We start from the raw sequence: 56869 nt of genomic DNA on the forward strand, positions 1-56869 counted from the left end.
TTCATGTTCCCCCTTCTTTTTCTGAAGTATTGCCAGTAACTTAAACCTGACACCCCACAGCTTATCCTAACAGTATCGCAGGCATTGCAGCAAGCATTATTATCCTCGCGATAAGACTCACAAAAAAGCTTGGAGGGGAATATGCTTGGATCAATAGAAAGATAATCCACTTCAGCATTACGCCTGCGGCAGTACTCTACTATTTTGAAAAAATTCCAAAAGAGGTCTTTGCCCCTGCAGCTTTTGCCTTTGCAGTGGTTCAGTTAATATTTCATCTAAAGAAGGAAAAGCTTTCTTGGTATCAGCTGGATAAGAACTACGGCGAGGTGTTCTTTGCCTTTTCTGCTTCTTTTGTGGTTGCTTTTCTTCCAAGAGAGTACGCAACAGCGGTGTTGCTTGTTATGGCTATAAGTGATGGTATTACCGGTATTCTGAGATTTTATTATTTCAAAAGAAACGGGCACAATGTGAAACTCAAAAAACACTGGAGCGGCAGCTTGGGATACTTCATAACAGCTCTTTTAATAGCGTTTGCAGTTCTCCCGGAAAGCTCATACGCAATAAAAATAGTATGGAGCGGAATACTAACACTGGCAGAGTATCAAAGGTTTCTAGACGATAACCTAGCCGTCCCCCTCGTGGCCACTTTTCTCTATCCGCTAGTTTAACTATTCGGCCCATCTTACTTTGAGGCTGTCTTTTTTCACTTTAACGAACTCTTCAACCAGGGCCTTTCCGCTCTTTTCCATAAACTCCTGAATATCAAGAATTCCAAGCTCTTCAAGCCCGATTGCATTAACGCCCTCTGGAATTCCCTTTGCCTCAACGTTTATCCCGATGTGTATCTTTATGCTAACCGGTGAAACAGTAGCTATTGAAATGCTAAGCTTCCTGCCATCAACGTAGATGTCATCCCCTTTCCGGGAGGTTTTTATGCCATATTCCCCCAGCAGCTCGCAAAGCTTTGCTATGAAGAGCTTTTGAAGAGCAGAAGCCAGGAGGACATTGGGAAAATCAAAGATTTCTGTTATATAGTGAACCATGTCATCGCTTTTAATTTCCTTCTTCTGCCTGAGGTCTTCAATATCAATCATTTCCTCAACTTTTACATCACATTTTCCCCTAAAGACCACAAGAGAATTCCCCAAAATCCCAAAGTTTCTGTAAGCCCAGTGACTTCTTATTGCCGAACCATCATAGTCTATACGTCTGTCTTTAATCACGAGGAGTTCCACTTCAATCACCTCGCTCAAGAAGTTCTCTTAATTCTTCAAATGACTTTGCATCGACCCACATCTGGATGAACTTAATATCGGGAAAGATAGTCCTAATATCATCGATATGTATAGCTCTATCGTCCACGTAGATTATTTCTTCAAGACTGTAACCTATTGAGGTTAGTTCTTCCACGGTTCGCTTTATCATATCAGCTTTGTTGGGATGCCCTTCAATTTTTGGAAACATGAAGTAATCCCAGAGACCAAAGCCTTCAAGAATTGGTCTAACTCTCTCTTCCAAGTTCCAGCTGGCTATCGTAAGGATAAAGTGTTCGCTGGCCCATTCAAGGAAATCCCTAACGCCTGGAAACAGATGGAGCTCCTTCTTATAGGCATCAATTAGCATATCCCCTTGGAACTTATAAGGTGGAACGAGCTGTGAAGCATCCTCATGATCCCATAGAGTACCATCTAAATCAAGCACTAACAATTTCAATTTTACCACCAGAAAGGACTCGAGAACACAGTTTTTGAATTTATCGATATTTCAGAAAACAGAGAAGGATTATCTTGAGGACCGTGCATAGGTGGATTTGGCCTATCAAATGCCCAGCCCCCTTTCGGGGGTAAGAACCTCGGGCTATTGGGAGCGGCAGACTAAACGGGTCGGTTTCCCTTCCCGCTTACATCCCCGCTCCATCAAACCCGTCTTCTACGGGTGCCCTCGTCCCTGGCAACGGGCCGGTCACCCGACCCCTTGCGCCAGGGAGTGGCCGCCTATTTTCGGGGACCGCTTCGGCCTTAGATGCCTTCAGGCCTTATCGGATACGGCGTAGCTGCCCGGCTATGCCCTGTAGGACAACCGGTAGACCAGAGGCCGCGGCACCCTGTTCCTCTCGTACTAAGGGCGCCTTCCCCTCAGGCGGCCAGCACCCCCGGTAGATAGCATCCGACCTGTCTCACGACGGTCTAAACCCAGCTCACGTTCCCCTTTAATGGGTGAACACCCCCACCCTTGGCCCCTGCTGCAGGGCCAGGATGGGAAGAGCCGACAGCGAGGTAGCAAGCCTCGGGGTCGATATGGGCTCTCGCCCGAGACGACTCTGTTATCCCCAGGGTAGCTTTTCTGTCATCCCTGGCCCCCACCGGGGAGGCACAGGGGTTCGCTAGGCCACGCTTTCGCGGCTGGACCCGCCTCTGTTACGGGTCCAGTCAGGCCGGCTTTTGCCCTTGCACTCTACGGCGGATTCCTGACCCGCCTGAGCCGACCTTAGGGCACCCCCGATACCTTTTCGGGGGTGTGCCGCCCCAGCCAAACTGCCCACCTACCGCTGTCCCCGCTTCCGCGGGTTAGCCATACGGCAAAGGGTGGGCGGTGTCTCATGGACGGCTCCACCCGGCCCGGAGACCGGGCTTCGACGCCTCCCGCCTACGCTGCGCACCCTCCGCCGTATGGCAACGGCAGGCTGCAGTAAAGCTCCATGGGGTCTTCGCTTCCCACCGGGGGTCCCTGGCATATGCGCCAGGCAGTGGTTTCGCCGGGCCCCAGCCGGGGACAGTGGGGACCTCGTTACGCCATTCATGCAGGTCGGCATTTAACCGACAAGGAATTTCGCTACCTTAAGAGGGTTATAGTTACCCCCGCCGTTTACCGGCGCTTCACCCGGTTGGACCCGGGCTTCACGTACCGGCACTGGGCAGGCGTCGGCCCCAGTACAAACCCTTTCGGGCTAGCTGGGACCTGTGTTTTTATTAAACAGTCGGGCCCCCCTAGTCACTGCGACCTGCGGTTTACACAACCGCAGGCACCCCTTCTCCCGAAGTTACGGGGCCAATTTGCCGAGTTCCCTCGGCTGGGTTTCCCCCGACACGCCTTAGGCTTCTCACCCAGGGGCACCAGTGTCGGTTCTCGGTACGGTCGCGGTGGATCGTTCCCAGAGGGCTTTTCACGGGCCCCAGGGATCGGCGGAACCCCCCTTACGGGAGGCCATTCGCGCTTTCACCCGGTTCTCGCCATTACGGCACTCCCCGGGCTTATACGCTTAGCCGGCCTTGTGGGCCGGTCCGCCTACCCCGAGGCGTCACCCTCTGGGCTTGCGTTGCCGCACCTACCACCGCGGTACGGGAATATAAACCCGTTTCCCTTTCGCCAGCACCGAGTTACGGGCTGGCTTAGGACCGACTAACCCACGGCTGACGAACATTGCCGTGGAACCCTGGCCCCTACGGCGGCCGGGATTCTCACCCGGCTATGCTGCTACTCCCGGCAGGATCCGCAATCCCGACGGGTCCACTGGACCTTACGGCCCAGCTTCTACCCCACCGGGACGCCCGCCTACCCGATCACGGACCAATCGGTCCGTGCGCCGGGGTCTCGGCGGCCGGCTTGAACCCCGTCCATTTTCGGGGCCCCTGACCTCGACGGGTGAGCTGTTACGCACTCTTTAAAGGATGGCTGCTTCTAAGCCTACCTCCCCGCTGTCTAAGGCCAGGGACACCCTTTGGAGTAATACTTAGCCGGCACTTTGGGGCCTTAACCCCGGTCTGGGTTGTTCCCCTCTCGGTGGACGGCTTACACCGCCACCCTACTCCCCCCATCTACGGCGGTAGTGGGTTCGGAGTTTGACAGGGTGCCGGAGGCTTTCGCCCCCTGCACACCCAATCAGTGCTCTACCCCACTACCTACCTCCGGGGAGGCTATCCTGCGGGATAATTCGGCGGGAACCAGCTATCTCCGGCCTCGATTGGCCTTTCACCCCTAGCCCGGGGTCACGGGAGCGAATTGCACGTCAGCACCCCTAGCGGGCCTCCATCCCTCTGTTGAGGGACTTCACCCTGCCCCGGGCTAGATCGACCGGTTTCGGGTCTCACGGCCGTGACTCCGGGCGCTTTCACACCCCGTCCCTCGGCGAAGCGCCTGCGGACCTGTCGGTTTCCCTACGGCTCCGGGGATTTCTCCCCTTAACCTCGCCACGGCCGTGAACTCCCTGCCCCGTGTTTCAAGACGGACGGTGCAACCCCGGTCCTCTTCCCTCGTACTCTCCCGTCGCCGGGATTTCCTTCGGGAAGACTCATTCCTTTCGGGCCGCACCCAACTATCGCCGCCTGGTTTCAGGCTCTTTTCACCCCCCTCCCGGGGTGCTTTTCAGCTTTCCCTCACGGTACTAGTTCGCTATCGGTCTCGGGACGTATTTAGGGTTGGGAGCCGATGCCTCCCAGCTTCCCGCCGGATATCCGACCGACGGTACTCAGGAACCCTGCAGGAGCCTTCGGGCTTACGCCTACGGGGCTATCACCCTCTTCGGCGCCGCGTTCCAGCGGACTTCGGCTTCACCCGAGAGGCTCCAGCGCAGGGCCCTACAACACCACATCCCCTGAGTGTTTCCACTCAGGGTTCAGTTTGCCCTGTGCCGTTTTCGGTCGCCCCTACTCACGGCATCGCTTTTGCTTTCTTTTCCTGCGGGTACTAAGATGTTTCAATTCCCCGCGTTCCCCCTCCCTGGTGGGAGTGCGGCAAAGCCGCGGGAAGTCCCATTCGGGAATCCCCGGCTCGACGGCTGCCTGCGCCTCACCGGGGCTTATCGCAGCTTGCCACGCCCTTCGTCGGCGCCCCGAGCCGAGCCATCCACCAGGCGGCTTAGGTTTCTTACCCCCTACTTGGGGGCTGGACATTTTTTGGGCCAAATCCACCTATGCACGGTCCTCATCGTGACCCCTGTTCGGGGCCTAGGACCCTTCCACCCCGAGCGTTGCTCGGGATGTGCACCTGTTCGTGGTGGACCGGCCGGGATTTGAACCCGGGGCCTCCGGCTTGCAAAGCCGGCGCTCTCCCAGGCTGAGCTACCGGCCCACGAAATGGCAGGCCCAACACCCCTTAAGCCCCCCGGATGGGTTTCCGGCGATAGGAGGTGATCGAGCCGTAGGTTCCCCTACGGCTACCTTGTTACGACTTCTCCCCCCTCACGGAGCCTGGACTCGACCCCGCCCAGAGGACGGAGCCTCATCCAGACCCCGCTCGGGTGGAGTGACGGGCGGTGTGTGCAAGGAGCAGGGACGTATTCGCCGCGCGATGATGACACGCGGGTACTAGGGATTCCAGCTTCACGCGGGCGAGTTGCAGCCCGCGATCCGAACTGGGGGCGGGTTTAGGGGATTCCCTTCCCCTTTCGGGGTCGGATCCCATTGTCCCGCCCATTGTAGCGCGCGTGTAGCCCGGGGGTTTCGGGGCATACTGACCTACCGTCGCCCGCTCCTTCCTCCGGCTTATCGCCGGCAGTCCCCCCAGAGTGCCCCCTTCCCAGCGGGAAGGGCTGGCAACTGGGGGCGCGGGTCTCGCTCGTTACCACACTTAAGTGGACGCCTCACGGTACGAGCTGACGGCGGCCATGCACCTCCTCTCGGCGTGTCCGGCAAGACCTTCAGCCTGGCCTTCATCCTGCCGTCGCCCCCGGTGAGGTTCCCGGCGTTGAATCCAATTAAACCGCACGCTCCACCCCTTGTAGTGCTCCCCCGCCAATTCCTTTAAGTTTCAGCCTTGCGGCCGTACTCCCCAGGCGGCGGGCTTAACGGCTTCCCTACGGCACCGGGCGAGCCCGAAGCTCACCCGACACCTAGCCCGCATCCTTTACAGCCAGGACTACCCGGGTATCTAATCCGGTTTGCTCCCCTGGCCTTCGTCCCTCACCGTCGGACCCGTTCCAGCGGGGCGCCTTCGCCACTGGCGGTCCCCCTGGGATTATAGGATTTCACCCCTACCCCAGGGGTACCCCCCGCCTCTCCCGGTCCCAAGGCCCGCAGTATCCCCAGCAAGCCCCACGGTTGAGCCGTGGGATTTCGCCAGGGACTTACGGGCCCGGCTACGGACGCTTTAGGCCCAATAATAGCGGCCACCACTCGGGCCGCCGGTATTACCGCGGCGGCTGCCACCGGCCTTGCCCAGCCCTTATTCCCGGAGCTTTTTACACTCCGGAAAAGCCGTGGCGATGCCACGGCACTCGGGGTCCCCCCGTCGCGGTTTCCCGCATTGCGGAGGTTTCGCGCCTGCTGCGCCCCGTAGGGCCTGGACCCGTGTCTCAGTGTCCATCTCCGGGCTCCTGCTCTCACAGCCCGTACCGATCTTCGGCTTGGTGGGCCGTTACCCCACCAACTACCTAATCGGCCGCCGGCCCATCCTCGGGCGGGCAGAGCCCCTTTCGGCCTGAGGACCTTCCAGTACCTCAGGCCTATGGGGGATTAGCCCCAGTTTCCCGGGGTTATCCCCCTCCCGAGGGTAGGTTACCGACGTGTTACTGAGCCGTCCGCCGGTGGTGTCCCAGAGGGACACCCCCTTGACTCGCATGGCTTAGTCGGACCCCGATAGCAGTGGCCTCCGGCAGGATCAACCGGAATTGCTATTAGGAGTACGGCCGGTGGGACTTCCCTCAAGGGGAAGTACCATAAAACCCATCCGGGGTTTGGTCGGGGTGTTGGGCCTGCCTTACCCCCGAGGGGTCCCCTTTCGGGTTTCCTCGGGAGCGCACCTTTTGTGACCCGGGCTGGAGGGCGGGGTTCATTGTGGGTGCTTTGCACCCTGTCCCCCCGACGCCGCCGTCTTGGCGCCCGGGTTTTGTCGCGCCCTGTTCGGGCGCTCCACCCTATAGGGCGAAACCCCCCCAATGAAAAATTTTTGCAAAGCCTTGAGAGCCCATATTTTTAGCAAAGAGGCTGTTAAAATCGAGTTTCATTATCACGGATTTTAAACATTTAAATGATAAAAAATAGACGATAAAAACAACAAACTATTTCTTAGTCGATTCTTAGTTGAAACCCATATCTGGACTTCACCAAAAACCAAGCATTATACCATGACTCAAGAGAAACCCCCAACCGAAATAAAAAGAAGGCATTAAAAACATTAAAGCCTCAAAATATCTTCCACAAGGCTTATTTTTGAAACTGGAGTAGGAATAGTATTTGTAACGGCAAGTTCATCAACTGCTTTGCTAACTCTCTCGATAGCTCCCTCAGCGAAGACCCCATGGGTTGCAGCAACAAATATTTTTCCAGCGCCCATCTCCCGTAGTATGTTAGCGGCCTTTACCATAGTGCCTCCAGTACTTATGATGTCATCCACTATGAGCACGTTTTTCCCACTCACATCAACTTCCACCGGGGTCATCTGAACTTCAGTTGGAGAGATGCGCTTCTTCTCGAAGTAGCTGAACTCTAAATTGAGAAGCTCCGCAACAGCTTTTGCCCTCGCTAATGCACCTTTATCGGGAGCTAAAACTAACCCTTCACCAAGCTTTTCCCTGAAGTACTCGGCTATGGCTCTGGCAGGGCTTAAGTTAACTGCCCTCCCCGGGAAGTATTCCAGAGTTTTTGGATTGTGAAGGTCAAAGACGTAAAGCTCATCGTAATAGAGACCCAGAGCCTTCATAACTGCTCTAACGCTTATCGGTTCTCCTTCTTTGGTAACTCTGTCCTGCCTTGAATAAGCCAGATATGGTACCACTGCCTTAAGATGCTCAAACCCCCTCTCTCTAAGCGCATCCCCTAGGAGGAGAAGCTCAATAAGGTGCTCATCCTGAGGATTAAAAGTAGACTGAACAACAACAGCTTCTTTTCCATCTCCAAGGACTCTGACGTACTTTTCTCCGTCGGGGAACTTCTTTATCTCAACGTCTAAAACTTCCTTGTTGTATTCGCCTGCCTTCATCTTAACTTCTTCAGCCATGTGATAAGCTCCACTTCCCAGCACTATTTTCATCACAATCACCCCAGAGAAAATAGGTTTAGCGTTTAATACCTTTTTCATACCAGCAAAACTGCAATAACTCCGGCAAGAAAAATGCCATCGAAGGTGCCAGCACCGCCTATGCTGACCATTGGAGCTCCAAGATCTTTAAACTTGTCCCAATTTAACAGATCGGCCCCTATTAAAACGCCAAGTGTGCCGCTGGTATATGCTACCAAAGGCCTGTTCGGGGCACCTATGGTAATTGCAAGGAGGGCAGCAACCAATGGAGGAACAAAAGTTGGGATTGCTATCCCCAGCCCTTTCACAGGTCTTGAAAAGGCTTTGCTAATTATCGCTGAGATAAGAACAGCAACTACCACCCTAATCAAAAGGTCACTTTGTCCGAGAATTATGAGCCTCAATACCTCATAGAGAACCACACTTAGGGGAACAAGAGCACCCCCAACATTAACACTGACTACTGTTTTTTGCTCACCCCAGTCAATGTAAGGAACGGGGTACGTGATGCCAAAAAACGACACTTTGGCAACCCTTACAATCGGTCCGTAACTTCTGATCTCCTTAACCGGAATGTTGATGAAGCTTCCTATTAATGACGCCCAAAACAGAGTAAAAGCAACTGGAAGAGGAAGCCCCAGCTTCTGAAATGCCAGCGTTATGGTACTCGCAAAGAGTATGAAAATGATTGGCAACAAGAGAATCAGAAGAATCAAGAAAGGCAAGGTCAGAGGTAGAAAAAAGTATCTCCTCACTCCTTGAACCCCCTGATATTAACCCATATTTGAGCACCTTTCGGCATTATAACCTCCAAAGGCTTGTCAAATTTTACTGGGTTTTTGAAAACCCACGCATAGAGCTTCTTGCCATTTGAGTATTCCTTCAAGAACTCATATTCTGCTAAATGCTTTTCTTTATGCGCTTTTAGTTCCTCGGGTGTGAAAGGCCCCAGAACGTCCACAAGTTCAGCTTTTCCTATTGCAAAGCCCTTGTTTATGATGTAAACTTCTCCCCTAATCTTGGTAGAGCTCTTCCTAATTTCCCATATCTTCCTTCCTTCCACAATCCAAGAAGCAAATGGTTCTTTGACTATTAATCCCCTCATATGCCTTCAAATCGAAATAATGATAATCCCTTTATAAAACCAACGTTTGATGGGAAAGATTTAAGTGGAGTTTCAGTCTATTATTCTCGGAGGCTACGCCTATGAAGATTATCTGGTATGGTCATGCGTGTTTTTGGATTGAAATAAATGGCGTGAAAATTCTGATAGACCCCTACGAAGACGTCAACGATGATGCCATAGATGGCATCGATTACATACTGGTTACCCATGAACACATAGACCACTACGGCAAAACACCCCTTCTGGCGAGACTTAGAGATGCAACCGTCATAGGGCCAAAACCCGTGTACCTAATGGCAATAAGTGATGGGATAACCAAAGTAATGGAGATCGAAGGGGGACAGGAAATAGAGCTCAAGAACGGGGTTAAAGTAAAGGCAGTATTTGTGGAGCACCCTTCAAGCCAGTACCCAGTGGGATACATCATATCCAACGGGCAAAAGACACTCTTCCATCCCGGGGATACATACTACAGTCCAGTCTTCAAGAACTTCAGGGGAGCAATAGACATCCTTTTCGTGCCAATAAGCGGAAGGTCAACTGCGAACCCGAGGGAAGCAGCAAACATAATTGAAGTGATCCGGCCAAAAATAGTAGTACCAATGCACTACGGCGTTTACAGTGAGGGAGATGTCGAAGAGTTCATTAAAGAGCTTAGAGAGAGAAGAATATGGGTTCTGATAAAAGTCCCGGAAGTTGGAAAGCCTCTTGAGGTATAGCGGTGTGTCTAATGCTAACCACCGGCAGTAAAAGCTTAGACGAGCTCTTGGGCGGCGGAATAGGCAGGGGGACATTAACCCAGATATACGGCGCTTTTGCTACTGGAAAGACCACCCTAGCAATGCAGGTGGGTATTTTAAATGAAGGAAAAGTGGGTTATATAGATACTGAGGGAGGATTTTCTCCCGAGAGATTAGCCGCAATGGCCAAGGCAAGGGGGCTGGATGAGGAGAGAGTGCTCCAGAAGTTTCTCGTGTTTGAGCCTTTTGACTTCAAAGAGCAAAAGAGAACTATTTCAGGTCTCAAAAAGATCGTAAATGAAAAATTTTCTCTGATTGTTGTTGATTCAATAACCAACCACTACAGGATAGAGGAAAACAAAAGTGCACTAACTACTGACTTAGGAAAGCAGCTTCAGATTCTGCTGTGGCTTGCAAGAAAATACAACCTGGGAGTTATTGTTGTAAATCAGGTTTACCTTGACTCAAAGCATAACACTCTAAAGCCGATAGCAGAGCACACCTTAGGATACAAGTGCAAGGACATCCTCCGATTGGAAAAGCTAAGGGACGGCTTCAGAATTGCAGTTTTAGAAAGACACAGGTTCAGGCCGGAAGGGGGCATCGTTTATTTCAAAATAACGGATAAAGGAATAGAAGATGTGGAAAAAACTAAATCTTTTCAAAGAGCTCCTGAGTCAGTCTTACTATAGCCTTGTACAGCTTCTCACTTATAACGCCATCCTCGTAGTGTCTCTTAAGTTCTTCTTTGTCTATAATCTCTTTCTTTCCGTCAGGCCACTTCACGATATCAACTTCTAAGTCAACGTACCTTGCTTTGTCCGGGTATATCTCAACCGGGGTGCAGATGTTGTAGTATTCTCCCTTTAGGTTGCCATCTCTGTCATAATAGCTGTGCTTAAACCACCATTTTCCTTCCTCAATCTCAGTTATTGCGTAGTCTCCAGCTTCTATTGGTAAGTCCAGGCCGTCATAGAATTTACCGGGCTTTAGGTTTCTCCTCACCTTGAGCCTCAGGGGATTTAGAGAAACCTCGACGACTTCCCCTGGCCCTATTTTGATTATTTGACCATCTGGCTTTACGTGCTCAAATCTGAAAAGCCATCCCTGTTTTGGACCTTTGTTATTGACTACCGCCTCTAAGAAGCCTTCACTAACCTTTTTCCTCTGGGAAGGAATCTTACTTAGGATACCCTCCCCAATTTCAACAGCAAATCCAAACTCGGGATCATATGCCTTAAACTTGTGATGCCCCTCTATTGTTGGAATTACAGTGTTCCTTATGTCATCAAGCTTTGCCTTCGTTGCACCTCCGAATTCCACCTCGTAGATGTCCCTACCCTCAACTATCTGAGCAGGGGCGGAGTATTTTTCTGCCTCTTTCAGCTTTTCAGCGATCTTCGAAAGCTTTATTAGCTCATCCCTAAGGAGGTTCCAATCCTTATATGCGGCTGCCGTTCTCCACAAAACTCCCCATTCACCCAGGTCAACGCTTAATCCGAGTATCCTAAGCCTTTCCCTCTCAGATTGATCCCTTATTTTTCTGGATATTTTTACATGTCTCTGGGTTCCAACGGGTTTTGGAATAAGCACTGCGTAGTCACCGGGTATGGTTAGCAAGACGCTCAGATGTGGGAGGAGGTTGTTTTTCTTGACCTGAACAAGCACTTCATCCCCTTCAACTGCATCAGGGAACTCTTCTATTAGTAAGGTCCCAATAGCATTTCCTATGTCCACATAGACGTATCTTTCGTCCTTTTTGATAACGATTCCCTTATATATGCCGTAAAGCTGGTAAGGCATCTTTCTAAAGAAAACATCTAAAAACTTCTCCTCAAAAACTCTTTTGACTTCTTCGACTTTTTCTCCAACCAGTACCACACCATGGGAGTCTTTTTTGTCTTGAATATCTACATCGAACTCGTCGTAGACCTTTTCAATTCCCAGTCTTTCAGCGATCTTCTGGCTTGGCTGGCTTATCTTAAAGCCCTCGTCAAGGAGCAGTTTCGTCAGAGCCGTGCTGTATATCCCTCTAACCCTCACCGAAACCTCTGAGTTTGTAGACATATTCACCACCTCTTTCCCGTTTTTCCACAACACCAATGAGCGTTAATCCTTCCAGGATTTTAGCAACATGCTCTCTCTCAACACCGCTGTTATTTTCTACATTTCTCACTTCAACCCACATGAGGCCCTTTGAATGCCAGTCTCTCAGAGCTTCCTCAACTTTATGCACCCATGACGGCCTGGTGTAGAGATAATATATGAACGAGATTAAGAGCTCAAGTTTTTTATCAAGATTCTCTATCTTTTTTATCTTGTCAGCAATGTTAGCTGGTGGTAGTTTCCCCTCCTCACTTATAAATATAAGCCCCTCAATGTCTCCAGTTAGCTTTTGAATTGCCCGGGTAATCGAGTAGTCATACACCCGATAAAACTGTAACAGCCTTTGGAGAGATGCGTTTATTTTGGCTTTTTCAGTAAAGCTCATTTTTGGAGTCTCGACTAAAAGAAGAAGCTCCTCCAGTAAAAACTTCATCTGATGTTCATTTTTTTGGAGCTCTTTTACGAACCCTTCAAAGTCCCCTCCCAGAAGAGAAGATGCCTTCCCTATTTGAGATGCAACATCAAATTTTTTATCAATGATACCATAAAGTTCGGACAATACCTCTCTCAACTCCCCAAAATCGCCTGATGAAGAAAGTGAATAAACGCGAAGAAAGCCTTTCTGAAACTCCTTGTGGAGAGCTTGAGCTTCTTTAACAAGGTCGCGAATTTTATTTATATCCACATTTATTCACCCAAGAGTATATACTCCCTCATTGTTCTTTTACTTTTCGCAGCTTGTATCGTTAACATAACTGTTTACCCAAAATCTTTTTTTAAAGTAGTGGTGTTTTAAGTAATAGAGGGGAGCGCATGGTTTTAGTGGATCGCTTTGGAAGACCGGTGACAAATCTGAGAATTTCTCTCACAAATGAGTGCAACTTAAACTGCTTCTACTGCCACAGAGAGGGGCAAACCCTCAGCTTCCAAGGGATGAAACCAGAAGAAATAGAAAGGATAGTCAGAATAGCGTCCCAGCTTGGCATAAAAAAGGTCAAGTTAACCGGAGGGGAACCGACTATTAGAAAAGATATCGTTGAGATAGTGAGGAGAATACGGCCTTACGTTGAAGACCTATCTATGACCACCAACGGAACAACAATGAAGCTACTAGGGGGATCATTAAAAGAAGCTGGACTCGATAGGGTAAACATAAGTCTCGATACTCTTGACAGGAAAAAATATAAAGCAATTACTGGATTTGACGTGCTTCCTCAGGTTCTTGAAGGAATCGAGAAAGCCGTCAAGCTCTTCTATCCAGTTAAGCTTAACATGGTTGTCATGAAAGGTCTCAACGATGGGGAAATATGGGATATGATAAACTACGCTGCCCAGAAAAACACCATTCTTCAGCTAATTGAAATCGAAGTCCCAAGGGAGATGGAGGACTCATGGTTTTTCAAAAAGTATTTTTATCCGCTAAAACCTCTGGAAGAGAAATTTGAGGAGATCGCGGTGGATGTAAAGGAGAGAAGAATGCACAGGAGAAAGAAATACTTTATTCCCACAGACTACGGCATCGCCGAGGTTGAGGTCGTTAGGTCGATGCACAATACAATTTTCTGCGCAAACTGTACAAGAATAAGGCTCACTTCAACGGGCCATTTAAAGACCTGCCTCTTGAGAAGAGACGACCTTGTAGATATTATAACCCCCTTAAGGAGCGGCGCTTCCGATGAGGAACTTATTGGAATTTTTAAAAAGGCCGTTCTCATGCGGGAGCCCTACTGGAGATAAAAGCATTTAAATACTATAGTTGGGATAGTTAGGGAGAGAACCATGCCAGCAGTGAAAGTAAAGAAGAGCGAGGCAGAGCAGGCAAAGAAGGTTCTTAAGCGGGCCGGAATTTATGATGGAAAGCGAAGACCTAAAAGAGACGGGGAAGATATTCTCCTGCCCATAACAGACTCAAAAAAAGTCCAAAATCTTGGATTTGAGGTTGTGGATATTGAGCTCCCTCTCAGACCAGAAAGGCAGATTTACAAAAACCTTGAGAGCATCTTGAAGGATAAATTTACGAAAGAGGAGCTGGAGTTTCTCAGGCGCTACGACGTCATAGGAGACATAGCCATAATTCAAATCCCGCCAGAAATAGAGCACAGAGAAAAAGAGATAGTTGATGCCCTCCTCAAAGTACATCCTTTTCTCAAGGTGATAGCAAAAAAGGGATTCCACAAAGGTGTTTTCAGAGTAAGGGACTACACGATCATATGGGGAGAGAACAGGCTGACAACTGTGCACAAAGAGAACGGCGTGGAGATTAAGGTCGATCTAAGCAAAGTGTTTTTCAACCCCAGAATGAAGGGGGAAAGGTACAGGTTGGCTCAGCTTGTAAAAGATGGAGAAAGAATCCTCCTAATGTTTGCCGGGATTCTGCCGTATGCCCTTGTAATTGCCAGATACAAAGCTGCGGAAATAACCGCTGTGGAGCTAAACAAAGATGCCGTGAGGCTAGGCCTTGAAAACATAGAACTCAACAAAAAAATCTCAAAGGCAGCATAAGGGTCATACAGGGAGATGTATTTGATGCCGTACCTAAACTTGGGACTTTTGACAGAGTTATAAGCCCTACTCCGAAAGGCGTTGATGCCCTCCGCTTGGCACTTGAAAAATCTGAAAAGTGGGTTCATTACTACGATTTCGTTCACGAGGACAAAATAGAGGAGTTTAAGAGGAGAATTATCTCCGAGTGCAGAGAGCTCGGAAAAGAATGCAATGTGAAAATAAAGAAAGTTTCAGACTTTAAGCCGCATGTTTTCAAAGTCTGTGCAGACATCGAGCTCCTTTAAGTCTTCTTCAAGAAATCAAATAGGGTAGCCTGCTTGGCTTTCTTCTCCTTTTCTTTCTTTGCTGGCTGTTCTTCCTTCTCTTCAACTTCTTTAATTCCAACTTCCTCTAGCTCTTCTCCAGACTCCTCGGGTATTTCCTCCTCTTCCTCCTCAATTGCCTTTTCTTCAACTTCTTCTTCCTTAATGGTCTCAATTCTCACTTCAAGTTCACTTTTAGTTTCTTTCAGCTTTCTGTGAATAGCCAGCATCTTACCTTTGATCTTTGCAGCTTTCTCCTTGTCCTCTGTAAGGAGCTCAATCTCCTTATCCCCTAAGTCGAGAAAAACTGCTATATGAGCTGCAACATCCGGGTTGTTGGCAAATATTGCCTTGAAGATCTGCATTGTTTCAATTGCCTCAAGCTTGCTCATGTGCATCTCTGTCATTATCTTCTTCACTATGGAATCCCTAATAGAGCGCTCCTCCTTGGTATCTCTGAGCATTCTAAGAGTTTTTGGAGGATAAAAGCGCAAAAATCCTTTTTTCTTTACTCCCGCAACAGCAACTCCAGCAGTCATCATGTCAATTGCATACTTCCATAAGCCATAGTTCCCCGTCCTTGTTGCCCTTCCGAGGTATATATCAGCCCTGCTTATGGCATCGTAAGCCTTCGCAATATCTTCCGGCTTATAGTATACGTATGGAATGTTTTCTTCAATCCAGAGAAGAACCTCATCCGGAGTATTGTCGACGTTCATGAGAGCCATTCTTGCCCTTTTTGCATTATCTGTAGCAAATATCGTGCCCAGAGCTTCAAAAATCGACTTTTCAACGTCCCTGTATGCCAGAACAAGCTCGGCATCCTCAATGCCACCGCTTACAAGATTTTGAAGGTCATTTATCGCCGCTCTTAAATCTCCTCTGGCCCTTTTTGCAATCTCCTCAAGCACTTCCTTGGGGACAAATATGCCTTCTGCTTTTACAATCCTTAGGAGGGCTTTCAAAATGTCCCTCTGAGTTAGACGCTTATACTCCACTATCTCCGCCTTCCCCCTTATCTCTGCCGGCACTTCCCAGTATTTGTTGGCTGACATTATTATGGGGTTCTTTGCCCTGTCTATGAGCTTCGCTATCTCCTTTGCCCCAGAAGGTTCTATGTTATCAGCTTCATCAAGAAAAATCAGCTTTCTCTTCTTTCCAAAGATATCCATCGTATAAGCTGCATTAAGATAGCGCTCTATTTTGCCAAAAGTTCTTTCATCACTTGCGTTAAGCTCAATTACTTCAAACTTATACTCATTAGCCAAAGCATAAACGGTCGTGGTTTTTCCACTACCCGGAGGACCAGCAAGGAGGAGGGCTTTTTTCTTAGGGGCCCCATGGAGCCAGCTTTCAATCCATGCTTTAACTTTCTCCAACGCCTTCTCTTGATTTACTATATCCGCGAGCCTTCTTGGCCTATACTTTTCAACCCACGGCAGCATTTGGGCTCACCTAATCCTTGCCGAGCAGTGTAAACTGGGCTAAGAGGGCTTCAAGTTGAATCATTTCGTTGGCCCCCTCAACAAGCCTGAAGTCGTATTCACCAATTTTATCTGCCAAGGCAACCTTTTTTGGCTCGCTTATTGGAAGGTTAAACACCTCTTTGTGCATCTGAATCAAAACGTCTTCTCCGCTCAAACCCTGCTTTAGGAGTATCTCTCTGAGCTTGTCCCTAGCTTTGAGGAAGTTGCCCTCCAGAGCTAAAAGCATCATTTCCCTGACATCCTCCGGCCTTGCCCTGCTTGCAACCAAAAATACGTTTTCATCGGTTATCTTTGTGTCAAGAGCAGCAGCGGCCTGTAGAACGTTTATAGCCCTTCTCAGGTCGCCTTCGGCAACGTAGAGTATTGCCTGAAGACCTTCCTCAGTCAGCTCAAGCCCCTCGTTCTCGGCTATATACTTTAGTCTCTTTGCGATATCCTCATCCCTTAATGGCCTAAAGCGGAAGATAGCACATCTGGACTGTATGGGCTCGATGATCTTGGATGAGTAATTGCAGTTGTGGCTTACAAGGCCGTTTGATATGAAGCTGTGGTCGGAGGCACAGGTGACATCATAGACGTCCAGGTAGCCAAGTTCCTCCTTTTTAATGACCTTTTCTACAACATAGTCTCCGGTAACACGTTCCCTCCTGAAGTCCTCGAAAGTCATGAAATCCCTCGTTAAACCGATTGGAACTCCATTTAGCCTGTTGACGACAAAGTCTCTCTTAACTCCAAGCAACTTGGCAGCCTGTGTCGGATTGGTTTTCGCGGCAAGCTCCACAGCCTTTTCCGCAATCTGCGGAAGGATTATCTCCTTGTAGGTCAGCTTCATCCTCAAGTACTCTCCAACCAGCCTGGCATATTTGTCTTTGACGTAAGCGTAGCCGACTCTCGTTAAAAACTTCAGGTAGTTGGCGTCGTTTGGCGTAACAACAAGTCTCACAATGAACCTGTCGCCGATTGGGGTTACTATCACCTTTGAGTCCACCTCAAACTCTCTAAGGAGCTCGGCAAGGTCGTTGAAGAACTCGGTCGTCTCTTCGAGGCTCTCACTGCTCGTGCGCATTTCAAGCTTTATTCCATTGAAGTTGTACTTCCCGGGTGAGGGCTTTGTTCCATCGGCAGCGAAGAGACCTCTAAGGAACTCCCTCTTGACGAAGAGGTTGCCCTTCCTTATCCACTCTGGAACGCGGTAACCTTTCTTCGTCTTGTTTCCTGCCTCAACGCCCCAGAAGCGCATGAGGGCGTGGAAGGTCCTGTTGTCCACGTAGAGCATGTGTATCTTGCCTTTTACCTTTCTCCCGCCTATCTCCGACGAAGACTCGCGCTCTATTATCTCCGAAGGCTTTAGGCCGAGCCTTCTGAGGTCCTCCGCCAGTGCCTCAAGCTCTTCCCTTGAGGAGTTGAACCATATCCTTGTGTTGCTCTCGGCAAGGTGTCCATCACCAAGCAGGAAACCCAAAACCCTCGCGAGAATTCCGGCTCTTTCGTCGTCATATCTTACCAGCCATCTCTTCTTGAGCTCACGAAGTAAGTTATAAGCCGGACCATCGAGTTCGCCGGCAAGGAGCCGCTTCACGGCTGTGTAGCTTATCTTTATCCCGAACTCTTTCTCAAGGATTCTCTTGACATCAGCAGCATTCCTCAGAGAAACTCCATCGCGGAGCTTTCTTACGAACTGCCTCTTGCCTTCCATTCTCCTTTCAACATAGCCCTTCTCCTCCAAATTCTTAAGGAGCTGATTCAGCCTCACTCTCGAGAGCCCGACCTTTTTTTGGATCTCCTCCCGAGATGTCCACTCGGTTGAAATCTCCTGGAGGATTTCAGCTTCTCTTTCCGTTAAGCCCTTCTCCATCTCCGCCTTCAGTTCAAGCGCTCTCGCAAGGATTTTCTCTTTATCCTTGGTTGTCAGCTCGCGGAAATTCCTGGCCTCTCCAAGGGGCTTCCTTCCCCTCTCAAGCTCTAGCTTGTTGGCGAACTCATAGAAATCCCTGAGGTCAACAATCGGCTCTGGATTGACCTCGTAGGGAGTACCTTCCAAGGTGGGCCTCACGAGGACTTCACTCCCCTCCTTAAGGTCATATGTCTGAACCCAGCCTGCAGGAGTTAAAAACATATGGTCGCCCGTTGCCTCTATTACTCTTCCGCTTTCGAGAGTCAACCTAAAGACCGGATGACCGATTATCTTAGAGTTGAAAGCAACCGCCGCTATCACTGTGTCCCTTCCATTCCTATTGGACACCTCTCTCACTAGACCCTTTTCGTAAAACTTGAGGAAGTCCTTAATTTTTACTTCCCTCTCGTCTGGAGTGTATATCCTAGTGTCACCTGTGACACAGCTGAGAATGAAACGAACGTTGCTAGAAAACATCTCCATGGTTCTCCTCAAGGCTTGCTGGGCATCTTGGGTTAAAGCGTCGGCCTCATCAAGGAAGATTATCTTAAAGCTTGCACCTCCTATAGGCTTTGTTCTCGCAAACTCCTTTACCTTCTCCCTAATGACGTTTATGCCGCGCTCGTCCGAGTTGTGGAGGAGAACCGGTATCTCACCAGCGAAGAACATCTCGTTGCCCGGAACACTTACATCATATACGAAGTCGTTGTACTCAACAAGCTCGACCTTTTTAACCACCAATGCGTGGAGGTCAGTGCCCGCTAACTTCTTCAGCGTTTCAAGGACTTTCTTGCCTCTGGTGTCAAGCCTTGTCTCATCCACCATTGGGAGGATTTTCTTCAGGGTCTCCTTTCTCACGCGCTTCTTGCCCTCGTAGAGCTGGTGCCTCAGTTCATAGCGCCAGTTTCCGTCTATGGCGTGCTCTATGGACTTTAGCATCTTAACTACCGGCTCAGCTGGGAGGAGCTCTGCCTTGCTCCACTTCATGCCACCCTTCCAGATAAGCCTCGCCTCTCTGTCAAAGACGCTCGCCTCAATTCCGGAAATCCTCGCCAGCCAGACCGTGTCTATGAGCAAATCCCTTGAAACCGAGGAGATCCTTACAACTCCGCCCCACTCCCCGGTTCCGTCGCCGTCGGCGAGTCCCCTGAGGAAGGCTATCCTCTCGTGAACCGGGAACTCAAACACAAAGCCGGGAATCCTCTTGTTCTCTGCCCTCCTTCCGTTGCCATCGTAGAAGTTCTCGTCAAAGAACTTGGCCAGCTGGGTGCTCAGGAACCTGATCTGGTATGCGCTCTTCTTTGAGCGGTCAAAGCCTGAGGAGGTGTAGTTCTCGTAGAGGCTGACGCCCAGCCCCTCGGCGAACTCCCTGACGCGGTTTATCAGCTCCCTCTCGTGGCTCCCGAGGGTGTAGATGATCTGACCTGAAGTGTTCCCCTTAAAGCCAACTGCCCCCTCGGCCGCGTATAGGCCGAGCATGTAGGATAGCTCCTCACCAACCGGAAGCGCCTCAAATGTTCTCGTTCTCGCGCTCTCCTTGATTCCATATTCTCTCATGTCTAGGACGTCGAGGAAGCCCTCCAAGTTCGCCGTGAAGCTTAGAACGATAGACCCCTCGCTCAGCTCGCTTGCCTTCACCGTTTCAAGCCCGTTCTCCGTGAGCACCATAACCGAGTGGTTGCCGGTCAGTTCAAGCTTTCCACCGCCCTCAAGGTGGACGCGAAGTATGACCGGAACGCGGTGGCGGATTATTTTCCTAACCTTCGCCCATCTGACACGGTAGCTCTCGTCAACGGTGAGTACTTCGAGGTTCGAGGCATCTTTGTAGGAGACATCGCCGTCGCTTTCGTCGAAGTAAAGCCTGTCCAGCTCGGCAAAAGTGGTCCTGAGGATTCTTCCGTTGATTCTCACCAGTATCGGCGTGTCTTTGGAGACGGAGGCATTTAGCTCGAGGAAATTATGCCTCCAGTGCTCCCCAAATAACTCTCTGGCTAAACAAAGAGCACTTGTCGTTTTTCCCGTTCCGGGTGGGCCTGCAAAGAGAAGATGCGGCATCGAGCCGGTTTTAACATAGTGCTTAAGCCTCTTCACTATGTGATCTTGCCCTACAATGTCGTCAAGCCTCTCAGGCCTATACTTCTCAACCCACGGTTTTTCAAGAATTTTAACTTCCTTAACCTCTTTTACTTCTTCAGCCATTGCAACCACCTGTTATCGTGACCTAAACACTCTATAATCACCAGAATATTTAAACTCTTTGGAATCTCTCAAAGAATTCCCAAAACTTCCCCACCTCTCAAGGAAACTTGCTCTCTGTTGTTCATTTAAATTCATGAAAAACTTTTATAGGACAAAAATGTGAATATTATATTCGGTGTTGTCTATGGCAAAGCTTGACTGGATTACTGAAGAACTTAATGAACTTAAAGAAAAAGGCCTTTACGTCAGAATTAGAGTTCTCCAGAGTGCCCAGGGCCCTTGGGTGATTGTTGATGGGAAGAAAGTTCTAAACATGTGTTCCAACAACTATCTTGGCTTAGCAGCACATCCGAAAATTAAAGAAGCCGCTATAAGGGCCATTCTCGACTACGGTGTTGGAGCTGGAGCCGTTAGAACCATAGCCGGAACAATGGAGCTTCACGTCGAGCTTGAGGAAAAACTTGCCAAGTTCAAGAAGAGAGAAGCCGCCATTCTCTTCCAGAGCGGATATAATGCAAATCTCGGAGCTATCAGTGCTCTCATAAAGAAGGGAGAAGATGGTGTTTTTGTTAGCGAGGAATTAAACCACGCGAGCATTATCGATGGCATGAGGTTAAGCGGGGCCGAGAAAGTTATTTACAAGCACCTCGACATGGAAGACCTCAAAAAGAGGCTCGAAGAAGTGAAAGACAAGAAAAAGAAGCTTATTGTCACTGATGGTGTATTCAGCATGGACGGTGACCTTGCCCCACTCCCGGAGATCGTGGAATTAGCGGAACAGTACGATGCTATGGTATACGTTGATGATGCCCACGGTGAAGGTGTTCTGGGAGAGCACGGGAGGGGTATAGTGGATCACTTCAAACTGCACGACAGAGTGGACTTTGAAATGGGAACTCTGAGCAAGGCATTCGGTGTCATCGGTGGCTACGTTGCAGGGCCGGAGGAAGCAATAGAGTACTTAAAGCAAAGGGGAAGGCCATTCCTGTTCTCATCCGCCTTGAATCCGCCCGACGTTGCTGCCGCTATTGCCGCGGTTGAGATTCTCCAACATAGCGATGAGCTCGTTAAAAAGCTCTGGGACAACACCCACTTCCTCCAAAAGGGACTTAGAGACATTGGCTATGACTTAGGAAACACCAAGCACCCAATTACACCGGTAATGCTATATGACGAAAAGCTAGCCCAAGAGTTCTCAAGAAGACTCTACGATGAATACAACATCTTCGCCCAGGCAATAGTTTATCCGACAGTCCCATTGGGCACAGCGAGAATAAGGCTTGAGCCCTCAGCAGCCCACAGCAAGGAAGACCTGCAGTACGTCATAGATGCCTTCGAAGACCTCGGAAAGAAGACCGGGTTCCTGAAGTGAAGAATTTTGAACACTTTTTTGTCTTTTGTTCTGTTTTTATACGTCGATTTAGATTAACGGTCAGCAGAAGAGCTTATATACTCCAATCACAAATTACTTATTTGGGTGTAAGACGTGGCAGTCGACATTATACACATTGTCCTTGCAGGGATTGCCCCTCCTGGCGCTGCTCATTATAACCCTGCTTAGCCTGTATTATAGACGCCAATTTATCTCCCACTATCCGCAGTTTTCCCGCTCGTACGATTTAATAACCCTCGGTTTTTCACTCGTGACTCTGGCAAAGGTTATTTTTCTACCCCTCGACCTCAACGATGCCGGGTTCATCCACATAGAGCAGAGTACGGAAAGGTTCCTCGGCACTATTGGGAACTTCCTCCTCTTCATAGGGCTCTTTCCTCTGATTTTTGGCTGGGCAGGTATGATATCGTCCATAACAAGGAAGTACGAGCTCGTTCCTGTTGTGGAAATAGAAGGCGAACCCGAGGAGATGTCCCCTGGGGTGTATATTATCCCCTCTGGTTCAGGCCTCAACCTTCTGTCAAGGCTTATTAAGGGCCGTGCTCCCCTGATAATCACACGTACGCAGCCAGATAGTGTGAGGAAGACCCTTAACCTTGAAGAGGTTCCGATTTTGTGGCTCACAGCCGCTGAATGCAGCGATGACTGTGTTAACCCCCGAAGGCTTGAATATCTGCTCCACACCCTGATCAATTTCATGAAGAGAAACGATACTCCCAAGCTGATATATCTCGATGGCCTTGAGTACCTAATCCTCGAGAACGAATTTGTTCCAGAATTCAAGTTCCTTTCAACACTAAAGGACTACGCCGTTATAAATAACACTGTGATCCTAGTGCCCGTCGAGAAGGCTTCTCTCAATGAGAGGGAGTGGAACCTGCTGAGGAGGGAGTTTAAATGCTTTGAGAGAGAAAGGGCAGAGTAACCGTTAGAAATTCCACTCATAATTACTTTAATTTCCCCGCAATGTTGCATTGAGAACATGTTCGATTGCATCCTCGTGCAACTCCTTTACTCGGGCTTCTTTTGATTCGTTCTAAACGAAAAACGCAACTCAGAATTAATTCAATAATCGAAAAAAAGGAACAACACTTACTTTTAGTAAAAGGAAAAAATTATAAATATAATGCAAAAACTGCAAGGGGGTGAACCTCGTGAAGTGGAAGCTCCTGTTCGCAGTCCTGCTGGGACTGCTGATGGTTGGAGTGACAGCAGGAAGCGCGATGGCAACTCCAAGTATCCCAAGAGACATTGAACCTCAGTCAGTAACTCCTGGAGCCGCTCTAGAAGCTTATCTCACTGGAAATGGCATTCAGAATAGCCGCATAATACACTTGATATTCTTCGCATACAAACATTATAAAGTGGAGCATGGAAGCAAACTCTCAATGGTGATTGGCATTGGAAAGTTACCAATAGGAGGGTATCGGGTTTGGATAGGAACCCCGAGTGGGGTTACAGTGTATCCGAACGAGGTAGACTGGATGTGGAACGAGGCTAGATATGAAGGGACAACAAAGAAATGGGGCAAAACATTCCATAAATTCAAGATTGAAAACAGTGGTTGGACCATGTCTTCCTTTAAAGTCCCAATGAAGTTCTCAAAAGGAAAAGGAGAAAGCTACGGTATACTAATACTTGGAGCAAACACTTACGATGAAATCGACACATTTCTAGGCAACCTCGGAGGTACCCTCTTAGGACGTCTATTGGCAGGATCTATAGGGGGCATTATAGGCCTCTTAGGGGCTTCTGGTATCAGTTATGACTACATAAAAGTTACTGAGGTGTGACCTGTGGGGAGCAGGAAACTTGAGGCCATCGCTTCGTTTCAAGCGCTTCTTTTACTTATTTTTGGTACCCCACCTCTAATCAAGAAACTCCCTAGTTCTACCCTGTTTCCAGCAATTTTAGTGGTAGGACTTCTATTAGTTGATAGAAGCAAGAAAGCCTTTAATGAGTACCTTCGCGATCTGATTAAACAAGAAAGAAAAACAAATGTTGCAACCTTATACAACGCTGCAACTTTTTCTTTAGTGATGTTAGGCCTCCTCTCACTCTCACTCGCATCGATTGCTAGTAAAGAGGGCTATTCGAGAACCACCATAAGTTTCATGATCTTGCTCATGTTATACACGTTTCAAGTGTTTTATTCCCCTCTCACTTTTTCCAGAATCGTTAACATTGCCGTTTCCCTCTATGCCCCCCACGTGCTCGCTCTTGAGCTTGCCGGATTTTATGAAATGCCCATAATTTTGATAATAAGCGCAATTTTCAGGGTTTTCCTCTGGGTGCTTGCAATCACTCTAGCGCTCCGCATTTTCAAACTGAACGAACAAGGAACAGACCTCTTGCCATCCCTGTTTCCCCTCATATACGCTGGATGGATAATAACAATGATCCGACTTGTTGACTACTTCTATCTCTCCCTATATTTCCGGAATGTAATTGAGAGCCTTATTCTCATATCTGCCTGGATGATATCGTTTTATCTCCTTGGAAAGAGACTCAAGCCCTACACCGGCAGCAGGGCCTACCTGATCTCTTTCAGTGTTGGAGGAGTTTTGTTCGTATTGGTGCCACCTCCAATGACTATGTAACATAACCCCAACAAGAATGTAAACCGGATCTGCCCAACCTCTGGAGGTGCCGAGAATGAAGTTTTATGGGTCAGGAAGGATTAGAGGGGAAATGTTACGTATTTTGGTTCTTATATTCTTTTTAACTGGCTTTTTGATTTCGTTTGATCCGGCTACCGCAATAATAGGAGTCATAACAGCTTTCATACTCACATTTGAACATCAGAAAGCTAAAAACAAAAATAAGATCAAAGATGCGATTTTCTCGCTTATTGGACTAACACTTGGAATTACTAGTGGAGTGGAAATTTATGGGACAGAGAAGTACCTTTCTAACTGGCACTCCTTGTGGTGGATACCAGTTCTCTGGGCAATTGCCACACTAGTGGAGATATTAATCCCAAAGTAGGATTCGAGTTGGAAACCTAAGAGTGGCAGTAACCAGTAGTGGAAGGTGGAGTGGATGAGGGTAAGAGCATTGATGTTTCTAGCTGAGGGAGTTTTAGCCACACTTCATCCGTGGCTTGCTGCTCTCATCTTAATTGGAAACTGGATAGCCAAGCCCAGAATGAAATACTACTCCAGAAGGAAAACAAGCCTTCTGTTCTTGGCGGGGATGCCTGTTGGGTTCATGCTTGGTTATGGACTCTTTAAGGAACATCTCCAGTTGTGGTGGAGCTATAAGGATGGCTTATTCAGGACAATTGCAGGAACCAAGAATCCAGTTTGGATTCTCATAATACTGGTAGGACTTGGAATCTGGGGAATTCTCAGGGGGTCTAGAGATGAGGGGAAAGATTAAATGGATACTGGCCCTTTGGATACTGGGCGAAGTAATATGCTCATACCAGTTAGTCGGTTTTTATCACATGCTCAGGATTTTTAACGTTTCCATATCCCGCCTGTGGTTACCTCTACTTGTTAACGGACTTAGATTTACCTTGCAATCCCTAATCTTACTTGGAACCTTAGCTCTGATCTTAAAGAAAACACCTTCCCTTGAACTTTACACGATTTACTCCGCTCCCCTCCTTATTGTAGGACTCGCCAGTGCAGTGCTTCGATTGAGCATTCCTTCAAAGATAGGACTTAGAACCCCTTTAGAACAACTATCGCTGTTTGTGGGGTTTATTCTTCTCATTGTTGGATTAATAAGGTATTATTCCAAAAATTTGGATACAAAGAAAAGAAAATTGATTGCCTATATCACCATACCCATCCTAGCTGGGGAGATAAAGGCAGACTAAAATTTTATTCTGCCTATGTGATAATAAACCACGTCATTGTCCTCATCGACCACCGCCAGAACCATCTTTTTTCTAACCCCATGGGCAACCCTAACCCTAGCGGTTAAGTCGTTTGGGTACATCTTCTGGTTCTCACTTACAACCCAGATTAGCCAGTCCGCATGCTCCTCCATTCCTTTGCGGTACACTCTAAAGTGAGAACCGTATTTGAGAGCTGTCTTCACAGTGTAGCCCCTATTCCTAAGATCCCTGTAAACCAAAAACTTTAGATCAAAGTGCTCATCTTTTTTTCTTCCAATTTCGAAAAGCTCTTGAACGCTGAGCTCTTTTTCACCGTCAAAAACTTTAATCCACCCTTTATCCAGTAGATAAGCGGCTTCAATGAGAGAGAGGAAAAGCTTGCCGTTTACGACTTCCCCGTAATGCCTTTTGTTGTAGAGCTTGTTTATCGCACTTTCCATCATGCTGAAAACCCTATCTCCGCTGAGGTAAAATTTGAACTCACTCAACTTCTGCCCCCCCAAGCGTCTGGTGTTAGAACCATGTAATAGGCATCCTCACCATCGGAGTAGTAGCCTTTTATAATTTTCATCTTCTTAAAGCCCAGCTTTTCGTAGAGCCTAATTGCCCTCTCGTTGCTGACCCTGACTTCAAGTCCTATATACCTAGCTCCCTTCCTCAGCAGCCTGTCTATCACAACTTCCATAAGGGCCTTACCAATCCCATTTCCTCTGTAAAGCGGGTCAACGGCTATGCTCATTATATGTCCTTCCAGATCTGGTCTTAGATATCCCATTACGTATCCTACTATCCGCCCGTTGTATTCTGCAACGAGAAACGTGTCCGGATTTGCCTCCAGAAACATCAGAAACAGGCCCCTCGGGTATTGCTCCCTAAAAGACTGCCTCTCAATACGCATAATCTCACTTAAGTCAAAAAGAGTGGCGGGTCTTATCGTAACGAGGCTTAGGGGAATTTTTCTGGGGATGGAAGTATCTCTTGAAGAGAGGCTCATAGTTGAAATATTCGCCCAGTGGTTTTTAATCTTATTGATTTAAAAAGAATATCAAAGAGAGATTATTATCGGCTCAAAAGGCACCTCTATCTTCCCATCTTTGCTTTCAACCTTTCTACCTGTCAGAAGGTCTATTCCCTTAACTTCAATCTCTATCTCTCCGATTTTGCCCTCCAAGTTGAAGATTCCAACCGCATTTTTGCACTCTACAACCGCAACTCCTTCCTTTGCCAAATACACCCTTTGACTGTTGCAGTCAATTGACTTTTTAATCTCGATTAGTTTCTTGATAAAAGATGAAAACTCCTCATTCCCCTCTTCCCAGGGAATAGGGTCCTTTTCAAAGAGGCTCGGCTGCTTTTCGATGGCATACTCCTGACCTGCATATATCAGTGTAGCCCCCTTGAGCATAAACGTAAATGCCGTCCAGTTCTTTAGGCGGAGCTCATCTCTAAATATCTTTGCTGCCCTCGGCAAATCGTGGTTCTCCAGAAACCTGAGCTTAACGTAATCCGCAGGATACAGCGTATCCTGAACGTAGAGGTAGTCTACATAGCTCGATAGGGTTCTTTCTCCCTGAAGGTATCCCTCCAGCACTTCCCTCCCATCGTAGTCGTAGGTGATTTCAAATACCCGATGCATCTCAACATCCGAGTGGACTCTAAACCCCCTCTCCCGCAGCCACCTAACAAAAGAAGGATGTACCGTCTCAGCCAGCCAAATGAGGTTGGGATTAACCTCAGCAACTTCTTTTTTGGCTGTCTCCCAGAATTCCAAGGGAACGAGAGGAGCAACGTCGCACCTAAACCCATCTACATACCTGGCCCAGAACTTCAGGGTTTCTATTTGATATTTCCAGAGCTCTTTGTTGGAGTAATCAAGGTCGTAAACATCACTCCAGTCCGGAACCTTTCTTGAAGGCTTGCCATCAACTGTATAGAACCATTCGGGGTGCTCTTCCAAAAGCTTTGAATCTCGCGAGGTGTGGTTGTATACAATGTCTATCATGACCTTAAGCCCAAGCTTATGAGCTTTCTCAACAAATTCTTTAAAATCTTCAAGCGTTCCCAGCTCAGGATTTATTGCCCGATAATCCCTTATAGCATAGGGAGAGCCAAGAGAACCCTTCCTGCCTTCTTCCCCTATTGGATATATGGGCATCAGCCAAACAAAGTCCACACCGAGGGATTTTATCCTCTCCAAATCCTCAGCTAACGCCCTTAGGGTTCCCTCTTCAGTGTGGTTTCTCGGGAAGACCTCATATATAACGAGCCTTCTCAACTTTTTAGCCTGCACCTGTATCACCAAGAGTGATTATGCTGAGGAACTAAAATAATTTTTGGAAAAACTTAAAAAATGAGGGGAGGATGTTAAAGAGAAGTGATGAGCGCTTCCGATCCTGAGGGCAGGATGATGACCGGATTCCTGTCTGATCTTCTATTTTGTGTCTTTTCTTATCCTACTACTCCGAAGATTAAGTTTATAACCAGCCTGGAGGTAGTTAATTAAATGAAGGTGGTACAATGAAAATAGCGGAAGAGGCCGTGGGTATTGTTAAAGGTGAGGCAAGCGTTATAGGGTACGATTTTTCTGCTCATCCAGAGGTAAACTTGCAGTTTGGAGAGTTCGTTGTTGCCCAAAACAGGAATGGAGAGTGGGTTATCGGCACAATCAGAAAGCTCCAAAACATAAATTGGCTCCTCATAAGTGGAAAAAGCACATATCAATCTCTTCAGCTTGATTTGGAGCAATACGGAGAGAGCATTGAGGACAATGAAGAAGTTATCGCTAGCGTAAGGGTGCTGGGCAAACTCAATTTTAACGGCGAGAGAATTGATGTTTTACCAAACAGAGTCCCAATCCCCAATGGAAGAACTGTTTATAGGCTAAGCGACGAAGTCCTCAAGGCAATATACAACCCCGGAGAGGGATACATCAACGTGGGAACTCTCCTCCTAAGGGAAAACGTGCCAATATATCTGAACGCTGACGAGCTTGTATCAAGGCATTTTGCCGTTTTGGCAGTTACCGGAGCAGGTAAGTCAAACACCGTTGCAGTGATGATAAGCCAGATCGTCGAAAAGCTCAGGGGGACGGTAGTTGTCCTAGACCCGCACGGAGATTACGTAAAGCTGAAGCTTCCAGACACTGGGAAGAAATACGTCAAGATAATAGATGCCAAAATAAGACCTGAAGAAATGGATAGTGAAGAGCTGGCAGACCTGATAGAAGTCGCAAAAAACGCCACCATACAGAGAGAATTTCTAGCTAAAGCATGGGAAACAATCAAATACGAAAATCCAAACTTGGGTGGGAGAGAACTTATCGAAAAGCTCATGGAGACGATAAACGACTGGATCAGAAATAAAGCGGCAATTTACTGGGATGAAGGAAAAAAGGACTATCTAACGGAAGAACTCAAATCAGATAGGGTAGAGACGTTAAGGGGAGTTGTTTTAAGGCTTAGGAGATTTTTGAGAAATTATGGGGGATTATTAACCAGTGAGGACTTAATATCCCAAATTGAGCCTGGAAAGGCAAACGTTATCGACCTCGGGCCCTTAGACGAGGGCCAAATGAAAGTCGTTGTCGGAAAACTGCTCCAGGGAATATTTGAGGCAAGAGTAGACTATGAAAAAGCCAGAAAGACTCTTGAACGCATAGAAGAAGAGCTAAGAGAAAGCAGGGCTGCGAAAACATCAAAACTCGAAGAAGAAATCGAAGAGCTCAAAGAACTTATGAAGAGCATCGAAAAGAAAAGTAAAGCACTTGCTGAGCCAATACTCATGATAGTGGAGGAGGCACACATCTTTGCCCCGCAAGGAGAACACAATGATGCCGTGAGGGTTTTGAGCAGAATTGCCAGGGAGGGAAGAAAGTTTGGAGTTGGGCTTGGAATAGTATCCCAAAGACCAAACAAACTTAATGAAGACGTCTTAAGCCAGACAAACACCAAGATAATCCTGAGGATTGTAAACCCAAGAGACCAAGAGTATGTCCTAAAGGCAAGCGAGCAGTTGAGCAACGACTTGCTAGCTGACATAGCCTCCCTCGGAAAAGGAGAGGCAGTTATAGTTGGCCAAGCAATAGCCCTTCCAGCGCTTGTTAAGATTTACAACTTCAAAGAAAAGGGCGGCGATTATGGAGGAGAGGACATAGGAGTTGTATCAAGATGGCGTAAAAGAGCAGAAGAAGAGAAGAGAGAGGAAGAAATTCAGCAGGCTTATGAAGATGAGGGGATAGAGTATGACCTTTAAATTTGCCCACATTGCAGATGTACATCTTGGGTTTGAGCAGTACAGACTGCCCTACAGAGCCGAGGAGTTTAGAAAAACCTTTGAGACTGCAATAAAAAAGGCAGTTGAGGAAAAAGTGGACTTTATACTTATTGCGGGAGACCTCTTTCACCGCAGCAACCCAAGCCCCCAGACAATAAAGGAAGCCATAGACATCCTTTCGATCCCAAAAGAAGAAGGAATTCCGGTTTTTGCAATTGAAGGAAACCACGACAGAACCCAAAAGAGGATTTCCGCATACAATCTTCTAGAATCCCTGGGGTTGATGTACGTTCTCGGCTTCAGCGAGGAGAAGAAAGAAAACAAGTATCAGACCACAGAGAAAGCCAATGGAAAGCTAATCGTCAAAGGGGTCTTCGAAAAAGGGAACAAAAGCCTAGAGATTTATGGGTTGAAGTTCATGAGTGCTGCATGGTTTGAGAGAAACAAGCTGAGCGAGTACTTTAAGCCAAGCGGAGACGCTGTGCTTATGCTCCACCAGGGGATAAAGGAAATGATGGACAGCCTGAGACTGGAAACGCAGAGGGACTACTTCGAGATAACCCTCGAAGACCTGCCAGAGGGCTTTCTTTACTACGCAATGGGGCACATACACAAAAAGTGGCAGACAAACAAAGGATTAGGTGTAGTTGCTTATCCCGGTTCATTGGAGAGGTGGGACTTTGGGGACTACGAAATAAGATACAGGTGGAACGGAGAGACTTTTGTTCCCCAAGCCGGAGAGGACAAGGGATTTCTGATAGTTGAAGATTTCAAACCAAGGTTTGTAAAACTCGACGTTAGGCCTTTCTACGATGTTAAAATTAAAGCTGACGAAAGGGCTGCAAGGCAGGAGCTCAAAAAGCTGAGCACAAAGATACCAAAGGAAGCTTTCTTGAGGGTGGACATTGAATGGGAGAGGCCTTTTGACGTGTCTTTTCTCCACGAAATCTTCGAAGTTGAATACCTCCACATAAGAACGAAGTTCAAACGACCATCCTTCAGGCCAACCCAAACCACAGATCTAAGAGGGTTCTTTAATCCCCTAGAGCTCAAAATACTCGAACTTGTTGGCGAGAAGGAATTTGAAGCTTTTGAAGAAGTTATCGAGCTCTTCTTAAGAGGCTCTATACCTGAGAAAGAATCTACGCCCAACAAAGAAGAGAGAAAAGAGGAAGTTAAAGAAAAGGTTGTTATGAAACAAGAAGAGGGGGAAAAGAAGCCTGAAGAGAAGAAAATCAAGAAGATAAAAAAGCCACCAGAGAAGAAATCGGACTTATTGTCCTGGCTCAAAGGGTGAGAGGAAATGAGGATTGAGAAAATAATAGTGAGAGATTTCCGCTCACATGAGTTCACAAAGGTAACGTTTACACCCGGGATAAACCTGATAATAGGACAAAACGGTTCTGGAAAAAGTTCCCTCCTCGATGCGATACTCGTCGGGCTTTACTGGCCCACAAAGCCCAAAGACCTCAAGAAGGAAGACATCCTCAGGGTGAACGGAAAAAGCACAGAAATAACGGTATTCTTTGAAAAAGATAATGTACGATACCAGCTCCACAGGAACATAACCAGAGGCATAGCTTTCGTCAAGTATCAAGACGGTGATGAGTGGCATTATGCAACTGAAGCCGGTCAGCAGCCCGTGAGGAACTGGATGGAAAAAATGATTCCCTATGATGTATTTGTGAATGCAATATACATAAGGCAAGGCGAAATCGACGCAATTTTAGAGAGTGATGAGAGCAGAGAAAAAGTCGTTAGAAAAGTTCTTGGGTTGGACAAATATGAAAACGCGTACAACAACCTCCTCGAAGTCAGAAAAGCTATAGACCGGAAGATTAACGCAATTGAGGAGTACCTTACAGCAATGAGGAACATTGACGAAATAATAGAGCAAACACAAAAGAACTTGACCGAGGTAATAAAGAGAATAAACGAGATTTTCCCCAAAATCCCGAAACTGAGAGAAAATGCTGAGAAGATAAAGGAGAGACTCTACCAACTTGACGATCTTTTGGAACAGCTCAATAAAGTAAAAGAAGAGAGAAATGAACTCGAAAAGACTCTCAAAGGGGTAGCAACGAGAATAAATGCACTGCTTGAATCAATAGATGAGAGGAAAAAGAAAATAGAAGAGCTAAGGAAGAAGCTGGAAAAGCTCGAAGAAATTAAACCCCAAGCCAAGAGGTACAAAGAGCTCGAAAAGTTCCAGAGAGAATACAGTGAAGTAAAAGCAAGAATTGAAAAAGAGCTTAAAGGCTACGAAGGAAAGCTTTCTCAGATAGAAGAAAGACTCAAAGAGCTCTTGCAGAAAGAAAAAGAGCTGAAAGAGCTTGAAGAAAAAATTGGCGGGATAGAAGAAAAGCTTGAAAGCCTGAAGCAGTCTGCAAAAGAATACGAAGAAGCCACGAGAATCAAGAAGACAATAGAGACCCTAAAGAATAGATTATCCCTTAGCGAGGAGGACATTAAAGTTCTCAAAGACGAGATAGAAGAGGCAAAGAGAAGAAGAGACGAAATCCGCGATAGGCTGGAAAAAATTGGGGAAGAAAAAGGAAAACTCAGGAGCCTTTCTGAACAGAGAGACAAAGCAATAGCAGAACTAATGAAAGCCGAAGGAAAGTGTCCTGTCTGCGGTGCCGAGCTTACAGACAAACACAGAAAAGAGCTTATCGCAAGTTACAGAGCAGAAATCGGCGAATACAAAGCAAAGATGAGGGAGCTCGAAGAAGAAGAAAAGAAGCTCAGAGCCGAGCTCGTAAGCATTGAAAAGACTTTGAACAAAGAACGCATAGTGATAGAAAACGAAGGAATATTGAAACAGATAAAAGAACACGAGGAAAAACTGGCACAGTTCAACATCAACGAGCTTGAGAAAAAGGCCAAAGAGTACGAAGAACTCTCAAGGGAGAAAAACCAGCTTGAAGGCAAGCTCAAGGGGATTGTTGAAGAGCTCAAAAAGAAGCCGGTGTTCAAAAGAATGAAGATAAGCATAGAGGGCAAGATAGAAAACGCCAAAAGAGAGCTTCAGGGATATGAGAACAAACTCAAGGAACTTGGGTTTGAAAATGAGAGCGAACTTAAAGTAGAGCTCGAAAAATTGAGACCCCTCTACGAGGAGTACCTCAAACTTTTGGACGTTAAAGAAGAACTTGAGAAAGAAGAAGAACGCCTTAGCAGAGAAGAAAAAGAATTAAAGGTTCTGGAAAAGCAAAAACACAAACTTGAAGCACAGCTTTCACTGCTGGAGGAGAGAGTTGCTGAGCTCGAGAAAAAGTACAACAAAGAAGAGCACGAAAAGCTGAGAAGAGAATATGTTGAGGCAAGAGAAGCCCTAACGAAGGCAGAAACTGAGCTTGAAAACCTCGAAAAAAGAAAAGAGGAGTTGAGCAAAAACCTAGAGAGCCTCCAGAAGGAGAGGGAAAACGTTAAGAACAAGAAAAAAGAGCTTGAAGAGCTGAAAAAAGCCAGAGAAAAAGTTCAAGAGCTCAGAGAAAAGGTCAGGGTATTTAAAAACCTCCTTAAGGAAGATGCACTTGCAAAAGTTGGAGAATACGCGAGCGAAATATTTGAGGAACTAACAGAAGAGAAGTACTCTGGAATAACTGTGAAGGCAAAAGAGAACAAAGTTGTTCTTGGGGTTATATACGATGGAAAAGAAAGGGAGCTTTCATTCTTGAGCGGTGGTGAGAGAATAGCCCTCGGTCTGGCGTTTAGATTGGCTCTATCCCTCTACCTTGCGGGAGAGATTCCCCTCCTCATAATGGATGAGCCGACACCTTATCTCGACGAGGAGAGGAGAAGAAGGCTCGTGGACATAATGGAGCGATATCTGAGGAAAATCCCCCAGGTAATAATAGTTTCGCACGACGAGGAGCTCAAGGATGCCGCAGATAGAGTGGTGAGAGTCAGGCTTGAAAACGGCACTTCGAGAGTAGAAGAAGTAGAGGTGGGATGAATGTACCGCCTCATTTCCAAATATCAAGCAGACAAAATCCTCCAGATGCTCAAAGGAGAACTCAAAGAAGTTGAAGGAGCCCTAAAGGGCAGAGTAGATTGGAGACCTCTCCCCGAAAAAAAGGAGAGCAAAGTTTATGCTGTTGATGGAAGTCAAGGAAAGGCAAGGCTGAGTGGAACAATAATTTATACAGTTGCCTCTTTTGCCTTTGGAAACGGTAAAAGTGCTCGGCTGGTCTATACAAATGCTATGACATACAACCATGGAATTTCCGACCAGATAATAAGACTTCAAATGGAGACTTTAGAAAACAAGCTCGGGGCGCTAGTAGGGAATGAGGAGCATATGATTTTGATGGACGGAACGCTCACCGGTTCATTAACAAGACCTCCCGTTTATCCCGAGAGCGTTAAGGGCATAACAACCCTTCTTGATACGTTAGAGAAAGGCAAACCAGAAGAGCTCATAAAGGACTTCATGGAGAGGCTCGATGAGCACTATCTCGATTTAGAAAAGCGCCTTGCTGAGGAAAGGGAGCTCTACAGTGGAGTTATACTCGCGGACGAGGTTATAGATGAATACTCGGAGTTCTACAAAGCAATGGAAGGCAAAGAGATTGTAAACTACGACGGTGCCCTAAAGAGGTTGAGGGATGCGCTAAAAGCCGAGATTCCCAGAAGTGAGATAATAAAAATTGCCGAAGAGCTGGATGAATACAGTGAGCCAAAGACATTAACCCTTGAAGAGGCAAGAAACACCATTCATGTTGTCCTAGGCTATCTGGAGTACCTCTACTCACTAGAGAAGCTCCTCCAAAGGGAGCTAATCTACATCGCAAAGAGCTTCTACAACAGGAAAATCACGTCAAAACTGGGCATAGATCTCCTTGACGTGCCGTTTATCGATGCATATCTTGTCAAAACGCATGGCGAAGAACTTCCCGGTTACTGTGTAATATACGACCCGGAAAGGGCTGAAGAAAAAAAGAAAATAGCCCACCGTCTGCCGAGGATTTTGAGGAAATACTTCCCCACCGTCCAGAGGTTCATAGAAACGGGAGTTCCCTCAGCGTATATAAGAACCATGAAGGGGGGCATCATATACCTGCTCCAATCCAACACCTCAATCAACGATGAGCTGATAGCAAAATTGCTGTGGCACGAGAGCAACGGCTATATAAGACCGCTCCAGAGAGCCCACGAAGGGGTAAAAATTGAACAAAAAGCCTTCAGAGCTGAGCTTGAAGCCCTCATGAACTATCTGAAAAAGAAAGACAAGGAGCTGAGGGTTTTCATAAAATATGGAAGGTCTCCGCTCGAGTGATCACTCAACTCCCCTTCTAACTTTTACCGCAAGGCCCTGCTGAAATATCTTAAGTTCTTTGCCGTTTAACAGGCTTTGTCCGGTTGCCAAAAGCTCGTCGTTCTTATTCACCACAAGAACTTCGTCGTATGGCTTTATAGACTCGTCTGCATCAATCACGAACTTCGCAAAGACGTTCTTCCCCTTTCTTGCAAAGGGCTCCGCGTCTTCATTAACAACAACCCTTTTCATTGGATAGGGGAGAAGCTTGTGCAGTCTTCTTGCTCCTTCGATTCCAAGGGTCAAAAGACCGTCTTCCGCTCTAAAAGTTGCCACGTGCTTGCCTCCAGCTTTTATCTGTCTTGGCATTCCGGTCTTTCTTGAGAGCTCGACAAAAATATCTCTAAAGGCTTCACTCGCTCCTTCGCCAAACTGATATTCAGCAACAGCCTGAACGTAAAGCTTCGCTTCCTCCTTTGAGGGCTTCTCTATTGTGAAGTCCTCCTCCCCCTCGCTCTGGGCAAACGGGAAAGTTAAGCTCAGGTATTTTGGAATTTCGCCAAAAATGGGATGGCTGATTGTCTCCGGGAACTTCCCTTTTACCCTTTCAGCTCTTTGCTTTGCCCTCAAAACTACGGGAGTTTTCATGATCTCCTCACTAACCTTGAAAAAGGCAGAGGCCTTTGTTATCGGCTCGTTCTCCTCGAGGTAGTCCTTGTATTCAAGCAGCCTTTTGTAAGCGGCAAACATTTTTGGGTGAGACCTTGAACGCTCATCAACTAGCTGCCAGAGGGTTCCCTCTTTTATTGCCTGCTTCACCCGGTTTAACTCCTCTCTAATGACCCATAGGTTGTGAAGGGCTAGAAGCCTCGTTCTCTCTTCCTTTGGCATCTCGCGCAGCTCTTGCGGTGTATGGCGAGAACAAACAGGGCATGAGCATGGGAAATACTCAAGCTCTTCAAGCCTCTTGGTTCCTTCAGGTGTCATGTAACGGTCGTCTTTAGCGTAAAGGGCGTAGCTTGCCGAATCAAAGAGGTCAATTCCCATCGCAACTGCCAGAGCAAATACCATCGGATGCCCAGCGCCGAAGAGGTGAACAGGTCTGTCCGGTCTTAGCCCAATTTTTGAGGCTATTACAACATCAACCAAATCCCTATAGCGGTAGCCCTCCATTAAAGGTACCACGGCACCAATCGGATGAATCTCAAAGTTCATTTCGCTTAATTTTCTAGCGGCGTAGGTTCTCAGGTCGGGATATGTTGAGCCCTGAACGGTGGCATTCATGGGTATGCTCTTTATGCTCTCAGCCTCTTTTGCTCTCTCGAGTGTTATCTTAAGGTCCTCTTCAGCTTTCTCCCTTGGAGCATCTGGAATTGTTGGGATGTCAAGAAACGTCCCTATGTCAACGCCTATCTTGTGCTGGAACTCTATAATCTCTCTATTGGTAACCTCTACTCCACCATATCTCATAAGTTGGAAGCTTCCGGAATCGACCTCTATTATGCCATCGTAGCCCAAAAGCCTGTGAATACCATTTTCAAGGGCTTTCTCTCTCAGCTCTTCGTCTTTGTAAATTATGTAGGAGTTCGTGATTATAATGTCAAAGCCCATTTCTTTGAGCTCTTTAGGAGTCACTATGAGCTGCTTAGGGTTAACTACGGGCATAATAGCTGGAGTTTCGAGCTTTTTCCCGTTAACTTCAATTTTTCCTATTCTTCCCGCAGCATCTCGCGCTTTTATCTCGAATTTGAAGTCCATTTTCCTCACCACAGAGAATTCAGAATTTGAGTTTAAAAACCTAAGGAGACTTCAGCGCAAACTTTGCAAAATTCCCAGCAGCGTCCGGAGATAGCCATAGAGGTGGAGAGAAAGATAAAACAGAGCCCAGAACCACAGAAATACTGGAAAGAGAAGGGCATTTAGGAGAGAACCTCCCTCAACAACCGTAGGGATAAGAAGGGTAAGCACCTCATAACTTAAGAACAGCAAGAATAAATCAAAGTTTCCCTTTAAGAGCAGTGCAACCGGAACTACTACATCGAGAAGAGCAATAAAGTCGCCCAAGATCAGGAAAAAGAGCTCTTTCTCCAGCCCTCCTCCAAGATGCTTTAAATCACCCAGAAACCATTTCCTCCTCTGCCTCCAAAGTTGTTGGAGTGTTTTTGGCATTTTTGTGTAGACTTTTGCCCTCGGAGCGTAGAGAACCTTCCCAAGTTTCTTGAGCTCTTTTGTTGTTGCGTAGTCCTCAACTTCACTCTCGACAAACCCACCAATCCGCTCCAAGGCTTCTCTTCTGAAGGCCGAGATTGGGCCGGGAGCAACGCTTAGGTCTTCAAGCTCCTTAGCCCGTCTGAACATAGCAATTCTGAGATGCTCAACGTCCTGAGCTCTCTCCAAGAAAGAGCTTCCCAAGACCCTCACTTGCCCCCCAACCCCAACAACGTCCATAGAATAAAACCTCTCTACCAGAGATTTCAACGCGTTTGGCGAAAGGATAGAGTCCGCATCGGTGGTAACTATTATTTCACCCTTTGCTTTTGAGAGTCCGAAGTTAAGCGCTTTTGCCTTTCCTTCATGGGCCTTTCTAAAAACTCTCAGCCTCAGGTCTTTCAAAGAGAGGGCCCTCTCGAACGTGTCATCTTCACTGCCATCATCAATAACGATAACCTCAAAATCAGGATAATCCTGAGAGAGAGCCGACTTTATGGAGTCCACTATGTTCTCTCCCTCATTGTAGGCGGGTATCAATACGCTTACAAAAGGGGCAGAGTTTCCGGTTTTATAAGGCTTAACTAGACTAAGGAGGTAGTTAACGAAAAAATAACTATCCCAGAGGAGGATTATAGCTAAGAGCATCTCAAGCAGCATGACCTAAATTCTACTTTTGGCTTTTAACTTTTTCAATAGCCGGGCTGTAGAAATCCATAAAAGCACTCCCCCGAAATAGAAACTGGTGGTAGTATGATCATTTCAAAACCATGCACAACCATGAAGGGAATGATAGTTCAGCCCTATTCGTGGGACAAAGAGGTCACGATTGATTTAAAAAGGACTGCAGAATGCCTAAAAGATAAAGGCTACGAGGTAAAAAGCGTTATTCCCAAAATGATGGCGATAGCGGTAATAGACGGCTACGAAACGAGCATATATCCCAGTGGAAAAATAATCATAAAAGAGCTCACCGACATCGAAGCAAGCAAGGAAATAGCAAAAAAGATAATAGAATGTGCAGGGCTGTCTGAGCTTCTTGAGGATTAAGCAAATGGCAGGGCTTCCCTGATTTTCTTTATCAGTTCATCTTTCTTTTCTGAGTCCTCGAGGGCTATCTGAAGAACTTCATCAATTCTCTCAACAGGGATTATTTCGATCTTTTCTGCCTTGTCAGGGCTTAGGAAAACGTCGTTCTCGTTTGCCTTTGGAATTATGACCTGCTTTATTCCGGCTTCAATTGCAGCTTCTATCTTTGGTGTGACTCCTCCCACGGGTAAAACCTCTCCCCTGACGCTCAGCGAACCGGTCATGGCAACACTCTGCTTTACGGGAATTCCTTCAAGAGCTGAAATGACTGCTGTCGCAACGCTTATGCTTGCGCTGTCACCTTCAACACCTTCGTATGTTTGCAGGAACTGAACGTGAATGTCGTAGCGGCTTATGTCTTCTCCCTTGTAGCGCTTTATTATAGCTGACACGTTTTGGACGGCTTCCTTTGCTATCTCCCCAAGCTTACCTGTCACTAGTATCTTACCTTCTTCTTTGCTCGCAGCAGGAGCGACCACAGCTTCAATCGGCAACACAATACCGCTCTGTTCCCCTATAACTGCAAGGCCATTTACCCTTCCAATCTCTCCGCCCTCGGTCTTAATAACCTGGTACTCCTTCTTTCTCTCTATGTACCAATCTGCCAGCTGCTTTTCGAGTGGCTTGGCTAGCTGTAACGCCTTTAGTACGTGCTCTCTGGTAACGTATTTAGCTCCTTCCCTAACCGCTATGTCTCCAGCAGCCCTTACTACACCTCCAAGATCCCTAAGCCTCAAGGTAAGATGGCCTTTCCTGCCAGCTCTCTTCTGAGCTTCCCTAATTATCTCCTCAACGGCATCCCTGGTGAAGTGAGGTATTCTGCCGTCTTTCGCAACTTCCTGTGCAACAAAACGCACGAGCTTTCTTCTGTTTTCAATTGTATCGGGCATTGTGGTTCTCATGTATATTTCGTAACCATAACCCCTTATTCTCGAACGGAGAGCAGGATGCATCTTATCAACCGTGTCGAGGTTTCCTGCTGCAACCAAGATGAAGTCACATGGTACAGGCTCTGTTCTCACCATAGCACCGCTTGAGAGCTCGCTCTGGCCCGTTATTGGGAACTTCTTCTCCTGCATGGCAGTGAGAAGGCTTTGCTGCATCTTCAAGCTAAGGGTGGCTACCTCATCTATGAATAGCACACCCTTGTGTGCTCTGTGAATCATTCCGGGCTCAACTCTTTCATGGGCTGGAGTGCCGAGACCTCCAGAGTTCTTAACAAATAGACCATTGGCAAGTAGATTTCCTGTCTCTGTAGTTACGTTGTAAGTAACCTCTACTTCCTCCCAGCTTTCGATGAAGTGCCTTCTCTGTCCCCTTTTAATCTTTTCAAAACGCTCCTTGAGCTCTCCAAACCTTTCGGCAAGGCTTGATTCTGGAACAGCCGCTAGGTATTTCTCGACTTCTCTAAGGAACTTTTCTCTCTTTGCTGGAGAAAGGCTTATCGGAATGAACTCAAGGAAGTTGAGTACATTGTCTACGGACTGGGACAATATAAGCCTCACCTTGTGTTTACCTCTCGCTTCATCCACTCTGACTTTCGCTTTAATCCCAAAGAAGCTTAGATACCACGCTATTTCCTCAAAGAATGGGAGCTTCTTTTCAAGCTCATCGGTAAGCTGGACTATTTCAAGACTTCCATTGAATTTTATGCCGTCTTTGTAACGAGCAAACCTCGGTACACTACCATCGCCGCTATAGAAACCATCCATGAAGGCGAGGAAGATTGATGGCTTAAGCTTGATCCACCACGGAAGCTCAAACTTGACTTTGGTCTTATTGCCAGCTGGTGCACCAAGTGCAACAAAGAACCTTATAATTTTTCTGTCCCATGTTCTAAAAAGAATGCTCTTCCCTCTGCTCTCACGGTTCTCTTTAATCTCGTAATCGAAATCTCCAAAGAGCTCGCCAAGTGTTTTCACAAAAAGCTCAATGGCTTCCTTTTCGCTCGAAACAAAGCTCAAAGTATTGAGGTTTTTATCGATGCTTCCATCGCTAAAGAGAGCACCCAAAATCCTTGCTATCTTCTCGAGTCTGCTGTCTTCACTGTTTAATGGAAGTAAGTTGAGCTTTTCAAGCTCCTCTATCATTTTGAGTGAGTTTGGCTTTGCTCCCTGAGCCCACCAGCGAAGTGTACTTTCCTTGATGCCAAGCTCCTTTGCAGCTTTCTTGTAACCATTACCAGTTTTTTCGTGATACTCCTTCCAGCGGAGGTAAGCTTTGAGTTTGTCTTCCTCATTATAGGTTTTAGCAACATCAAACTTGTCGAGGACTGTAATGGGTACCCTTATTATTTCGTCATCCTTGGTTATCTCTCCAGCTTCTTTAAGACCTCTTTCCGTGTACACTTTGTGTTCAGAGGTTAATGCAAGCCAGTAATCCTTTTCAAGGTTTACTATTTTTCTAAGCTTTTGCTTTCCTTCCCTTCTATTGACATAGAGGAGCTTTACAAATCCATCCTTTGTGAGTATTTTTACGTCCTCTCCCTGAAGATCCTTATAAACCACCCTAATCTTTCCGTCCATTCCTTCTCCAGAGGGCTCTTTGAGGGCACTATCAACGAACTCCCTAAGTTTGAACACTCTTTTCTCTTTGCCTTTTTCAATTACAATGCTTTCTTCGCCGCTAAAACATTGGAACGGGTCATGTCTAACGTCTCCAAGCAGGGCTCCAGCATGAGCTCCAGTTGCATCAACGAATGGAGCCTTAGTTCTTCCACAATTGTCAACAAGAAGCTTTGGTACCAAAACTTGATTCCTAAGCCTCATGTTTGATAAAGCCATCAAAGACACAATAAGCACAAAGACTCCGAACAGCAGAGTTTGGGCTGAGCGGTCCAGAAGAACCGCAATCATTACCACGAAAAGCACAAAAAGCAGCAGATATGACTTTATGTTCTCTTGCTCCTTTGCCTTCTGCCTGTAGCGCTCCACTATTTGTCTGCCCTGACATGCCGGAACTGTCTTTATCTTGGGCATATTTTCGTCTTCTGGATTTGGAAAGACGAGGATGTCCTCTAGATTTTCAGTTGGGAGGAGTTCTGCCATGGCCTGGCCCAACATGGATTTACCTGTACCGGGCTCACCTATTAACAGCACGTGCCTTTTTTGTTTCGCTGCGGTTTTTATTACCTCAACAGCATGATCTTGACCGATAACTTGGTCTATTAACTTTTCAGGGACTTTAATTTCCTCAGTAGTCTGGAAATCCATCCCCAATTCAAGCTCTTCACCATAGGAGGGCCCTTTTTCAACGCTGTTAATCTCCTCGCTCAAAATACCTCACCTCTCCCAAACTACGGTTGCTTGAGTGAACTTATAAACTTTTTTTAAAGAAAATCGACGAGCTTAGAAAAGCTAAAATAATAAGAATCCGAAAAAGACATGAGGTGATAAAAATGAAAATTGAAGATCACATAGCTTTCACGGCAAACCACAAAGACTGGAAAGTTGGAGATAAATTGGTAATGATGGAAGACCACAAAATAGCCCACTTCCTTGCAAGTGTCTCAAATACCGTCAATCTGAAGATCCCAGAGTATCTAACAGACGTCATGGATATTGCCAGAATAAGGAATCTAGCCGAGGAGATAGGAGAGAAAGAGCCTTGGGAGGTTTTAAAAACCCTGAAATCTCCAGGAACTTCAAGAAAACTTAATCCAATGATATTCGAAGATGATAAAAAACTCAAAAAGCTCCTTCTGGATGCCGCGAAAGCGTTGCTAGCAAGGGAAGCGCTCTCAAAGAAGTTCCCCGTCAGCTACCCGGAAGAGCCCATAAGGGAGCTTAGAACCACGCTCATGTATAATGAGGATCACATAAACTTCACCGCCAAGCATGGAAGCTGGATAGTTGTGAAAAGGCTGATAATAGACGATAAAACACCAATGGCAGATGTTGCAAGAATTTTGGCGAGTATAAATGAGACAACTGTTTCAAAGATTCCTGTATATGCCGGAATAGATTTAAAAGGAATAGAAGGATGGTTTGGAGACATCAAAAAGGCTAAAAGTGATAGCGAGATAAAAGCGCTTGTAGATAAGCTCCTCACCATCCCAATAGAACAGTATGCACCGGAAGAATTCGCGGGGCATGCAAAAGTCTATGCTCTAAGGATAGCTCTGCAGAAGGTTGGGCTTTCAATTGACGTTCCGTCCAAGTCCCTAGAAAAGTATCTTGAGAAGAGTTGAAAAGAGGATAAGATGATGAGGCCGAGGACACCCGAGGAGCCCGATGAGGACTCTTCGCTTCGCTGATTCTTAATTCTTTTTTCCGAAAAGTTTTTAATAACAATTCCATAATAAAATTCGGAGGTGATTGCAATGGTGAAGAGGAATGTGATCTATACCGAGAACGCTCCGAAGCCAATAGGGCCATACAGCCAGGCAATCTTGGTTGAAAACCCGGATAAGATACTCTTCATTTCAGGACAGATTCCAATAAACCCAGAAACAGGGGAACTCGTTAAAGGAGACATAAGAGAGCAGGCAAGGCAAGCAATAGAGAACCTGATAGCAGTTCTAGAAGCCGCAGGGGCGACAGTTGATGATGTTGTAAAGGTCAACGTTTATTTGGATGACATAAACGACTTCGAAGAGTTCAATAAAGTGTATGAAGAATACTTCGGGCATTCAAAGCCAGCTAGGGGCAGTGGTGCAGGTAGGAAAGCTTCCAAAGGGAGTCAAGGTAGAGATAGAAGCAATAGCAATCTTTGAGTGATTCGTTAGATTTTTATCTTTCTGTATCTTAGTTTTTTATGATGCTTATGTACAAGGGACTTGGCATAATCTTCGGTTTTCTCTTCATTGGAGAGCTCTTGAGCGAAGCATTTAATCTTCCAATACCCGGGAACGTCATCGGAATGATTTTGCTAACTTTTGCACTTTTATTCAACGTTGTAGAGCTGAAAGACGTTGAAAAAGAAGCAGAGTTCTTCATAAAGAATATGAGCGTGATGTTTATCCCACCAGGAGTTGGAGTCATAACATATTGGGGGCTCATAAAAAGCCAGGCAGTCCCGATTTTTGGGGCCTTGGTGATAAGCTTTGCTCTTACGTTGATTTTAACGGCGAAGTTTGTTGAACTCCTAAGAGGTGGCGAAAAATGAACTCCCTCGGAATTTTTCTAACGATTGCAGTTTTCTACTTATTTTCAAAGATTTATGAAAAGAAAAGAGCCTTTTATTTAAATCCCGTTATGCTTTCCATAATCACAATAGCGTTCATCCTACATCTGACAGGGATTAGCTACGAGACTTATATGGAGAGTGCCAAGATTATAAGCTACCTTTTAAGCCCGGCAGTTGTTAGCCTTGCAGTCCCCCTCTATAAGCAGAGAGGAATAATAAAGGAGTATTCAAAGGAGATATTCGCGGGAATAGTCTTTGGTGGGACGCTAGCAATCCTAAGCGCATTTTACGTTGCAAAGATTTTGGGTGGTAGCGAGAGCGTTCTTCTAAGCATAGCCCCTAAGAGCATTACAACGGCAATAGCCATAGGGGTTAGTGAGAAGATAGGAGGCATACCACCTTTAACGGCAGTTTTAGTCATACTAACGGGAATACTAGGAAATGCCATTGGAGTTGAGATGCTAGATGCTTTCAAAATAAAGGACCGGGTTGCGAGAGGGCTTGCAATGGGAGTTACTTCTCACGGCCTAGGAACCGCAAGGATAATACTGGTTGATGAGCTTTCTGGGGCAGTCAGTGGTCTTGCAATGGCACTAAACGGTGTTTTCACGTCCTTAATCCTTCCCTATCTCCTCAAGCTCCTCCAGTAAGTGCTCGCTCACCTTAAGCTTATCGCGGGTGTCCAAAAACAGAACAAAGTTCTTCTTTGCTATTCTCTCCTCTATCGGAGCGTTTTCAACGAGGAAGGCTATAATTTCTGGAGTTGTGTAGGGAACCTTTACCCCAACTTCATCGGCTTTCTCGAAAAGCCTGTCTGGGACCTTAAAAATGTCTTCTCCTTTTTTGACTTCAATGGCGACCTTGGAATTTATCTGCTCCCACAGCAGAAGGGTGTTTTTAGCCTTTTCAATTTTTTCCAGTGCGCGCTTTTCTAAAATACTCACATTTGCCCTGCTTGTGCCCAGAATTTCAGCTATCTCACTCTGTTTTAGCCCCTTAGCCCTTAGACGAAGTATTCTGATCTGCTGTTCCGTGAGGAAGGTCTTCATTTTAAACACCATAGTTTAACTTGATTTCAGAGGTTAAAAGGTTTTTGACTACTTCCTCGCCAGGATAAGCTCTATCTTAAGATCATCCCCCTCAGTTTCAGCATTGACCCAGAAAAAGCGGTAATCCCGCAAATCTGCCAAGATTTCTGGGGTGTCTTTTATGCTGGAGTAGATATAGTCCACAAACTGCTCGTGGAACTCCGGACTGTAATACATGGCAAAATTAGGGAGAGTTATAGTCCACTTCTTCCCAGAAGAATACCCGATAAGCTTTCCGGATTTAAGGTTCTCGTCTTTCTTTAGATTTGGAAACTCGTCCTCTATTTTTTCTACGACTTCCCGCGTCAGCCTTACGGCATCGAAGTGCGTGAAAACGTAGTCTTCGTTCAGGAAGTCCGATGAGTAGAGCACCGCAAGCTTCTCAACATCTGCTCCCCCGCTCCATCGAACCCGATAAAGGGTCGCATTTGAAATTGCCTTCCCTTCAACCTTCTTCCAGTGGAGGTAGTAGCTCCCCAAGTCCATAACGGGAGGTTTCTGATCCAGAACAAAGAACTTCCCGCCAATCTTCGCTAAAGCTGCTGTATGGCCTACCTCACTGTTTTCAAAATTTATTTCAAGGGCATAAGCCTCAGTGTAGTTCATTGCAAACAGTAGGGCAATTGTTAAAACTGTATAATCCGTGCATATCCCCTTTCCAAGGGTCACGGTCTCTGAGGGGCTTTGGATTTTTGAGCCACCGGTTATTTCCACTCTTCCCGTCAGATATGTTGTTATTTTTGCAGGTGAAAGGGATGCTTTCTCAAAATCATACCTTATGTTGTCTTCTTCCCATTCAAGAATTTTCCAGACGTCTTCCCTTATGTCTCCCTCTTGTAATTCGTCCGCAATTGGAAGAAGCGTCTCCACTTCTTCCGGAGTTATCAGGCATTCTATGGCGGAATCCAAGAAGTAGTAACTTTCCTCTCCACACGCCTCTAAGGGAGTTGAGGGTATTTCAGATTCTATTGAAGGAGAGTATAATCTAGGAGAAGAGATGCACCCACCAACCACGGAAAGAAGAATCAATGCTATCAGGGTCATTTTTGACTTCATAATACCAGAAATGAAATTGTCATTTATACGTTTTCTGCTTGGAGTACCAAGAAAGCAATTGAATACTCCTTCAGGAGTTGAAGGCCACAAGAACTGAAGTTTCGGAATTAAGGACTCCAAAAACGTCAAAAACTTTTGGTGGTCCCGCGGGCCGGATTTGAACCGGCGACCTGCGGATCTACAGTCCGCCGCCACTCCCAGGCTAGGCTACCGCGGGACCCTACAGCCCAGCCCTCAATCACTACTCATCTCGAAGTGGTTTATAAATCTTTCTGTGGTGCTCAGGCAACCGAGTGTTAATCACCGTTCATCCAGTGCCGGTTTCATCATAGCATGGCATAAGTTTATAAGCGACTTCCCTTGAAAATCTTTCGATGAACATGATAAGTGAAGTTCTCAGCTCTGCACTGCTTATGATAATCATGATAGACCCAAGCGACAAAATACTCCTGGTTAGCCTGCTTAGGGAAGACTTCCACATAGAGGACATAAAACAGCTGATAATAAGAGCCAACCTCATAGGGTTCTTCCTTCTGATTCTCTTCGCCCTGGCTGGAAAGATAATACTGCAAGATATATTCCACATAGATTTGAACGCCCTCAGAGTAGCAGGCGGTTTTGTGCTCTTCAAAATAGGTCTTGAAGCTCTCGAAGGCGGTGGTATGGTAACGCTCAAAAAGGAGAAGAATATTTTAGCCTTAGCAGCCGTACCTGTTGCCACGCCCTTAATAGCTGGTCCGGCAGCAATCACAACCGCAATAACACTAACAGCAGAATACGGCATAGAGGTCTCTGCTCTGGCAATCGTAATAGCTATATTAACCACTGCTCTTATCATGATAATAACCCTCTACGCCGTCGAAAACGTAAGCAAAACAACGCTTGGCGTGTTTATCAGAATAATTGGTCTCTTTACAATGGCCATTGGAGCCCAGATGATGGTGGAAGGCGTTGGAGGAATATTCCTAAAGCTCATGGCATCAACAACTTTTTAACTCTCTATTCTTTCAATCTGGTAGGTGAGAGAGATGGACAGAATTCAGCGAGTTAAGGGAACAAGAGATCTGCTTCCCGAGGATATGGCAAAGAGAAGATACGTGTTTGAGAAAATAAGGGAAGTTTTCGAAGCTTATGGGTTTAAGGAGATACTCACACCAACTTTCGAGTACACAAAGCTCTTCGAGTTGCGGAGCGGGGAAGAGGTTGTTGAGCAGTTATACGCTTTTGAAGACAAAGGTGGAAGAAACATCGCCCTCAGACCTGATTTGACTTCAAGCGTTGCGAGACTTTTTGTGAACTATTTCCAAACCGCACCGAAGCCAATAAGATGGTATTACATAGCGAACATGTTCCGCTACGAGGAGCCGCAGAGTGGAAGGCTGAGAGAGTTCTGGCAAGCGGGAGTTGAGCTTATAGGCTCTCCAAACATAGAGGCTGATGCCGAGGTTATCGCACTTTTCATAGAAAGCTACCTCAACACAGGCTTGAGAGAATTCACAGTCAACATTGGGGACAGAGTCATTTTGGATGAGTTTGCGAAGATGCTCGGCGTGGAAGACGATATCGGGCTCATGAGGCTGATAGACAAAAAAGACAAGATGAGCAGAGAGGACTTCACAAAGAGCCTAAGAGAGTTTGGGCTCGGTGAAGAAGAGATAGAAAAGGTCTTCGCCCTAATAGAACTGAAGGGCAAGCCCGATGATGTTTTACCAAAAGCGTACGAGCTTTTCGAAAGTGAAACTGCAAGAGAAGAACTGAAGAAGATTGAAGAGCTTTTTGAACTGCTGAAAGCCTATGGCGTTGAGAACTACGCATTGGTAGATTTCGGAATAGCCAGAGGGTTTGACTACTACACCAGCATAGTCTTTGAGGCAATAGCTCCAAATGACCTTGGTATCGGATCGATAGGCGGCGGGGGAAGATACGACAACCTTATAGAGGTCTTCGGAGGAAAGCCAACCCCCGCAACGGGTTTTGCAATTGGTATAGAAAGGCTAATCCCAATCTTGGAGAGCAAAGGACTTCTGCCAGAGCTTAAAGTTGGAAGTGACGTCTTCATTGTGTACATAGGAAATGAGCTTGAGATAAAGAAAAAAGCCATAGAGATAACCCAGATGCTGAGAAAGGCAAAGATTAAGGCAGAATATGATATTCAAAGAAGAAAACTAAGCAAGGCGCTTGACTACGCCAACAGCATAGGCGCGAGAGTTGTGGTGATTCTCGGAAAGAGAGACCTAGCCGAGGGGAATGTCACAATAAGAAACATGGAAAGCGGAGAGCAAATAACGATCCCAATAGAAAAGACCGTGGAAGAAGTGAAAAAGATGCTGTGATGAGCAAACCCGTCGCTGAAGGGTGATGAAAGGATCGACTAGCTGAACTTTTTCTTTACCTCAAATTTGTTTTTCTTTCTCTCAAGACGCCATTTTTCTATTGCTCGAACAAAGGGGCACCTTGCCCTCCAGTAATTAAGGAGCTTCCTCAGCATTTCGGATCACCAACAAAAGTTCCCGATAAAAGTTTAAAAGAAATTTTATGAAATAAAATTCAAAAATTGTCTTCGAGCACCTTTCTCATAAGCTCGATCTCTTCTCTCAGCTCTTCAAGGACTTCTTCTCCGGTTTTGGTTATCTCATAGTACCTCCTCACCCGCCCTCCAACTTCCATCCATTCTCCCTTTATCAGGTTATACCTCTCAAGGGTCCTGAGGATTCCGTAGAGAGTGCTCTCACTTGGCACAAATTTTCCCCCACTGATGTTTTCAAGGGCTTTTCTTAAGGCATAACCGTGAGTTTTCTCTTTTTTTAAAAAAGAAAGGACTAAATAAGCGTATATTCCCGCCCTAATTTCTTTTCTGAATTTCTCCAATGCCTTTTTCTTGTGGTCACCAAACAATCCTGTCTTCCTCCCTCTCCTCCTTCACTTTGGGCAAGCCATAGCGGAGCAAGAGCACTGAGACAGTCAAGAGGAGCACATAGATCACAGCCAAAACCACTGGTGATGGCTTGAACTGGTAATATGCAGCAAAGGTGTCTATTATGCCGTGAGCAACGCTCAAAGCCAGCAGGGCTTTCTTCCCAAAGCCGTTCTTGTAGGAGTAAGCCAAAACCACGGTTGTTCCGGCATGGAACAGAGTGGCCAAGTAGCGTTCGAGCATGGAAACGAGAGCATTGGCGAGACTTGGAGTCACCCCACCCAATGCAATAAGCTGAATCGCCTGTAAGGCAGGAACAAGGATCGCTTCACCAAGCCCAAAGCCAATACCAATGAAAAGGGCCTCGTTAAGATACTTGCCTTTTGAAAGCCCATATTTCAGACTCTCTTGGAAAAATCCAGCAACAAAACCAAGCCACACTGCCGCAAAAACTACGAAGATTGTTCCCCTGGCAACTATCTCCGAGTTTGATCTTATACCAACTGCCAAGAAGGGTGCATTCTGTATTAGAGGTTGAATGCCAAGTGTTATTGCAACCAGTACGATGCCCAAAATTATCTCCGCGACACCTATTTTCTTAAATCCAAGCATGTAAAATGTCAGCAATGCTAAAAAGCCTCCCAGGACCGGGAAGAATAGTGCAACTCCTAACGGAATACCTGCTTCTTTTGAATTTACTGCATCAATCCATATGCCGGAGAGCTTGTATTCCCCGTTGACCTCTTTAAACACCAACCTTATGGTGACATTTGCTCTCTCAAATTCAAAGTTATAATAACCAAGTATGAACTCTCCTGTTTTCCCTTCTTTAACAAAGCTGTAGCCTTTAAACTCCCCATATTTTGATATAAGATCGTTCCTGAAAGCGTTAAATTGATTTTCGTCAAAGGCTCTTTTCATTTCCTCATCCAGATAGGGCCGCAAAACGTAATAATCACCCGTTTTAAGGGCGTTGAATGTGGCCTCAGCAACATAGTCATAGGGCCTTTCCGCTAGGGCGAACGTGCTAAGAAAAACAATTATCAGCAAGAGTCCGAGCTTTCTCATTTTCACCACCATACCTCGAAGTTCGAAGTATTGTTGGAGCCAAATCTTTAAAAGAATTTTGTTTTTGAAGGAATTGGTGAGCCTATGTACGAACTTCACGAGAGAGAAGTTTTGGAGAAGCTGAGAGAGCTGAATGCGAAGAGAGTTTTGATTCAAACTCCTGAGGGTCTCAAGAAAGAGGCACAGTTTTTGGCAGAGTTTCTTGAAGAAAACGGCATAGAGAGTCTGATAAGCGGTGAGGTTAATTATGGGGCCTGCGATCCGGCAGATAAAGAAGCCAAAATGCTCGGGTGTGATGCCCTAATCCACCTCGGTCACTCATACATGGTGCTTAACCTCGAAGTTCCGACGATTTTCATTCCCGCCTTTGCAAAGGTAGATGTGATTGAAGCGTTATCAAAAAATATATCTGAGATAAGAAAGCTTGGGAAGAGAATAGCCCTGGTTACGACGGTTCAGCACATAAAGGACTTGCAAAAGGCGAAAGAATTCCTTGAAAATGAGGGATTTGAGGTAAAAGTTGGTAAAGGGGATGGAAGGGTTTCCTTCCCGGGCCAGGTTTTGGGGTGCAATTTCTCTGCAGCAAAAGTGGAAGCCGATGGAGTTCTCTTTATTGGAGCAGGCTACTTCCACCCCATTGGCGTTGCTTTAGCCACAAAAAAGCCAACTTTAGCTATAAACCCGTACAGCGGCGATGCGATATGGATGGATAAAGAGGCAGAGCGGCTCATCAGGAAGCGCTGGGCACAGATAGCCAAGGCATACGATGCGGAGAAGTTTGGAGTAATAACAAGTACCAAGAAAGGCCAGCTGAGACTTGGAGAGGCCAGAAAAATCGCGAAGCTGCTGAGAGAACGTGGAAAAAAGGCCCAACTGATAGTTATGAACCACATAAGCTACCCAGCTCTGGAAGGCTTTGACTTTGACGCTTACGTTGTGGTCGCCTGCCCGAGGGTGCCGATAGACGATGTTGATAACTGGAGAAAGCCAGTGCTTACTCCAAGAGAGCTTGAGATTCTGCTCGGGCTGAGAGAAGACTATGAGTTCGATGAAATATTCGGGGGCAAACGGGATCAGGACGAACCCATTGGAATAAGCCTCAAGCTTCCAAAGTCTTTATAAGCCCCATTTCCAATTCCCTATCATGCAGAATGTTGATGTTATCATCTATACCCTCCTTGTGCTTCTATACTACCTCTTCCTGAAAACAGCATTAGATGTTTTCACGTACAAGGAAATGAAAAGCTATTCGATTCTAGCAATCTCCGTTGTGGGTGTAGGAATTTCTCTTGGAATAGACCTCTTTCTTGGGGTTTTGGTACTTTTTGCGGTTTTAAAAATGCTGAAACTGAATTTAAAAGAAGCTCTCGTTGTGGCGTTCACAGCGGAGTTCGGATTTCTCTTAGGGGTGATTGTGGTAATGTTTATATTGACCACAGCAGGGACAATGTTCGGTATAGAGGGCCTTGAGTTCAACATGACTTGGGAAGAGCTTCTCCAGTATATTGCAAGCCCGTAGGTGATAGAATGAAGAAAAAACACCTCGCAATTATCCTCTCGAAGTTGAAGGGTTTTGAAGAACCTAAACCAGAGCTTGAGCAGTATAGAACTCCCGGTGACGTTGCCGCGGAGCTTTTGTGGTTAGCCCATTCCATGGGAGACATCGAGGGAAAAATCATAGCCGATCTTGGAGCCGGGACCGGGGTTTTAAGCATTGGAGCAAGCCTGATGGGGGCTAAAAAGGTTTATGCAGTCGAAAAAGACAAAAAAGCCCTTGAGATAGCGATGGAAAATGCAAAAACACTGAACATTACCAACATAGAGTTTGTGAATGCACCGGTAGAGGACTTCAACGTGAAAGTTGATACTGTGATAATGAACCCTCCCTTTGGAAGTCAAAACCCAAAAGCGGATAGACCTTTCCTTCTCAAGGCTTTTGACGTCAGCGATGTTGTTTATTCCATCCACCTCGCCAAGGAAGAAGTTAGGAAGTTTATTGAAGCTTTTGTTAAAGACAACGGCTTCAAAATTACCCACCGCCTAACCTTGCCCTTTGAAATCCCGGCCCAGTTTTTCTTCCACCGAAAAAGGCTTGAGAGGATTTTGGTAGACATTTACAGATTTGAGAGGGATTGATATGGGTAAGCTAAAGCTAAGCGACAGACAGCTCTACGCCCTGATAGAGGCCCTTAAGCTTGGGGAAGAAGTAAAACCCAGCCAGCAGGCAAAAAGAAAAGCATTTGCAAAGTATAAGATAGAAGGCTGGGAAAACTCCAAGCTAACGGGGATATTTTACTCTATCCAGAGGCGTCTGGGTTTAATAGATGAAATAATTGAAGAGCTTGTGGGGGTTTCTCCACTCATCCTCGACCCATGGCTGAGGGCAACTCTAAGGGTAGCCGTAGAAGTCGCTATCTTCAGAGACCCGAACGAGAAAACCCTTCAGCACCTCAAGGGGCTGGCTCAGTTCCTCTCGAAGAGGACTCATCCCTACGTGGGCTATTACTACTATGAACTTTTTCCAAGGATCATTAACTATATTCCAAAGCTCGACACGGAGGAAAAAAGACTCAAGTGGGAGTACCTCTTTCCGGAATGGTTCATAGCGAGGATGAAAGTGTTGCTTGGAGAAGAAGCCGAAGAACTCCTAAAGGCGCTAAACGAAACCCTTCCAACGAGCATAAGGGTAAATCGCCTTAAAGTGAGCGTTGAAGAGGTTGAGAACTATCTGAAAAAGAAGGGAATCCGCTTTGAGAGGAGCAAGAGAGTTGAAACCGTAATCAGAATTCTCGATCCCTTTAACCCGGAGTGGCTCTTCAACAAAGGCTATGCCATAGCGCAGGAGGAAGCTTCTGCCGTTGCACCTCTTATTCTCTCTCCAAAGCCCGGGGAGACAGTGGTGGATTTAGCAGCAGCTCCCGGAGGGAAAACTACCCACATGGCAGAGCTCATGGAGAACAAGGGTAGAATCTATGCCTTCGATGTGGACAAAGCCAGAATAAAGCGCATGGAAGAAGTCCTGAGGAGGACAGGAGTAAAGATTGCAGAGGTTATCAAAGCCGATGGAAGAAAAGCACCAGAAATTCTTGGCGAGGGAATCGCCGATAAAGTGATGCTCGATGCACCATGCACCAGTGACGGAACGATAGCAAAGAACCCGGAACTGAGGTGGCGCCTCCGGGAGAAGAACATCCCCAAAGTAGTAACCCTTCAGAAAGAACTTATCGAGAGCGCATGGAAGCTCCTGAAGCCGGGCGGAAGGTTGCTATACTCAACCTGCTCCATGCTTCCAGAGGAAAACGAGGAAGTCGTGAGGTGGTTCCTTGAAAGGCATCCAGATGCTAAGTTAATTCCTCTAAGGGGCCCTTACGATGAGGGCTTTCTCGAAGGGACGATGAGGGCCTGGCCCCACAGGCACAAAACCATAGGGTTCTTCTATGCGCTTATAGAAAAAAGGAGATCCGAATCTCGTATAGTACGGGCTTGTTAAATACCGAGCCTCTGAAGGAACTCTATCCCTTCATCCCTTTCCCCTGCAAAGGCCACTTCCCCGCCAACGAGCACCACGGTCCTGTCAATGATGTTATAGATCGGCCTCCACAGATGGGAAAGTATTATCATGTTCGTGCCATTCGCGGCTCTCTGTTTGATGATCCTTGCAACCTCGGATATTCCACTAACGTCAAGGCCCGAAAATGGCTCGTCAAGGATTAGAAGCTCATTCTCCCCCAATAAAGCTAAAAGAATGCTCAGGCGTTTTTTCATTCCGCTGGAGTATTCTGCAACGGGTCTGTTTAGGGCCGCTGTATAGGGGAACAGTCTTTGGATAAGATTTCTGTCTGCTTTAATCTCTTTTAATTCCTCAAGAAACTTGATCAAATCCTTTCCTTTCCGGTATTTTGGGAGAGAGGGAGGATCTATGCTGATTCCAACTATCCGCTTAATTTCTGGGTTGTTCCAGGGATCCCTTCCAAGCAGGGTCACCCTCCCACTGCTCGGCCTCCAAAAGCCTACCAGTAGTTTTATAAGGCTCGACTTTCCGCTTCCGTTCGGGCCAGCTATGAGGGTTACCCCACTGTCTATCTCCAGATTTATGTTCTTCAGAATTTCGACGTTTCCAATTCTCTTGGAAACATCCTCAAAGCGCCCAATCATCCTTCTCCCTCCAGAAGCCGAGCGACATGAGAAGTACTGCTAGAGAGAGTGTCAGGAAGTGCGCCCGCCAGTTCTGGGTGGGGAAGCCTACGTCGACGGCCCGTATTGTTGCGCTGCCTGAGTACGACCCGTTAATGACCACACCATAATAACCTGGGTGAGGCAGGACAACCCTGATAATCTCCCCTGTAATTTTGCCCTCCTTTAGAGTTTTATTCTCATCAAGGTCGATTATTGTGTAGCTCCCATCACCCTGGCCCATAAAGGACATCTCAACTAACGCAGAGGTGGGGGAGTAGAAACATGATACTTCAGTTGCCCCGAGGGGTAGAACAGGGTACCGGACATCATCGGTATCAGTTGCAAGTTGGAACGCTATGGACACTGCGGTGACCAGAGCAATTACCGCTGGGATGAGTTTCCAGGCGTTCATCTCACGTCCCTCCTGGCGGAAATTTCTATTGCCACAGGGATGAGAACAGCTGAAACGACTAGGTATGGCAAGAGCGTTTTCAGCTCGTTTTCTATTGCAATATTCTGGAGTGTCAAAACGGGGTTGAAAATTTTCACGTATGTGAGAACAAAGATGGTGAAAAACGATAACATGCTTGCGATTGGAGCATTTGGAACCAGCACCGAGAAGAGTGCGGACAGACTTACTGTATAGAGGAGAATCGAAGCGTAGAAGGCGAGCAAAACGTGAAAATGTGCTGCGACCACCTTGAGGCTATTGATGGGGGAAAAATGGAGTGAAAAGAGCAAGATGTGTGTGATCAGTATGAGTGCGAGGAAATGCATGTAGACACATACGATTTTGGAAAGGATTATTGTCCGGATTGACACGGGGAGTGAGTACAGAAAGTAGGAACTGCCGTCGTCCCGTTCTCCCCTTATCGTCAGGGCAGTCAAAATTGAGACACCAAGGCTCACCGGGATGTACGTGCTCGCTGAGAACATAATGAAAAGAGAATCATGAAGCCACGACTGTGGAGTGTTTGACAAAATGAGTGGTACGGCTTTTATTAAGTTCATCTTCATGAAAAAGGCCGAGATTCCAGCGAGGATTACGAGAATGTAGTCCTTTATTGGGTCATTGCTTTCCCATACGACGAGTTTTAGCCCTTTCATAACCAACCACCAAGAAAACTGTTATGGCCAGCACAAACACGGCAATGGCATCGAGGGGTATTTGGACGTTTTCAAGCATTCCAGTTTCAGAATAAAAGGCGTTAGTATCTTCGAGAACCATTCCGAACCCGTATATATCCTTGCTTTTGATTATGGGGTCGTCTGTCCTGTTGAAGTGCTCCCTATCTGAGAAAAGGACTCTCTTGAAACCGAACAGTTCCCAGATCGGTGATACCGGGGTGTATCCCTCAATTAAGACCCCCGAGCCGGGATCGTAGAGTGCGAAGTTGGATAAATTCCCGTAAAAGTTCGTAGTTACTAAGACAACCGGGGGTTTGAAGGCTCCAAATCTCGTGTGGACTGTCGCATTCAGTTCCCTGACTTCGTTTATGAACCACCCGTTCATAATGGTTCTTCCTTTTACATCCAAATCTGTAAGAAACAGCGTGTTCATTCCGAGCTTTTCGCCGTTACGTAAAACAGAATTGTCCGTAAGGGACACGTTGAAAGTTATAGACCTCGACAGATTTGGGATCGTCTCATTTGAGAACAGGCCCTCAGTGGCTCCGTTATCCCCTGCGTATAGCCAGTAAGTTTGATTGGTCTTTTCAATTGTTACGAGAACACCTTCAGCACCGTCACATACCTTGACTCTCCCGTCCTGAACATCTGCAAATCTGCAGGGTCCACTTTGTGTGAAGTTCAGACTTGAGTACTTCTCGATTAATTCCCTGGCCTTTTTGAGACCCTCTTCGGCATTTAGTGCTCTCTGATAGTGCATCGTGAGGTTGTAAACCCTGAGCTGGGCCTTTAGCTCGATTTGGTCCTTGGCAACATCCAGTATCTCCCACCTGAGCACACCATAGGTTCCAAAATATACGGTTCCGTTGTGACATTCAATAACTACCGCACGCTCCCCTCTGGCTGTGTACTCAAAATAAGTCCCCGGCATCGCCCAGTATGGTCTTGAGAACACCACGGTACTCAGAGTTGAGATGGCAAGGAAAAACACGAAAAGAGATAAAACTCCCCTCTTGGTTCGTAACCCTGCGTGTTCCCTCATATTGCCCACCGCATGCTGTTTCTGACACTTAATCACGTTCAGGTGTTAAGGCCATTGGGGTCTACAAATATTCAGTTTGTTGATGTTGATTCTTCGTTCGCTGTTCCCATTGCTCCATGACCTTCAATCCAATGTATCTCTGCAGACAACTCGCCACAAGTTGTTTCTGCGTGGATCCAAGCAAACCCATATGCTACTGTCCCAGGAGTCCCAGTAGTATAGACTAAGTGGCATTGTGGGTATGCTATAGCATACTTTCGGATATTATAAAGCAGAGGCGGGTATAGTTGACTTGCCTTCCCACTAATGTAGACATATGCAGCATCTATATATGGGTCATACTCCCCCCCAACCTTATCGGAGTCTTGAACGACAGGGTCTCTGAAGCCGGGGTCCATTAAGGCTCCTATTTCTTGTTCTTCATGATGTGGAGGTTCAGTCGCGAATACAGCACCCGCTTTTGCAAATACTAGCAAAATACTAAATATTACACTCACACCTATAATGTATGTTCTTTTCATAAGGACATCACTATAAATAACTTGCCCAGTATGTATATAAAGTTTTTGATCATTGTGGGCGTGTTTATAGTAACCTTTATTAGGGTTTTTGCTGAATTCTTTCAGGTGGTTGTCGTGATCCCCAGATGGGATCACAGACTCAAAGACCCTGAAAGCGTGGCATTCGCAATTCTTGACGTTTTAGCAGACTTCGAATCAGAAGGAAAGCTGAAGAACCTGCCAAAATCCAAAAAATTTCCAGTAAAAACAATACTGGCAATACTCCTCTTTAAACAATACTACAACCTACCCCTCAGAGACGCCCAGCACTACGGCAGAAAATTCTTCGGAGCAAACATTCACTACTCAACCCTCCACAACTGGGAGAA

The 56869-nt window shown here is 46.5% G+C and carries 50 protein-coding genes, 2 tRNA genes, 2 rRNA genes and 2 pseudogenes; 28 read left to right on the forward strand and 28 right to left on the reverse strand.

Going from position 1 to position 56869, the window contains the following annotated elements:
* The first annotated feature begins 74 nt into the window (after nucleotides 1-74).
* Nucleotides 75-668, forward strand: a complete 594-nt coding sequence (locus GBV73_RS00375) for a hypothetical protein (RefSeq protein WP_371716955.1) — start codon at nucleotides 75-77, stop codon at nucleotides 666-668.
* Here the strand turns inward: GBV73_RS00375 and GBV73_RS00380 are convergent, their stop codons facing one another.
* The 8 genes from GBV73_RS00380 to GBV73_RS00415 all read right to left on the reverse strand — a co-directional run bounded on the left by GBV73_RS00380 (nucleotide 669) and on the right by GBV73_RS00415 (nucleotide 9058).
* Nucleotides 669-1235, reverse strand: a complete 567-nt coding sequence (locus GBV73_RS00380; RefSeq protein ID WP_371716952.1) for a DUF366 family protein — start codon at nucleotides 1233-1235, stop codon at nucleotides 669-671. It lies immediately after the preceding gene.
* A 1-nt stretch (nucleotide 1236) separates the two neighbouring features.
* Nucleotides 1237-1713, reverse strand: coding sequence for a magnesium-dependent phosphatase-1 (locus GBV73_RS00385; protein ID WP_152878711.1), 477 nt, complete (start codon nucleotides 1711-1713; stop codon nucleotides 1237-1239).
* A gap of 127 nt (nucleotides 1714-1840) precedes the next feature.
* A 23S ribosomal RNA gene (locus GBV73_RS00390) occupies nucleotides 1841-4870 on the reverse strand.
* Between the two features lie 120 nt (nucleotides 4871-4990).
* A tRNA-Ala gene (locus GBV73_RS00395) sits at nucleotides 4991-5067 on the reverse strand.
* 53 nt (nucleotides 5068-5120) lie between these two features.
* A 16S ribosomal RNA gene (locus GBV73_RS00400) occupies nucleotides 5121-6605 on the reverse strand.
* The 16S and 23S rRNA genes sit together here with 1 tRNA gene alongside, the layout of an rRNA operon.
* A 505-nt stretch (nucleotides 6606-7110) precedes the next feature.
* Entirely contained in the window at nucleotides 7111-7965 is an 855-nt protein-coding gene (locus tag GBV73_RS00405; RefSeq protein ID WP_152878683.1) for a ribose-phosphate diphosphokinase, read from the reverse strand.
* Between the two features lie 44 nt (nucleotides 7966-8009).
* Nucleotides 8010-8708 (reverse strand): DUF1614 domain-containing protein, encoded by a 699-nt coding sequence (locus tag GBV73_RS00410; RefSeq protein ID WP_371716953.1) that lies wholly within the window; start codon nucleotides 8706-8708, stop codon nucleotides 8010-8012.
* On the reverse strand, nucleotides 8705-9058 hold the full coding sequence (locus GBV73_RS00415; RefSeq protein ID WP_152878684.1) for an ASCH domain-containing protein: 354 nt from the start codon (nucleotides 9056-9058) through the stop codon (nucleotides 8705-8707). The genes GBV73_RS00410 and GBV73_RS00415 overlap by 4 nt, the downstream gene beginning before the upstream one ends.
* Before the next feature lie 101 nt (nucleotides 9059-9159).
* On the opposite strand from GBV73_RS00415, the gene GBV73_RS00420 reads away from it, so the two are divergent.
* Nucleotides 9160-9798 carry an MBL fold metallo-hydrolase gene (locus GBV73_RS00420; protein WP_152878685.1) on the forward strand — a complete coding sequence of 213 codons (639 nt, stop codon included), beginning with the start codon at nucleotides 9160-9162 and terminating at the stop codon, nucleotides 9796-9798.
* Between the two features lie 11 nt (nucleotides 9799-9809).
* Entirely contained in the window at nucleotides 9810-10511 is a 702-nt protein-coding gene (gene radB, locus GBV73_RS00425; protein WP_152878686.1) for a DNA repair and recombination protein RadB, read from the forward strand.
* Here radB and GBV73_RS00430 read toward each other — a convergent pair.
* The gene (locus GBV73_RS00430; protein ID WP_152878687.1) at nucleotides 10471-11886 is read right to left on the reverse strand and encodes a ribonuclease E/G; all 1416 of its coding nucleotides are present in this window, start codon (nucleotides 11884-11886) and stop codon (nucleotides 10471-10473) included. The genes radB and GBV73_RS00430 overlap by 41 nt on opposite strands.
* On the reverse strand, nucleotides 11852-12610 hold the full coding sequence (locus GBV73_RS00435) for a hypothetical protein (protein WP_225807057.1): 759 nt from the start codon (nucleotides 12608-12610) through the stop codon (nucleotides 11852-11854). The genes GBV73_RS00430 and GBV73_RS00435 overlap by 35 nt, the downstream gene beginning before the upstream one ends.
* A gap of 128 nt (nucleotides 12611-12738) precedes the next feature.
* On the opposite strand from GBV73_RS00435, the gene moaA reads away from it, so the two are divergent.
* The gene (gene moaA / locus GBV73_RS00440; RefSeq protein ID WP_152878688.1) at nucleotides 12739-13662 is read left to right on the forward strand and encodes a GTP 3',8-cyclase MoaA; all 924 of its coding nucleotides are present in this window, start codon (nucleotides 12739-12741) and stop codon (nucleotides 13660-13662) included.
* Nucleotides 13663-13704: 42 nt separating this feature from the next.
* Nucleotides 13705-14714, forward strand: a pseudogene (locus GBV73_RS00445) (class I SAM-dependent methyltransferase).
* Here the strand turns inward: GBV73_RS00445 and GBV73_RS00450 are convergent.
* On the reverse strand, nucleotides 14711-16177 hold the full coding sequence (locus GBV73_RS00450) for a replication factor C large subunit (RefSeq protein ID WP_152878689.1): 1467 nt from the start codon (nucleotides 16175-16177) through the stop codon (nucleotides 14711-14713). The pseudogene GBV73_RS00445 and the gene GBV73_RS00450 sit on opposite strands and share 4 nt — an antisense overlap.
* Nucleotides 16178-16187: 10 nt before the next feature.
* Nucleotides 16188-20312 carry an LAGLIDADG family homing endonuclease gene (locus GBV73_RS00455; protein ID WP_152878690.1) on the reverse strand — a complete coding sequence of 1375 codons (4125 nt, stop codon included), beginning with the start codon at nucleotides 20310-20312 and terminating at the stop codon, nucleotides 16188-16190.
* A gap of 184 nt (nucleotides 20313-20496) precedes the next feature.
* Here GBV73_RS00455 and GBV73_RS00460 point away from each other — a divergent pair, with 184 nt between their 5' ends.
* The 7 genes from GBV73_RS00460 to GBV73_RS00490 all read left to right on the forward strand — a co-directional run bounded on the left by GBV73_RS00460 (nucleotide 20497) and on the right by GBV73_RS00490 (nucleotide 25531).
* The gene (locus GBV73_RS00460; RefSeq protein ID WP_152878691.1) at nucleotides 20497-21684 is read left to right on the forward strand and encodes a glycine C-acetyltransferase; all 1188 of its coding nucleotides are present in this window, start codon (nucleotides 20497-20499) and stop codon (nucleotides 21682-21684) included.
* 271 nt (nucleotides 21685-21955) lie between these two features.
* On the forward strand, nucleotides 21956-22630 hold the full coding sequence (locus tag GBV73_RS00465) for a DUF835 domain-containing protein (protein ID WP_042698793.1): 675 nt from the start codon (nucleotides 21956-21958) through the stop codon (nucleotides 22628-22630).
* Nucleotides 22631-22859: 229 nt separating this feature from the next.
* Nucleotides 22860-23498 carry a hypothetical protein gene (locus GBV73_RS00470; RefSeq protein WP_152878692.1) on the forward strand — a complete coding sequence of 213 codons (639 nt, stop codon included), beginning with the start codon at nucleotides 22860-22862 and terminating at the stop codon, nucleotides 23496-23498.
* Between the two features lie 3 nt (nucleotides 23499-23501).
* Nucleotides 23502-24305: a hypothetical protein gene (locus GBV73_RS00475; protein WP_042698776.1), complete on the forward strand. Its 804-nt coding sequence runs from the start codon at nucleotides 23502-23504 to the stop codon at nucleotides 24303-24305.
* A gap of 55 nt (nucleotides 24306-24360) precedes the next feature.
* A complete protein-coding gene (locus GBV73_RS00480; protein ID WP_042698773.1) occupies nucleotides 24361-24693 on the forward strand; it encodes a hypothetical protein in 333 nt (110 codons plus the stop codon).
* A 54-nt stretch (nucleotides 24694-24747) separates the two neighbouring features.
* A complete protein-coding gene (locus GBV73_RS00485; RefSeq protein WP_042698770.1) occupies nucleotides 24748-25086 on the forward strand; it encodes a hypothetical protein in 339 nt (112 codons plus the stop codon).
* The gene (locus GBV73_RS00490) at nucleotides 25070-25531 is read left to right on the forward strand and encodes a hypothetical protein (RefSeq protein ID WP_042698766.1); all 462 of its coding nucleotides are present in this window, start codon (nucleotides 25070-25072) and stop codon (nucleotides 25529-25531) included. The genes GBV73_RS00485 and GBV73_RS00490 overlap by 17 nt, the downstream gene beginning before the upstream one ends.
* Here GBV73_RS00490 and endA read toward each other — a convergent pair.
* The 3 genes from endA to GBV73_RS00505 are packed head-to-tail and all read right to left on the reverse strand — an operon-like array spanning nucleotide 25528 to nucleotide 27842.
* Entirely contained in the window at nucleotides 25528-26040 is a 513-nt protein-coding gene (gene endA, locus GBV73_RS00495; protein ID WP_152878693.1) for a tRNA-intron lyase, read from the reverse strand. The genes GBV73_RS00490 and endA overlap by 4 nt on opposite strands.
* Nucleotides 26037-26546, reverse strand: a complete 510-nt coding sequence (gene rimI / locus GBV73_RS00500) for a ribosomal protein S18-alanine N-acetyltransferase (protein ID WP_152878694.1) — start codon at nucleotides 26544-26546, stop codon at nucleotides 26037-26039. The genes endA and rimI overlap by 4 nt, the downstream gene beginning before the upstream one ends.
* A gap of 51 nt (nucleotides 26547-26597) precedes the next feature.
* On the reverse strand, nucleotides 26598-27842 hold the full coding sequence (locus GBV73_RS00505) for an alpha-amylase family glycosyl hydrolase (protein ID WP_371716954.1): 1245 nt from the start codon (nucleotides 27840-27842) through the stop codon (nucleotides 26598-26600).
* 227 nt (nucleotides 27843-28069) lie between these two features.
* On the opposite strand from GBV73_RS00505, the gene herA reads away from it, so the two are divergent.
* From herA to nurA, 4 genes are read left to right on the forward strand one after another with little or no spacing between them, the layout of a single operon-like run.
* Entirely contained in the window at nucleotides 28070-29803 is a 1734-nt protein-coding gene (gene herA, locus GBV73_RS00510; RefSeq protein ID WP_152878696.1) for a DNA double-strand break repair helicase HerA, read from the forward strand.
* On the forward strand, nucleotides 29793-31121 hold the full coding sequence (mre11, locus tag GBV73_RS00515) for a DNA double-strand break repair protein Mre11 (RefSeq protein ID WP_152878697.1): 1329 nt from the start codon (nucleotides 29793-29795) through the stop codon (nucleotides 31119-31121). The genes herA and mre11 overlap by 11 nt, the downstream gene beginning before the upstream one ends.
* Before the next feature lie 6 nt (nucleotides 31122-31127).
* Nucleotides 31128-33782, forward strand: a complete 2655-nt coding sequence (gene rad50 / locus GBV73_RS00520) for a DNA double-strand break repair ATPase Rad50 (protein ID WP_152878698.1) — start codon at nucleotides 31128-31130, stop codon at nucleotides 33780-33782.
* Nucleotides 33783-35105: a DNA double-strand break repair nuclease NurA gene (nurA, locus tag GBV73_RS00525; RefSeq protein ID WP_152878699.1), complete on the forward strand. Its 1323-nt coding sequence runs from the start codon at nucleotides 33783-33785 to the stop codon at nucleotides 35103-35105.
* Here the strand turns inward: nurA and tgtA are convergent, their stop codons facing one another.
* Nucleotides 35106-36842 (reverse strand): tRNA guanosine(15) transglycosylase TgtA, encoded by a 1737-nt coding sequence (gene tgtA, locus GBV73_RS00530; protein ID WP_152878713.1) that lies wholly within the window; start codon nucleotides 36840-36842, stop codon nucleotides 35106-35108.
* A 51-nt stretch (nucleotides 36843-36893) separates the two neighbouring features.
* Nucleotides 36894-37952: a glycosyltransferase family 2 protein gene (locus tag GBV73_RS00535; RefSeq protein ID WP_152878700.1), complete on the reverse strand. Its 1059-nt coding sequence runs from the start codon at nucleotides 37950-37952 to the stop codon at nucleotides 36894-36896.
* A 93-nt stretch (nucleotides 37953-38045) separates the two neighbouring features.
* On the opposite strand from GBV73_RS00535, the gene GBV73_RS00540 reads away from it, so the two are divergent.
* On the forward strand, nucleotides 38046-38342 hold the full coding sequence (locus GBV73_RS00540) for a hypothetical protein (RefSeq protein ID WP_042698737.1): 297 nt from the start codon (nucleotides 38046-38048) through the stop codon (nucleotides 38340-38342).
* Here the strand turns inward: GBV73_RS00540 and lonB are convergent.
* The gene (gene lonB, locus GBV73_RS00545) at nucleotides 38339-41593 is read right to left on the reverse strand and encodes an ATP-dependent protease LonB (protein ID WP_152878714.1); all 3255 of its coding nucleotides are present in this window, start codon (nucleotides 41591-41593) and stop codon (nucleotides 38339-38341) included. The two genes, GBV73_RS00540 and lonB, sit on opposite strands and share 4 nt — an antisense overlap.
* A 185-nt stretch (nucleotides 41594-41778) precedes the next feature.
* Here lonB and GBV73_RS00550 point away from each other — a divergent pair, with 185 nt between their 5' ends.
* The 4 genes and pseudogenes from GBV73_RS00550 to GBV73_RS00565 all read left to right on the forward strand — a co-directional run bounded on the left by GBV73_RS00550 (nucleotide 41779) and on the right by GBV73_RS00565 (nucleotide 44158).
* Entirely contained in the window at nucleotides 41779-42570 is a 792-nt protein-coding gene (locus GBV73_RS00550) for a DUF2666 family protein (protein ID WP_042698735.1), read from the forward strand.
* Nucleotides 42571-42702: 132 nt separating this feature from the next.
* Nucleotides 42703-43099, forward strand: a pseudogene (locus GBV73_RS00555) (RidA family protein).
* 46 nt (nucleotides 43100-43145) lie between these two features.
* Nucleotides 43146-43487: a CidA/LrgA family protein gene (locus GBV73_RS00560; protein WP_042698730.1), complete on the forward strand. Its 342-nt coding sequence runs from the start codon at nucleotides 43146-43148 to the stop codon at nucleotides 43485-43487.
* On the forward strand, nucleotides 43484-44158 hold the full coding sequence (locus GBV73_RS00565) for a CidB/LrgB family autolysis modulator (protein ID WP_152878701.1): 675 nt from the start codon (nucleotides 43484-43486) through the stop codon (nucleotides 44156-44158). Before GBV73_RS00560 ends, GBV73_RS00565 begins: the two co-directional genes overlap by 4 nt.
* On the opposite strand, the gene GBV73_RS00570 is transcribed toward GBV73_RS00565, so the two are convergent.
* The 3 genes from GBV73_RS00570 to GBV73_RS00580 form a co-directional block, all read right to left on the reverse strand.
* Nucleotides 44123-44557: a Tfx family DNA-binding protein gene (locus GBV73_RS00570; RefSeq protein ID WP_042698725.1), complete on the reverse strand. Its 435-nt coding sequence runs from the start codon at nucleotides 44555-44557 to the stop codon at nucleotides 44123-44125. The two genes, GBV73_RS00565 and GBV73_RS00570, sit on opposite strands and share 36 nt — an antisense overlap.
* Nucleotides 44558-44605: 48 nt before the next feature.
* Nucleotides 44606-45652: a transglutaminase-like domain-containing protein gene (locus GBV73_RS00575; protein WP_152878702.1), complete on the reverse strand. Its 1047-nt coding sequence runs from the start codon at nucleotides 45650-45652 to the stop codon at nucleotides 44606-44608.
* 139 nt (nucleotides 45653-45791) lie between these two features.
* A tRNA-Tyr gene (locus GBV73_RS00580) sits at nucleotides 45792-45869 on the reverse strand.
* A 163-nt stretch (nucleotides 45870-46032) separates the two neighbouring features.
* On the opposite strand from GBV73_RS00580, the gene GBV73_RS00585 reads away from it, so the two are divergent.
* Nucleotides 46033-46647, forward strand: a complete 615-nt coding sequence (locus GBV73_RS00585; RefSeq protein WP_152878715.1) for a MarC family protein — start codon at nucleotides 46033-46035, stop codon at nucleotides 46645-46647.
* Between the two features lie 33 nt (nucleotides 46648-46680).
* The gene (gene hisS, locus GBV73_RS00590; protein ID WP_152878716.1) at nucleotides 46681-47985 is read left to right on the forward strand and encodes a histidine--tRNA ligase; all 1305 of its coding nucleotides are present in this window, start codon (nucleotides 46681-46683) and stop codon (nucleotides 47983-47985) included.
* 214 nt (nucleotides 47986-48199) lie between these two features.
* Here the strand turns inward: hisS and GBV73_RS00595 are convergent, their stop codons facing one another.
* Nucleotides 48200-48547 carry a PadR family transcriptional regulator gene (locus tag GBV73_RS00595; protein ID WP_152878703.1) on the reverse strand — a complete coding sequence of 116 codons (348 nt, stop codon included), beginning with the start codon at nucleotides 48545-48547 and terminating at the stop codon, nucleotides 48200-48202.
* Nucleotides 48537-49634 carry a DUF3887 domain-containing protein gene (locus GBV73_RS00600; protein WP_152878704.1) on the reverse strand — a complete coding sequence of 366 codons (1098 nt, stop codon included), beginning with the start codon at nucleotides 49632-49634 and terminating at the stop codon, nucleotides 48537-48539. The genes GBV73_RS00595 and GBV73_RS00600 overlap by 11 nt, the downstream gene beginning before the upstream one ends.
* A gap of 84 nt (nucleotides 49635-49718) precedes the next feature.
* Between GBV73_RS00600 and dph2 the strand changes: the two genes are divergently transcribed.
* The 4 genes from dph2 to GBV73_RS00620 are packed head-to-tail and all read left to right on the forward strand — an operon-like array spanning nucleotide 49719 to nucleotide 53124.
* Entirely contained in the window at nucleotides 49719-50756 is a 1038-nt protein-coding gene (gene dph2, locus GBV73_RS00605) for a diphthamide biosynthesis enzyme Dph2 (protein ID WP_042702048.1), read from the forward strand.
* Nucleotides 50757-50778: 22 nt separating this feature from the next.
* Complete coding sequence (locus GBV73_RS00610) at nucleotides 50779-51153, forward strand: hypothetical protein (protein WP_152878705.1); 375 nt, start codon at nucleotides 50779-50781, stop codon at nucleotides 51151-51153.
* An 8-nt stretch (nucleotides 51154-51161) separates the two neighbouring features.
* Complete coding sequence (locus GBV73_RS00615; protein WP_042702039.1) at nucleotides 51162-51770, forward strand: METTL5 family protein; 609 nt, start codon at nucleotides 51162-51164, stop codon at nucleotides 51768-51770.
* Nucleotide 51771: 1 nt separating this feature from the next.
* Nucleotides 51772-53124, forward strand: a complete 1353-nt coding sequence (locus GBV73_RS00620) for an RsmB/NOP family class I SAM-dependent RNA methyltransferase (protein WP_152878706.1) — start codon at nucleotides 51772-51774, stop codon at nucleotides 53122-53124.
* Here GBV73_RS00620 and GBV73_RS00625 read toward each other — a convergent pair.
* From GBV73_RS00625 to GBV73_RS00645, 5 genes are all read right to left on the reverse strand, one after another.
* Nucleotides 53121-53789, reverse strand: a complete 669-nt coding sequence (locus GBV73_RS00625; RefSeq protein ID WP_152878707.1) for an ATP-binding cassette domain-containing protein — start codon at nucleotides 53787-53789, stop codon at nucleotides 53121-53123. The genes GBV73_RS00620 and GBV73_RS00625 overlap by 4 nt on opposite strands.
* Nucleotides 53773-54222, reverse strand: a complete 450-nt coding sequence (locus GBV73_RS00630) for a hypothetical protein (RefSeq protein WP_152878708.1) — start codon at nucleotides 54220-54222, stop codon at nucleotides 53773-53775. The genes GBV73_RS00625 and GBV73_RS00630 overlap by 17 nt, the downstream gene beginning before the upstream one ends.
* Nucleotides 54219-54917 carry an ABC transporter permease subunit gene (locus GBV73_RS00635; RefSeq protein ID WP_152878717.1) on the reverse strand — a complete coding sequence of 233 codons (699 nt, stop codon included), beginning with the start codon at nucleotides 54915-54917 and terminating at the stop codon, nucleotides 54219-54221. Before GBV73_RS00635 ends, GBV73_RS00630 begins: the two co-directional genes overlap by 4 nt.
* Entirely contained in the window at nucleotides 54880-55980 is a 1101-nt protein-coding gene (locus GBV73_RS00640) for a hypothetical protein (RefSeq protein WP_152878709.1), read from the reverse strand. Before GBV73_RS00640 ends, GBV73_RS00635 begins: the two co-directional genes overlap by 38 nt.
* A 71-nt stretch (nucleotides 55981-56051) precedes the next feature.
* Nucleotides 56052-56501 carry a hypothetical protein gene (locus tag GBV73_RS00645; RefSeq protein WP_152878710.1) on the reverse strand — a complete coding sequence of 150 codons (450 nt, stop codon included), beginning with the start codon at nucleotides 56499-56501 and terminating at the stop codon, nucleotides 56052-56054.
* A 60-nt stretch (nucleotides 56502-56561) separates the two neighbouring features.
* Between GBV73_RS00645 and GBV73_RS00650 the strand changes: the two genes are divergently transcribed.
* Nucleotides 56562-56869: hypothetical protein (locus tag GBV73_RS00650; RefSeq protein WP_152878644.1), on the forward strand; the 308-nt coding region annotated here is incomplete at its 3' end.

It is taken from the genome of Thermococcus sp. 101 C5 (genome assembly GCF_009372125.1).
Taxonomy (GTDB): Archaea; Methanobacteriota_B; Thermococci; order Thermococcales; family Thermococcaceae; genus Thermococcus_A; species Thermococcus_A bergensis.

What these genes read in the sequence shown, in the direction of transcription:
- GBV73_RS00405 (WP_152878683.1), bottom strand. Translation starts at nt 7,965, where the DNA reads ATGAAAATAGTGCTGGGAAGTGGAGCTTATCACATGGCTGAAGAAGTT.
- GBV73_RS00415 (WP_152878684.1), bottom strand. Translation starts at nt 9,058, where the DNA reads ATGAGGGGATTAATAGTCAAAGAACCATTTGCTTCTTGGATTGTGGAA.
- GBV73_RS00420 (WP_152878685.1), top strand. Translation starts at nt 9,160, where the DNA reads ATGAAGATTATCTGGTATGGTCATGCGTGTTTTTGGATTGAAATAAAT.
- radB (WP_152878686.1), top strand. Translation starts at nt 9,810, where the DNA reads ATGCTAACCACCGGCAGTAAAAGCTTAGACGAGCTCTTGGGCGGCGGA.
- GBV73_RS00430 (WP_152878687.1), bottom strand. Translation starts at nt 11,886, where the DNA reads ATGTCTACAAACTCAGAGGTTTCGGTGAGGGTTAGAGGGATATACAGC.
- moaA (WP_152878688.1), top strand. Translation starts at nt 12,739, where the DNA reads ATGGTTTTAGTGGATCGCTTTGGAAGACCGGTGACAAATCTGAGAATT.
- GBV73_RS00450 (WP_152878689.1), bottom strand. Translation starts at nt 16,177, where the DNA reads ATGCTGCCGTGGGTTGAAAAGTATAGGCCAAGAAGGCTCGCGGATATA.
- GBV73_RS00455 (WP_152878690.1), bottom strand. Translation starts at nt 20,312, where the DNA reads ATGGCTGAAGAAGTAAAAGAGGTTAAGGAAGTTAAAATTCTTGAAAAA.
- GBV73_RS00460 (WP_152878691.1), top strand. Translation starts at nt 20,497, where the DNA reads ATGGCAAAGCTTGACTGGATTACTGAAGAACTTAATGAACTTAAAGAA.
- GBV73_RS00480 (WP_042698773.1), top strand. Translation starts at nt 24,361, where the DNA reads ATGAAGTTTTATGGGTCAGGAAGGATTAGAGGGGAAATGTTACGTATT.
- GBV73_RS00485 (WP_042698770.1), top strand. Translation starts at nt 24,748, where the DNA reads ATGAGGGTAAGAGCATTGATGTTTCTAGCTGAGGGAGTTTTAGCCACA.
- GBV73_RS00490 (WP_042698766.1), top strand. Translation starts at nt 25,070, where the DNA reads ATGAGGGGAAAGATTAAATGGATACTGGCCCTTTGGATACTGGGCGAA.
- rimI (WP_152878694.1), bottom strand. Translation starts at nt 26,546, where the DNA reads ATGAGCCTCTCTTCAAGAGATACTTCCATCCCCAGAAAAATTCCCCTA.
- herA (WP_152878696.1), top strand. Translation starts at nt 28,070, where the DNA reads ATGAAAATAGCGGAAGAGGCCGTGGGTATTGTTAAAGGTGAGGCAAGC.
- mre11 (WP_152878697.1), top strand. Translation starts at nt 29,793, where the DNA reads ATGACCTTTAAATTTGCCCACATTGCAGATGTACATCTTGGGTTTGAG.
- rad50 (WP_152878698.1), top strand. Translation starts at nt 31,128, where the DNA reads ATGAGGATTGAGAAAATAATAGTGAGAGATTTCCGCTCACATGAGTTC.
- nurA (WP_152878699.1), top strand. Translation starts at nt 33,783, where the DNA reads ATGTACCGCCTCATTTCCAAATATCAAGCAGACAAAATCCTCCAGATG.
- tgtA (WP_152878713.1), bottom strand. Translation starts at nt 36,842, where the DNA reads ATGGACTTCAAATTCGAGATAAAAGCGCGAGATGCTGCGGGAAGAATA.
- GBV73_RS00535 (WP_152878700.1), bottom strand. Translation starts at nt 37,952, where the DNA reads ATGCTGCTTGAGATGCTCTTAGCTATAATCCTCCTCTGGGATAGTTAT.
- GBV73_RS00540 (WP_042698737.1), top strand. Translation starts at nt 38,046, where the DNA reads ATGATCATTTCAAAACCATGCACAACCATGAAGGGAATGATAGTTCAG.
- lonB (WP_152878714.1), bottom strand. Translation starts at nt 41,593, where the DNA reads ATGGATTTCCAGACTACTGAGGAAATTAAAGTCCCTGAAAAGTTAATA.
- GBV73_RS00550 (WP_042698735.1), top strand. Translation starts at nt 41,779, where the DNA reads ATGAAAATTGAAGATCACATAGCTTTCACGGCAAACCACAAAGACTGG.
- GBV73_RS00560 (WP_042698730.1), top strand. Translation starts at nt 43,146, where the DNA reads ATGTACAAGGGACTTGGCATAATCTTCGGTTTTCTCTTCATTGGAGAG.
- GBV73_RS00565 (WP_152878701.1), top strand. Translation starts at nt 43,484, where the DNA reads ATGAACTCCCTCGGAATTTTTCTAACGATTGCAGTTTTCTACTTATTT.
- GBV73_RS00570 (WP_042698725.1), bottom strand. Translation starts at nt 44,557, where the DNA reads ATGAAGACCTTCCTCACGGAACAGCAGATCAGAATACTTCGTCTAAGG.
- GBV73_RS00575 (WP_152878702.1), bottom strand. Translation starts at nt 45,652, where the DNA reads ATGAAGTCAAAAATGACCCTGATAGCATTGATTCTTCTTTCCGTGGTT.
- GBV73_RS00585 (WP_152878715.1), top strand. Translation starts at nt 46,033, where the DNA reads ATGATAAGTGAAGTTCTCAGCTCTGCACTGCTTATGATAATCATGATA.
- hisS (WP_152878716.1), top strand. Translation starts at nt 46,681, where the DNA reads ATGGACAGAATTCAGCGAGTTAAGGGAACAAGAGATCTGCTTCCCGAG.
- GBV73_RS00600 (WP_152878704.1), bottom strand. Translation starts at nt 49,634, where the DNA reads ATGAGAAAGCTCGGACTCTTGCTGATAATTGTTTTTCTTAGCACGTTC.
- dph2 (WP_042702048.1), top strand. Translation starts at nt 49,719, where the DNA reads ATGTACGAACTTCACGAGAGAGAAGTTTTGGAGAAGCTGAGAGAGCTG.
- GBV73_RS00610 (WP_152878705.1), top strand. Translation starts at nt 50,779, where the DNA reads ATGCAGAATGTTGATGTTATCATCTATACCCTCCTTGTGCTTCTATAC.
- GBV73_RS00615 (WP_042702039.1), top strand. Translation starts at nt 51,162, where the DNA reads ATGAAGAAAAAACACCTCGCAATTATCCTCTCGAAGTTGAAGGGTTTT.
- GBV73_RS00620 (WP_152878706.1), top strand. Translation starts at nt 51,772, where the DNA reads ATGGGTAAGCTAAAGCTAAGCGACAGACAGCTCTACGCCCTGATAGAG.
- GBV73_RS00625 (WP_152878707.1), bottom strand. Translation starts at nt 53,789, where the DNA reads ATGATTGGGCGCTTTGAGGATGTTTCCAAGAGAATTGGAAACGTCGAA.
- GBV73_RS00630 (WP_152878708.1), bottom strand. Translation starts at nt 54,222, where the DNA reads ATGAACGCCTGGAAACTCATCCCAGCGGTAATTGCTCTGGTCACCGCA.
- GBV73_RS00635 (WP_152878717.1), bottom strand. Translation starts at nt 54,917, where the DNA reads ATGAAAGGGCTAAAACTCGTCGTATGGGAAAGCAATGACCCAATAAAG.
- GBV73_RS00640 (WP_152878709.1), bottom strand. Translation starts at nt 55,980, where the DNA reads ATGAGGGAACACGCAGGGTTACGAACCAAGAGGGGAGTTTTATCTCTT.
- GBV73_RS00645 (WP_152878710.1), bottom strand. Translation starts at nt 56,501, where the DNA reads ATGAAAAGAACATACATTATAGGTGTGAGTGTAATATTTAGTATTTTG.